Raw genomic sequence first — 57,671 nt, 5'->3', positions numbered from 1 at the left:
TAAAGGTAAATCTCTATAAGATTGAACCCACCCTTTAAACGTACTCCAGATGATTGCTTCACTTGTTGGTCTTACTACAAGTTCTTCTTCTAATTTTGCTTCTGGGTCTACACGAAGCTTTCCTGGGTTGTCTGGGTCGTTTTGTAATCTATAATGAGTTACTACTGCACATTCTTTTGCGAAACCTTCAGCATTTTTTTCTTCAGCTTCAAACAGACTCTTAGGTACGAAAAGTGGGAAATAAGCATTTTGATGACCTGTTTCTTTAAACATTCTATCTAATTCTGCTTGCATTTTTTCCCATATAGCATAACCATATGGTTTTATTACCATACAACCTCTAACTGCCGAGTTCTCAGCTAAATCGGCCTTTACGACCAATTCGTTATACCATTTTGAATAATCTTCTGCTCTTGTTGTGAGTTTTTTGCTCATATATAGGGTTTTGGCACAAATATTGTGATTATGTTAAAAAAAGAAATAGTTCGACAAAACTAACTATTTTTGTTATGTTCAACAATAAAAACAAACAGTTATGCAATTAAAAAAACACTTATTAAGTAAATTACCAACGTTTGCCATGGTTTTATTTGCTTTAGGACTTACGTCTTGTGGATCTTATCAATATGTTGGACAAAATAATGATGGCGTTTATGGAGAAGATGAAAGGCAAGAGGATGTTGTTCGTGCCGATGCTGAAGACTCCGGAGATAATACATACTACAAAAATTATTTCAAGGAAAAATCGTTAGAGATGGGTTCTGACAGGAATGAAGAAGTATTTGTGGATATTGATTCTTATGAGGGTTCTTACTCTGAAGATTATGTTCAAGAGGAAGATGTTAATACTGGATATGGTGCTTGGGGAGAGAATAATAGTGATGTGTCTATAAATATATATAATAATGGTTTCAATAACTATTGGAATCGACCGTATTATGGTTGGAATAGATATGGTTGGAATAGACCATATTCAGGATGGAATTTAGGTTTTGGAGGCTATGGTCATTATTATTCAGGTTATCAATATGGTGGGATTTATGATCCTTTCTGGTCTCCAGGTTTTGGTTATGGATACGGTTATGGAGCTGGTTCTTATTATGGAGGTTACTATGGCGGTAATGGTTATGGCAGAAACAGCTTGTCTTATAATTCTACTCGAAGAGGTAGTACTTATGGAAGAAATTCTGTTTTAGGAAGAAGGGTTGAGGGGGCAAGAAGAAGTAGCTCTACATCTACTCGCACAAGAACATCTTCAACACCTAGAACTAGAGCTACGACACCAAGAGTTAGAACAAATAATTCTACACCTAGAGTTAGGACGTCAACTCCAAGAGTTAGGAGTAATAATAGTTCTACGCCTAGAGTAAGGACTACTACGCCAAGAACGAGAACAAGAACAACTACTCCTAGAACGTCCACTCCAAGAACGTCTTCTCCAAGCAGATCTTCTACTAGAAGTTCTTCGGGTTCATCTTCAAGATCATCATCTGGAAGTAGAGGTAGAGGTTAGACTGTTGGTCTACTAATAAATTTGAATTAAAAAAATAATATGAAAAAAGGAATATTCTTATTCGTAGGTGTTATGTCTATGTTGACAATTAATGCTCAAGATATTAACGATGCTTTACGATATAGTACGGGAGAGGTGATAGGTTCGGCGCGGTATAGAGCATTGAGTGGTGCATTTGGAGCCTTAGGTGGAGATTTAAGTGCTATTAGTGTTAATCCAGCCGGCTCTGCTATATATACAAATAGTTTTGCTTCGGTTTCGCTAAATGTTAGTGATATAGATAATGAAACTGACTATTTTGGTGGTAAAAGTGCTACTTCAGATTCCAATATATCGCTAAATCAAGGAGGTGGTGTTTTTGTTTTTGAAAATAGAAGTAGCAATTCGCCTTGGAAGAAATTTGCTTTTAGCGTTGCTTTTGATAATACTAAAAATTACGATGATAATTGGGAGGCTCGAGGAGTAAACACGACTTCTATAGATCAATATTTTTTAAATAATGCTCAAGGCTTGCGTTTAGATGAAATCTCTGCTTTTCCTGAGGAATCCTCATCAGATGCTTATGCGGGAATAGGGAGTACATATGGTTACACCGCTCAGCAAGCGTATTTAGGCTATGACTCATTTATTTTGGAACCTGCAACGGATGCAGATGATAATACTTTATACTCTTCTAATATTGCGGCCGGAAATTTTGATCAAGAATATACTTATGCAGCAACAGGATACAATGGAAAGATTGCATTTAATTTAGGGGCTCAATATGGAGATGATTTATATTTAGGTTTGAATTTAAACTCTCATTTTCTAAATTATGAACGTTCAACTTTCTTATACGAAAAAAATAATAATACGGGTTCCATAGTGAGTCAAGTAGGATTTGAAAACAATATAATAACAAATGGCTCTGGATTTTCATTTCAGTTAGGGACTATTTATAAGCTGTCCAACGAGTTTAGAGTTGGGTTTACATATGATTCTCCTATGTGGATGACTATTACTGAAGAAACTTCGCAGTATATTGAGTCGGTAAGGGTTGAAGGAGGTGTTAATGTTTTGCAAATTGTAGACCCTCAGGTAGTGAATTTGTTTCCAGATTATAATCTTCAATCACCTTCTAAGGTTACGGGAAGTTTGGCTTATATATTTGGAAAACAGGGATTAATTAGTTTTGATTATTCTAGAAAAGATTATAGTAAAACAAAGTTTAAGCCAAAATCTGATGCTTACTTTAGTGCGCAGAATGATATTATCGCAGATAACTTAGTAGCGGCAGCAACCTATAAAATAGGTGGAGAGTATAAAGTTAATCAGTTTAGTTTTAGAGGTGGTTATCGATTTGAGGAAAGTCCATATAAGAATGGAGAGACTGTTGGCGATTTAAACGGATATTCTTTAGGTTTAGGTTTTGATTTTGGTAACACTAAATTAGATTTAACCTACGATGCTTACAATCAATCTAGAGAATATCAATTATATAATACAGGGTTAACAGATGCTGCGTCAATTGATGCTAATAATTCTAATATTACTTTAACATTAGGATTTCAGTTATAGAGCTATATTGAGTATTCATTATTTAAACGATGAAATAATTTATATAACAAAAAACTCCTTTGCGCTAGCAAAGGAGTTTTTTATTATGTTGAAATCTTAGAGAGATTATTATTTAACTGGTTTAACAGTTTTAATAATTCTTGCCGCAATTTTGTATGGATCTCCATTTGAAGAAGGACGACGGTCTTCTAACCATCCTTTGTATCCTTTTTCTACAGCGATAATTGGAATACGAATAGAAGCTCCTCTATCTGAAACTCCCCAAGAGAAATCATGAATAGATGCCGTTTCGTGATCTCCAGTTAAACGTTGTTCGTTATGCTCACCATAAACTTGGATGTGTTCTTTTACTAGTGGACGAAAAGCTTCACAAATTTCAGCATACTTTTCTTTAGAACCGCAGGTTCTTAAGATTGTGTTAGAAAAATTAGCATGCATTCCCGATCCATTCCAATCAGTATTTCCTAATGGTTTTGGGTGGTATTCAATATACATACCTTTGCCTTCAGTTAAACGATCTAATAAATATCTTGATATCCAGATTTCATCTCCGGCTTTTTTAGCGCCTTTAGCAAATAATTGGTATTCCCATTGTCCAGAGGCAACCTCTTGGTTAATACCTTCAAAGTTTAAGCCAGCATCAATACACATGTCAGCATGTTCTTCAACTAAATCTCTACCATGAGTGTGTTTTCCGCCAACAGAACAATAGTACATTCCTTGTGGAGCTGGATAGCCACCTCTTGGAAAGCCTAACGGTAATTCTGTACTTGTATTCATGATAAAATATTCTTGTTCGAAACCAAACCAGAAATCGTTATCATCATCTTCAATAGTAGCACGTGCGTTAGAAATATGAGGAGTTCCATCCGCATTCATTACTTCAGTCATTACTAAATAACCATTTCTTCTTGTAGGATCCGGATAAATTGCAACTGGCTTTAAAATACAGTCAGACGCTCCACCGGAAGCTTGTTTTGTAGAAGAGCCGTCAAAAGACCAAAGTCCTAATTCTTCAACTGTTCCTTGAAAATCTTCATGTTCTTCAACTTTGGTTTTACTTCTCATGTTCTGAGTTGGGAAATAACCATCTAGCCAAATGTATTCTAATTTTATTTTTGCCATAGTACTTACAAATTATATTAATAATATATCTACAAATATAAAATGATTTTTTTTTAGCCCGTAATATTTGATAGGTAAAATATTAATTTTTATTAAATTCATGTTTATAACCCTGATTTTTTAAGGGTGCTATTGGTTTTCGGATTTATTGTGGCTTAGAATTAATATATTTGTAAAAAAAATAGCAATAAATATGTCTACTTTAAGATTTTTCGCAATAAAAGAAACGTTAAACAGGAAACCTGTTGTAATAACGGAGGAAAAACGTCGTTCTGAAATTTTTGGACAAAATGTTTACGATTCTAAAAAAATGCGTCAAACCCTTACAAGTGATGCTTTTGTAAGTTTGACAAATGCTATTGAAAAAGGAGGTAAAATTGATAGAACAATTGCAGATCAAATAGCTTCTGCTATGAAGGATTGGGCATTGTCTAAGGGTGTAACCCATTATACGCATTGGTTTCAACCGTTAACAGGAGCAACTGCAGAAAAACATGATGCCTTTTTTGAAACGATAGAAAATAATGGAGCAATAGAGAAATTTGGAGGTACTCAATTGGTTCAACAAGAACCAGATGCATCTAGTTTTCCAAATGGTGGTATTCGTAATACATTCGAAGCAAGAGGATATACGGCTTGGGATCCAACTTCTCCGGCATTTATTTATGGTACTACATTATGCATACCTACTGTGTTTGTTGCTTATACTGGAGAAGCTTTAGATTATAAGACACCTTTGTTGAGAGCATTGCAGGCTGTAGATACTGCGGCAGTAGCAGTATGTAAGTATTTTGATAAAAATGTAAAAAAGGTAAACGCTTCATTAGGTTGGGAGCAAGAATATTTTTTAATAGATAGTGCTTTAGTATCCTCTCGTCCAGATATCCAATTAACAGGAAGAACGTTATTAGGTCATGATTCAGCTAAAGGTCAACAATTAGATGATCATTATTTTGGTACTATTCCTAATCGCGCGATGTCTTATATGCGTGATTTAGAAACTGAATGTATGTTATTAGGTATTCCAGTAAAAACAAGGCACAATGAAGTGGCGCCAAATCAGTTTGAATTGGCTCCTATATATGAAGAGGCTAATTTAGCGGTTGATCATAATGCCTTATTAATGGATGTTATGGACAAGGTTGCGGAACGTCATAATTTTAAAGTACTGTTTCATGAAAAACCTTTTAAAGGTATTAATGGATCTGGAAAGCACAATAACTGGAGTTTAAGTACAGATACAGGTGTTAATCTCTTGAGTCCAGGAAAAACACCAATGAGTAATCTTCAGTTTTTAGCGTTCTTTATAAATACAATAAAAGCGGTAAATGATAATGAAGAATTGCTTCGGGCAGCAATAGCGTCTGCAAGTAATGATCATAGGTTAGGGGCAAATGAAGCACCTCCTGCAATTATTTCTGTGTTTATAGGGGAGCAATTAACTCATGTCTTAAACGAGTTAGAGAATGTAACCAACGGAAAATTATCACCTCAAGAAAAAACTGATTTAAAACTAAATGTTGTCGGTAAGATTCCGGAAATACTTTTAGATAATACCGATAGAAATAGAACTTCGCCTTTTGCGTTTACGGGAAATAAGTTTGAATTTAGAGCAGTCGGTTCTAGAGCAAACTGCGCAAACCCAATGACCGTGCTTAATTCTATTGTAGCAAAACAACTAAAGGATTTTAAAATTGAAGTTGATGCGTTAATTATTAAGAAGGACCTTAAAAAGGATGAAGCTGTCTTTAATATATTAAGAGAGTACATTAAAAAGAGTAAATCTGTTTTGTTTGAGGGTAATGGCTATGGAGATGCTTGGGAAAAAGAAGCTAAGAAAAGAGGGCTTAGTAATAATAAATCAACTCCTGAAGCATTAAAAGCTAAAATCTCCAAAAAAGCATTAGACTTGTATAAGGACCTAGGTGTTATGAATGCCACAGAAGTTGAGGCGAGATATGAAATAGAGCTTGAGGATTATATTATGCGTATTCAAATTGAAGGTCGTGTGCTTGGAGATCTGGCTAGAAACCACATTGTGCCAACTGCAGTTAAATATCAAAACATTTTAATTGAAAATGTAAAAGGGTTGAAGGAGATTTATGGTAAAGATTTTAAAAAAGTGTCTCTGGCACAATTAGAATTAATAGAGGAGATTTCTAAACATATAGAATCCATAAATAAACTAGTTAATAATATGACTGAAGCTAGGAGGAAATCAAACCAAATTAAATCTATTGAAGATAGAGCGAGTGCTTATTGTAATACAGTAAAACCTTTGTTGGATGACATAAGGTATCCGTGCGATAAATTAGAATTATTGGTCGACGATGAGCTTTGGCCACTTACCAAATATAGAGAGTTGCTGTTTACTACGTAGTTCTACGTAGTGAAATCTACGTAGAACTACGTACTTGATAAGCAGGGAGTTGAAGGGGTTGAGTAGTTTTTTTCTTACTCAAAATAGCATTTCGTCGAAGTTAATCAGGAACTAATCGAAAAATCAGTTAAATCAGCCTTTTTTTAAGGTGTGTTGAAATTTGTATTGAAATATTTCTCTATATTTACATTGCTATTAATCAATATATATTTAACATGAAAAAAGTAATTTTCGGTGCTGCGGCACTATTATTCTCGGGTGCCCTTATGGCACAAACTAATGATGTAAATGCTGGTACTATGACTGGTATTAACGGAACTTCAGCAGTAGATGCTGATTATGTATCACCTCTAGCTGCCTCTAGTTTTGGGGGAAATTCAGGAGAATCTATCCAAAATGGTAACGGTAATAAAGTTATGGTTAGACAGGCTGGTATCTTTAATTCTACTTACACAGATCAAGCAGATGGGTTAGGTAGTGGTGGAAACCAAGCACGTATTTGGCAAACAGGTGAGGTTTTGCCACCACCAAGTGCTTTTAATAACGAAGCTGATGTTAGACAAAGAGGTACTAACAACAAGTCTACTTCTATTCAAGAAGGAGATTTTAACGAAGCGATTACTCGTCAAGGTATGAAAGAAGGTACGTTGGGTTTAAGTAAGGACAACGTTGCGTTAATCCATCACGGTACAGGTCAGCAAGGAGAAGCTAATTTTGCTATGACAGAGCAAGATGGTGAAGGAAACTCTTCTAAAACAGTTCAGCAGTTTGATAATAGTGATGCTAGAACAATTCAAGAAGGTGATTTTAACATTGGTGATATAAAGCAAAATGCTGGACCAGATAGTTCTGCAGGTCACGAAGCTTTATTAGAGCAGTATGGAGATAGTAATGTTTCTAGAATGCGTCAAAATGGAGATAACCGTAACACGGCACGTTCAGTTCAGGTTGGTGATAGTAACTTGTCTAATCAAAATCAAACTTCTGTTGGAGGTTCTGGTGTAGGTAACAACGCTTTAGTTGATCAAGGAACTAATTTTCCATTTGCTGCGTATGGTAATTCACAAAGTGCATTAGCTGGTGTAGATAATATTACAAACGCTGGTTTTAATGGAGATTCTGAAAATGCAGAGGCTTTACAAAACCAAGTAGGTAATGCAAATGATGCTTACATTGGCCAATTTGGTGATGGTAGTTCTGTTGGAAATCATGCAGCACAAAATCAAAATGGTCAAAGTAACGAAGCAGGAATCATCCAAAATGCATTTGGTAATGCAAATGGAGGTGATAACTATGCTCGTCAAGATCAAGGAGAAATGGGAGTTTCTACTGGAGATAGTAACATAGCTCATATCGGTCAAAATGGTACAGATCATAAAGCTTACCAAAGGCAATATGGAGATTCTAACTCTGCTTTATCTACGCAAAGAGGTACAATGAACTATACTAGTACATATCAAGGTGGAAACGGAAATGCTCTTGAAACTGGACAAAGAGGTACTATGAACGAAATATTAGTAGTGCAAAAAGAACAAGGATGGGGAGGGCACAGTTATAAAGTGTCTCAAAATTTACCAGGAGGAACTCCAGTAGGGAATCCAAATGGTGGTAATGTTGCAGATATTTTACAATTAGGTCCAAATGGTGATTTCGCTACAGATGGTGAAGGAATGGATTTTCAATCTAATCAAAATGTGGTTTCTCCAAATGCTCTTAATGCAACTTGGGATATAGCTAACCCTTGTGGTGCTCCTGGATCTGGATGCTAATTAGCATTTTATTATAATAATGTTTTTTTTAATCATTATTGTTATTACATAACTAAAAGGAGGATGTCTAAATAGCAAGCATCCTCCTTTTTTAATATTCAAAAATCATGAAAAAGTTAAACATAAATAACAAAACAATATTTTTAATAATTTGTCTATTCTTAAGTGCTCAAATGATGTTTTCTCAAACATATACAGATGACGAAAATAATTCAGAAGGAAGCACTCAGTTAGGTGGGCAAAATGTTTCGCATGAGTTTTTTAGCTCTTTTTTTGATACTACAATAAATCCTAAATTAAGTACCGTACAAGGTAATTCGGTTTTTATAACTCAAGTTGGTCAATACAATGGAGTAGCTGCAGATATAGAATCTAATGCAAGTGAAATTACAATTTCTCAAAATGGAAAGTTTAATAACCTAAATTTAGAATATAATGTAGATAAAGTGGTTGCGAATTTATCTCAAAATGGAAATAGTAATATTATTAAAGACTATGTAATTGATGCTAATGCTGAAGTTTCTTTAGATTTGAAACAAAATGGAAATAATTTAAAGTTTGATAAATTTGGAACTAATAGTATCACAAAGAATATTAAATTTACTCAAACCGAATCTTCTCCTTCAATAATTATTAGAAGTTTTAATTAGTATTATGTTTCTCAATTTTAAGATATACCTTACTATTGTTGTTTTAGTATTCTCTGTTTTATTTGTTAATGCGCAAAAATTTTATAATAAAGATATTAATGCGCTAATAAAGATTGAAAAGAAGAGTGAATTTACAACCTTTAGTGCAACAGCACAGAATTTAACATATTCAGGAGTTAATTTAAGGTATGAGTTTATAGTTTTTAAAACAGATACAATTAATAATGTGTCTAAATCGTTACAAAGCAATCGTTTTTTTTTAGAAGGGAATGAAAAAAAAATATTATCTTCCATTACTTTAAATAATAATGTAGATGTTAAAACAACTTTGTTATTGCTTATCTATCCTATTATTGATGGAGAAAACAACGTTGGAGCCATTGGCAAAGATAGAATAGTTTTAAGTATTAGTGAGAATGGACAAATTAGAATTGAATTAGATCCTAATAGAAAAGAATTAAAGGAAACAGTATCACTAGATGTTGTAGCAGATGGTGAAGATGGAGTGCTTATGCAAGGATTAGTGATTCAAAAAACATTAACAAAAGCAGGTAGAGATTTTCATCGTTATTTCTATGCGGAATATTTTAATAAGCAAATTAAAACCAATAAGCATATTCTCATACATGAAGTACCTGGGCAAAGGCGTAGTACAAGAATATCTGTAAAAGTAGATGGTCAACTAGTATGGCAGTTTTTTGCAAACCCTAAAAAAGAATTCTTAATTGAAATGGCTAACACAGCAATACAAAGAAGTCTCGCTCATTTACAACGATTACAACAACAACAACAACAAAAAGAAATTATAACACGCTATTAATAATGAAATTTAAATATTTTTTAATATTGTTTCTTGGGGCTTTCTCTTTTGCGTTTGCGCAGCAATTTAGTTACAAACCATTGAACCCTGCTTTTGGAGGAGATACATTTAATTATAATTGGCTGTTAAGTTCTGCGACTGCCCAAAATGGCTTTACGCAACCTAGAGCAGCTACTGTTCAACAGTCTGATTTAGATAGGTTTGGAGAGCAATTAAACCAACAAGTATTAAGCCAAATTTCAAGAGTTTTATTAGCTCAGCAAGTTGAGGCTGTTGGTGATTTTGATCAAGAAGGCACTTTTACTTTTGGGACACTTAATGTTGAGGTTTTCGATTCTGATGAAGGATTGGTAATTAATATCTTAAACACAACAAATGGTGAGCAAACCCAAATTGTTGTTCCAAATCCTTAAATCTAGTTTAACCTTTTATGATAGATTATAAAAAAATCGTAGTATTATTTGTTATTAATTTATGCTTAAGTTCATGTGGAACATATTTTAATCAACCCTTTTCTCAGCAACCATCGAGAATTGGAGAATTTTCTCAGTCTACTAGCATATTATTAAACCTTCCCCCAGCAAAGGTTCCTCTTGAGGTAGCTGTTTATAATTTTAGTGACCAAACAGGACAGTATAAAGCGGTTGAAAATGGGAGTACATTTAGCACAGCTGTAACTCAAGGAGCTACAACTATGCTTATTAAGGCACTTGGAGATTCAGGATATTTTATTCCTCTAGAGAGAGAGAATTTTAATAACTTATCTACCGAGCGGAATATTATACGCTCTACAAAGCAAGAGTATGTAAAAGGTCTTAATCCAAATGAACCACCTATAGAGCCACTGCTTTACGCAGGATTGCTACTTGAAGGAGGTATAATTTCTTACGACACCAACATAGTAACAGGAGGAGCTGGAGTTCGATATTTTGGAGTAGGAGGATCTACAAGATATAGACAAGATAGAATAACTGTATACTTACGGGCTATTTCAACTAAAAATGGTGAGATTTTAAAAACAATTTATGTTTCTAAAACAATATTATCTCAAGCTGTTGATGTTAGTTTATTTCGTTTTGTTAAATTTCAAAAACTGTTAGAAGCAGAAACAGGTTTCACTCAAAACGAACCAGTACAATTGGCCGTTAAAGATGCTATAGAAAAAGCTGTACATGATTTAATTGTTGAAGGAATTCAAGATGGATATTGGTCTACTAAAGCTGGTATAGAAGAAGATAATAAACTTGTTTTAAATTATAAAGATGAAAAAGAAGCAGCAAATGTAACAGAGTTGTTTAATAGATTTCAATTTAAAAGAAGAACAGATAATGTAATTCATGCATCAATTGGGGCAGCTAAAATAAACGGAGATTATATAAACCCAGAGTTTGAATTAAATTCTCGGTTAGGATATAAACGTTATTTAAACTCTCACTTTAACCTCAGTTTAAATGCAAATAAATTTAACTTATCAAATCAAGGGATTTTAAATAAAAGTTTTGTGTCTATAGACGCTAATGTAGAATATACAGTTTTACCTTATGATAAATTTACACCTTTTGTTTATGCTGGTGGAGGAACAAATATTTCAAACGATTTTAATAATATTAACCCTAAATTACAAGTTGGAGCAGGTTTAGAATACTTAGTCACTGAACGTATTGGAATTACTGGCTATTTAGAAAATAACTTTGTGTTTAGTGATTTAGTTGATGATTTAGAAAGAGGGGCTAAAGATGATATGTATTTAAGATTTGGAATTGGTTTAAACCTGTATATTGGCAGTTATAATACAAAAAAAGATTTAGAACGTGTTAAAGCACGTGAACAAAAACGAGAATTAAAAGAGATTAAAAAGTCCAATATAAATAAGGAATTACAGAAGAAAAGAGCACAAAAAGAAGCTGAGAAAAGTAATGATGTAAATGAAGAAGACAATTAAACAAATCTAACAACAATGAAAACAATAAAATTTTTAGTCAGTCTTTTATTATTAGTGTTAGTTATTACAACATGTAGTGAAGAACAAATTGATGGCGTAAGAATCGGAACCATTAATGGTAAAGTAGTTTCAAGTGGTACAAATTCACCTTTACAAAATGTAAAAATATCTACAAATCCAGTAACAAGTACAGTTTTTTCAGATGAAGAAGGTTATTTTTTTATAAATAATGCTTTGGTGGAAACTTATGCAGTGCAAGCAGAGTTAGATGGATTTGTTACAGCTTTTGAATCTGTTACAGTTTTAGAAAATACTGCTGCTGTTGTTTCATTCGAATTAATTACTTCCAATGCAAATAATCAATCACCAGCGATACCAATTTTAGTATTTCCTGAGGATTTAGTGACTGAAGCAGATTTAGAAGTTGAGTTTACTTGGGAGTCTAGCGATCCTGATGCTAACGACGAGTTATCTTATACTTTAGAATTAAGAAATGGAAGCACCAATGAAATTGAGTTATTTGAAACAGAGCAGGATACTTTTTATTTAGCTAGTAATCTGCAATTATCTACTACATATTTTTGGCAAGTAAAAGTTAGTGATGACACAAATGAAGAAGTAAGTTCTTCAATTAGCCAATTTACAACTATTACTGCGCCAAATAACTCTTTTGTTTTTGTAAAAGAAGAAAATGGGAATAGTGTTGTTTATTCTGGAGATGAGGGTGTTAGTGATTCTGGAGACGATGAAGTTGATGTAAGTTTGTTAAAGTTAACTAGTGAAACTAATAACAGTTTTAGACCTAGAACAAATGCAATAACAAATAAAATAGCCTATTTAAGAACTGCGGAAGGAGGAAATACGCAAATATTTACTATGAATACAGATGGTTCGAATAAAACACAAGTTACTAATACTATTCCAGTTGCTGGCTTTAGATTTGATCATGTGGATTTTTGTTGGGCGCAAAATGGTAGTAAATTGTATTACCCTTATTTTGATAAGTTGTATGATATAAATCCAGATGGTAGTGGAGGAGGAGTTCCTTTATTTGCAACTACAGATGGGTCATTTATCTCAGAGGTAGAAAGTGTAGTTTTTGATAATGATTTGGTAATTTTAAAAACAAATACAGTAGATGGTTATAATGCTCGAATTTTTACAGTAAGATTATCTACTGAAACCGAAGAAACTGTAATAGTCGAAGGATTGCCTGGAGCATTAGGAGGAATAGATATAACCGCAAATGGTAATCAGGTTGTTTATACCAGAGATTTATCAGGTAGTCAAAATCCAAATTATAGACAGTTTCAAAGTCGAGTTTTTATTTATGATATCAATGCTTCAACAAATACACAGGTAGATACTGATGTTTTAATTGGAGAAAACGATTTAGATGTTAAATTCGCGCCAAATGAAGGTGGCTTTATTTTTACAAGATCAAGTAGTAGTATAGATGGTATTCCGCGCATTCTTAAGTATCAATTTGGAACATCAACACAGGAAGTAGAACTTTTTACAGCTGCATCAATGCCAGATTGGGATTAAATTATAATATTTAAAAACTTTATTATAAGAAGCACACAAATAATTTGTGTGCTTTTTATTTACAACTATCTTTGCTTTTCAATACATAACTATGAGCTCGGAAATAAGTAAACGTTACAGTCAAAGAGGTGTTTCAGCATCAAAAGAAGATGTGCACAATGCAATAAAAAACATAGATAAAGGCTTGTTCCCAAAGGCATTCTGTAAAATTGTACCAGATTACCTTACAGGAGACGATGATTATTGCTTAATCATGCATGCAGATGGAGCAGGAACAAAAAGTGCTTTAGCATATATGTATTGGAAAGAAACTGGAGATGTTTCAGTATGGAAAGGTATCGCTCAAGATGCTCTAATAATGAATATCGACGATTTACTTTGTGTTGGTGCTACAGATAATATTATGCTGTCATCAACTATAGGTAGAAATAAAAATTTAATTACAGGAGAAGTATTATCTGCAATTATTAATGGAACCGAAGAGCTTATTCAAGATTTAAAAACCTTTGGAGTAACTATACATTCTACTGGAGGCGAAACTGCAGATGTTGGAGATTTAGTACGTACAATAATTGTAGATTCTACAGTTACTGCTAGAATGAAACGTAGTGATGTTGTCGATAATGCAAACATAAAAGCTGGAGACGTAATAGTTGGTTTAGAGAGTTTTGGTCAGGCCACTTACGAGAAAGAGTATAATGGAGGTATGGGAAGTAATGGCTTAACTTCCGCACGACATGATGTGTTTGATAACTACCTAGCAAAAAAATATCCAGAAAGTTTTGATGCAGCAGTTCCAGAGGATCTTGTGTATTCTGGACAGGTTAAATTAACAGATAAAGTAGAAAACAGTCCAATAGATGCAGGCAAATTAGTCTTGTCCCCAACAAGAACGTATGCTCCAATTATAAAAGAAATTTTATCAAAATTTAATTCTGAGACGCTACACGGAATGGTACATTGTTCTGGTGGAGCACAAACAAAAATTCTTCATTTTATAGACAATTTACATATTGTAAAAGATAATTTATTTCCAATTCCGCCTTTATTCAAATTAATACAAGAACAGTCTAAAACAGATTGGAAAGAAATGTATCAAGTATTTAACTGTGGACACAGAATGGAACTTTATGTTTCTCCAGAAATTGCAGAAGAGATTATTTTAATTTCTAAATCATATAATGTTAATGCTCAGGTTGTTGGTCGAGTGGAAACTTCGGAAGATAAAAAACTTACAATAAATAGTGAATTTGGCACGTTTATTTACTAATGTTTTTTAATTTTTAAAGTAGTATAAAATGAGATTTTGTTTAATAGTTTTAGTTATTCTCTCGTTCCAATTTGTAAAAGCTCAAGACTCTGTTGTCAAGGTTTTAGATACTGTAAAGTGGGTTCAGAAAAGTACAGCAGGTTTAGATATCAATGAGGTTACTTTTGTTAATTGGAATGCAGGTGGAAGTAATTCTGTTTCTGCTCTTTTGAAATTGGTATCAAGTTTAAGATATAAAAGAGAAAACCTTATTTGGAAAAGCTCGGTTAGAACGCGCTATGGTGTTAATAAACAGGAAAGTCAAAGGTTAAGGAAAACAGAAGACGAATTAGAATTAATTTCGACTATAGGTTATAGAAAAGATACTTTAACCAATTGGTATTATTCAGGGAGATTTAATTTTAAAACACAATATTCTAACGGTTATACATATCCAAATAGAGATAATCCAATTTCGCGTTTTATGGCTCCAGGATATTTATTTATCGGAGGAGGCGTTGAGTATGGTAAAAATCTTGAAAAATTATCTTTTTACCTCTCTCCTTTAACCTTTAAGGGAACGTTTGTTTTAGATCAAGATTTGGCAGATGCAGGCTCTTTTGGTGTTCAAGCAGCAGAATACGATGAGTTTCAAAATAGAATAAAAAAGGGAGAAAATGCTAGAACAGAAATGGGTGTTTTAATTACAAATGCCTTTGAAGCAGAAGTGTTTGAAAATATATACCTTAGAAATCAATTTAGTTTATATACAGATTATCTTAATAGTTTTGGCAACATTGATGTTGATTGGGAAGTTGTGCTCGACTTTAAGGTTAACGATTATGTAAAGGCAACTTTAGGATCCCATATTAGGTATGATAATGATATAAAAACGCAGCAAGAAACTACTGTTGTAGATGTGTTTGTGGATAGAGGTGCTAGATTACAGTGGAAACAAATTCTAGGAGTAGGTGTTACTATGGATTTATAACTATATATCCATTTTATAGATTAAAGCGTTTTTGTATGATATTCGTATAGATTGTATTCTTTTTTCTATTTAGAACGTGCTTTATATTTTTTTTAGGATTTATGTTTTTCTCTTTTTAAATAAAGCCTTGTATTAATAATAGAAAACTACAAGTAAAAAAGCAATCTATAATGTATAACATAAAAACAAGCTTCAAGTTAGATGTTCCTGCCATCTTATAAAATTTTAATTTTCTTCGCATACTCCTATCATTAATCATTAACAAAAATAAAACCATTAAAAATAATTTGGTCAATAAAGCACTAACTATTTCTGGACTATAAATAGTTATAAGAATAGTAGCAGCAAAGGACCATAAGGCAATAGATTTATAGTAAAATAGTATAGCGCGAAATTGGTTTAACATAGTTTATTTATAACGCAAACTGTAGCGAATTATTTTAAACGTTAATTAACATTTGTAAATGTGAGGATGGCCTTGCTGTAGGAAATAATTATTATTACTATCTTCACAAGCCTAAATCATAACCTATTTAATCTTGTATTATCAAAAGCTATTATATTCTATAGCAGTTATTCTATTTTTAACTGGTATTTACACTGTCTTAGAGATGTCATTCGATGTTTATGTAATTCATACAATAATTACATCAATAATTTTTACACTTGCTTACTTTTATATAGGTTGCTATAAGCATAAAAGAGCGACAATTATTATGCTTTTGTTTGTTGTTTTCGATATGCTTACATTTTTTGTAGAAGAACCAATAGTAACAAAAATAGCAATAGTAATTCGGGCAATTATATTTGGTCTATTATGCAGTTTAGTGATAAAAAAGATCACGATTAAAACTAAGAATTATGCCATGATTTTAATTTTTTCAATCATCGCATTGTTAAACGTGTATTTAATTTATTTGCTAGTGTCTTCTGTAGATGTTTCAAGATTTGGTTTAGTTGATAGAGTTTTTTTTATGTTTCCAAGCATCGTAATGATTATAATGTGCGTTTGTTCTGCAAATTATAATTTTAATAGATTTCACTTGCGTTCAACGTTGTTTTTGTTTGCAACATTTTGTTTCGCTTTTGGTGATATAGCAATGTTTTGTGGTTATTTTCTAGAGGTAAAATCGTTATATTATTTAGAACGGTTTTTTTCAATTTCAGCCTTTTTAACTTGGGTAAACTACGTAATGTTAGAAATCAAGAAAAGAGAACAAAATTCAGTATCAAAAACGGTTTATTATTATTGATTATTTATCGTATTTTTGCTAAATAACGCAAAAACATTTATGTTAGATAAATTACAAATAGTAAAACAACGTTTTGATGAGGTGAGTGATTTAATCATTCAGCCAGATATTATTTCAGATCAAAAAACTTATGTTGAGTTAACTAGAGAATACAAAAGTTTACGTTTATTAATGGATAAACGTGAGTTATATATAGAGCAGACAAATAATTTAGCTGAAGCTGAAGAAATAATTGCAGATGGTAGTGATGCCGAAATGGTAGACATGGCTAAAATGCAATACGACGAAGCTAAAACAGAAATTCCTTTATTAGAAGAAGAAATAAAAGTACTCTTAATACCTAAAGATCCTCAAGATGCTAAGAATGCAGTTGTAGAATTACGCGCAGGAGCAGGTGGAGACGAAGCAAGTATTTTTGCAGGAGATTTATTTAGAATGTACAGTAGGTACTGTGAAGGTAGAGGATGGAAAGTCGATACTGTAGATTATAGTGAAGGTACAAATGGTGGTTTTAAAGAAATTCAATTTGAAGTTTCTGGAGAGGATGTTTACGGAACTTTAAAATTTGAAGCAGGTGTACACCGTGTGCAACGTGTACCACAAACAGAGACTCAAGGTCGTGTACATACAAGTGCAGCAACAGTAATGGTTTTTCCAGAAGCCGAAGAGTTTGATGTAGTTGTAGAAGCAAAAGATGTAAGAGTAGATTTCTTTTGTTCTTCAGGTCCAGGAGGGCAATCTGTAAACACAACCTATTCAGCAGTACGTTTAACGCATATTCCAACAGGATTAGTGGCACAGTGTCAAGATCAAAAATCGCAGCATAAAAATAAAGAAAAAGCCTTTAAAGTATTACGTTCGCGTTTATACGATTTAGAATTAGCTAAAAAGAACGAAGAAGATGCAGCTTTAAGAGGAACAATGGTAACCTCTGGAGACAGAAGTGCTAAAATTAGAACTTATAACTATTCTCAAGGTCGTGTAACGGATCATAGAATAGGATTAACACTATACGATTTACAGAACATTGTAAATGGAGATATTCAAAAAATATTAGATGAATTAATGTTGGCTGACAATACTGAAAAGTTAAAGGCCAATAGCGATATATTATAAATTTTAAGCCTCTTTTTTAGAGGCTTTTTTATTTTTTAAATTTGAAAATATTTGTCCTTCTGCGCACTATGCAGAATCCATAATTTTAGAGCATGACAACACAAGAACTTACAGTACAAATTAAAAAAAAGAACTCTTTCCTATGTATTGGGTTAGATGTCGATTTAAATAAAATACCAAAACATTTATTAGAATTAGAAGATCCTATTTTCGAATTCAATAAAGCAATAATAGATGCAACGCATCATTTATGTGTAGCTTATAAACCAAACACAGCATTCTACGAAGCTTATGGTATTAAAGGTTGGCAAGCATTAGAAAAAACAATTAAGTATTTAAATACTAACCATCCAGAGATTTTTACTATTGCAGATGCAAAACGTGGAGACATTGGTAATACAAGTACAATGTATGCTAAAGCTTTTCTAGAAGACTTAGCATTCGATAGTGTTACAGTAGCACCATATATGGGAAAAGACTCAGTAGAGCCTTTTCTTGCCTTTAAAAACAAGCACACTATTATGTTGGCGTTAACGTCTAACGAAGGTGCTTTCGATTTTCAAACAAAAACAGTCGAAGGTAAAGAGTTATATAAGCAGGTTTTAGAGACTTCTAAAAGTTGGAAAAACTCTGAAAATTTGATGTATGTAGTTGGGGCAACAAAAGCAGAGTATTTTGCAGATATTAGAAAAATAATTCCAAATAACTTTTTATTAGTTCCTGGTGTTGGAGCACAAGGCGGAAACTTGCAAGATGTCTGTAAATATGGAATGAGTGAAAATGTAGGTTTATTAATAAATTCTTCAAGAGGAATTATTTATGCTTCAACAGAAAAAGATTTTGCGCAAGCAGCTGCAACTAAAGCAAAAGATTTACAGCAACAAATGGAAGTTGTCTTAAATAACTAACGTCATTGCAAGGAGCTTCGATTGTAATCGAGCATACGAAGCAATCTGATAAAATGGATTAATATATTTAAAAATCGAATTCTAAGTCAAAACCATTGAATACTAATTTGCTAAAAAAAATAAAACTAATTAACCATGAGAACATATATTTTTTTACTAAGTAGTATAATAGCTTTTTTTAGTCCTAATATTATCAATTCAGACACCATTAATAATTATACAGGAGGTGCTATTAATGTTGTGGAATCAGTATCTTCTAGTAGTATGTGTGTTGGTGTTGGAGATGAAATCACTTATACGATTACAGTTACTAATGTGGGTACGCAAGTAATTAATTCAATAACTGTTACTAGTGATTTGTTAGGAGGTGATATTACTGCTTCATTACCATATACAGGTGATCTTAATAACGATGCATTATTAGATACTTCTGAAACATGGGTCTATACAGCGCCTAATTATATAGTAAATTCAGGAGATCTTGATAATGGTGCCATTGTTAATAGTGTAACAGTAGATGGTTTAGAGCCTGATAACACAACGGCAGTGCAAGGAATAGATATATATGTAGTTGATGCTGAGGGCAATAGTGATGTAACTTTGTGTAGCGATGCTAGTTTTACTGTTGTTAAGTCGGCAATTAATGCAAATGGAGGTACGTGTTTAAGTGTTGGGAATGAAGTTACATATAGCTTTACTGTAACTAATATTGGTAATTTGTCAATCAACAATATTTCAATTACAGATGATTTATTAGGAGGAGATATAACTGGAATTTGCAACTTTACAGGAGGAGATACTAACAACGATAATTTATTAAGTACATCGGAACAATGGATATTTACAGGTCCTAATTATACGGTAACTCAAGATGATGTAACTACTGGGATTATTACTAATACTGTTGCTATTAATGGTGTAAAACCAAATGGCACTCCGGTGATGCAAGTAACAGATACATATATAATAGATGAAAATAATATAGATCTCTTTTTTTGCAGCCCTAGTGATGGGATAGTAAATATTCCTGATGTTAATTTTAAAGCGGAATTACTAAATAATAGTAGCATCTCTACTACGGAAAATTTTGATTATACATATGGGGAGTATAGTATTTTTACTTCTACTTTTGGAGGGACTCCTACTTTTTCGGCAACAGGTGTTGATCTTAATAATGACGGAGAAATTCAAGAATCAGAAGCTTTATTAATAACAGGTTTAGTATTAGATAATTTGAATATTAATTCTTTAGAAGGATTAGAAGCATTTAGTAATTTGCAATATTTGAATGTTTCTCAAAATTCTATTATTTTATTTGATCCTTCCAGTTTGCCTTTATTAAAGTTTGTAGATTGTTCTTATAACAATATTTTGAATTTAGATTTTAGCCTAAATTCAAGTTTAATATTGAGTTTTTTTGTAGGAAATCAAGCATTAGAAACTGTTAATTCAAAAAATGGTGTAAATGATGTTTACACTTTTACTCCTTCAGGTTTAATTAGTTTACAATTTATTTGTGCTGACGAATCTGAGATATTATCATATAATCAATTAATTCAAGCAGATTTATTACCTGCTCATGTAAATACGTATTGCTCCTTTATGCCTGGAGGAGATTTTAATACAATAAATGGAATAGCAACTTTTGACATTGACACCAACGGTTGTAATGCTAGCAATTTGGTGTTTCCAAATTTAAAACTAAATATTAACGATGGCTCAAATACAGGAGCTACTTTTACGAATGATATAGGAGAATATAGCTTCTACACAGAAGGTGGAGATTTTATAATAACGCCAGAATTTGAAAACCCAACATTCTTTAATGCAACACCAATAGATGCAACAGTAAACTTTCCTGACACATACAACAACATTACAACACAGGACTTTTGCATTACAGCAAATGGAGTACATAACGACGTAGAAATTGTAATGGCTCCAACCATTCCTGCACGACCAGGTTTTGATGCAGAATACATTATTACCTACAAAAACAAAGGTAACCAAACGCTATCTGGAGATTTTGTTTTTAATTATGATGAGACTGTTTTAGATTATATAAGCGCAACAGAAGCACCATTAACAGAAACCACAGGATTACTAAGCTGGAATTATATAGATTTATTACCTTTTGAAAGCAGAAGTATTTACGTAACATTAAACGTAAATAGTCCACAAGAAATACCAGCAATTAATATTGATGATGAGTTGCTTTTTTCAGTACAAATTAATCCAATAACAGGAGACGAAATACCAGGTGATAATACTTTTGGTTATAAACAAATAGTAGTTGGAAGTTACGACCCAAACGATATAACTTGCTTAGAAGGAGATATAGTAGATCCAACAGAAATAGGAGAGTATTTACACTATATAATTAATTTCGAAAACACAGGTAATTTTCCTGCACAAAATATTGTTGTAGCCACAGAAATAGATCCAACAATGTTCGATGTTTCAACATTGCGTGTAATGAGTAGTTCTCATGATGTTTATGTAAAACAAACGGGAAATAAAGTAGAAATTATATTCGAATCTATTTACTTGTCTTCTGGAGGGCATGGAAATATTTTATTAAAAGTACAATCTCAAGAAGCTGTACAAATAGGCGATACCGTAACTAAAAATGCAGAAATATTTTTCGATTATAATTTCCCAATAGAAACAAATAATGCCAATACAACCTATGCTGTATTGAGTACTACAGAGTTTGATGTTGATGAAACAGTGTCAATCTATCCAAATCCAGTAAGAGATGTAGTACTAATCTCAGCTAAAGATAATATAAAATCAGTATCGTTATTCGATGTGTCAGGTCGAGTTTTGCAAACAAAATTAAACTCAAGTCAAGAAGTGAAGCTAGACTTGTCTAGTAGAGCAAGTGGAGTGTATTTTATTAAAATACAAAGCGAAACAGGAGTGAAAGTAGAGAAGATTATAAAAAAATAAAAATAGTTTTAGTCAGTTCTTTTTTATAAACCATTGTAGTTTGCTATAGCTACAAAGGTTTTTTTATCTTTGTCATTGCGAGCAAAGCGAAGCAACCTTATAGATGAAACATAAAGACCAAATAGGAAGACTTATAGAGCTAGAATCAACTCCAAAACGTATTGTCTCGTTAGTGCCTTCTCAAACAGAATTACTCCATGACTTGGGTTTAGAAGATTCTGTAGTTGGTATCACTAAATTCTGCATACACCCAATTCATTATAAAAGCACAAAACAAGTAGTTGGAGGCACCAAGCAAATTAATATAGATAAAATTAAGGCGTTAAATCCAGATATAATTCTCTGCAATAAAGAAGAGAACACTAAAGATATAGTAGAAGCTTGTGAAGCTATCTGTACAACTCACGTGTCAGATATCTTTACAATAGTAGATTGTATAGAAGTCATTATCCAATATGGAGAAATCTTCAACAAGCAAAAAGAAGCTCAAGCAATTTCAGATAAAATCAACTTTAGTTTAAAAGATTTTAAATCATTTATAAAAGACAAACCCACTATAAAAGCGGCTTACTTTATATGGCGAAATCCTTGGATGGTGGCAGGAAATGGCACGTTTATAAATCATTTATTAGCATTAAATAAATTTGAAAATATCTATAGTAATCTAGAACGTTATCCTGAAATTGAATTGAATAAATTGCGTTTAGAGGACGGTCCAGAAATAGTGTTATTATCTAGCGAACCTTATCCGTTTAAAGAAGAGCATGCTTTAGAAATTGTTAACACATCTACTCATATTAAAACAATGTTTGTAGATGGAGAAATGTTCTCTTGGTATGGTTCAAGACTTATAAAGGCATTTAGTTACTTTAAGTCGCTACGTCAAAGCCTTTAGGATACTTCTTATTATGAATGACGTAAAAAGACTGAATAGCCTTTTCTTTCAAAGCATTTAATCCAAAAATTTTATTTAAATTAGGTCTTATTTTTCCGACTTTACAAAAATGTTTACTCATAGTTCCTTTTAATTTAAATACGAGTAGATTTCTTACTTGGATGTTCTTAAAAAGGAAAAAAAATAATTTTAAGCAGTACACTGCGAATTGTCAAGAGATAAAAATTTAATCTTATTTAATTTACAGAACAATTTCATTGCTTTATACTCAGAATCATCGCTAAGTGCATGATCGGTTTGTTTAAGGTTGTAAGCCTCTTCAACTAATTGCTTATAGCGTTGGTCTAATATTTGTTGATGCGATATTAATAGGTCTTTTCTGCTCATTTTTAACTTGGGGTTAGTTAATAAAAATACATTAAATATTGATAATAAGCAAGTTATGAGCTATATTGTTTTTGAAACCAAGTAAAAAGCCAATCCCGTTTATAAGATTGGCTTTAATTTTATTTTACTAAACTAACTAACTCAAGTAAATATGGAGTTTTAAACTTGAGCCACAAAAGTATAGTAATTACTAATTTTATATGTTAACTAAACTTTATCTAAACATTACTAATAGGTGTAGATTTCGTAAGGGTTGCTTTTAATCCTGTAAAGCAAAAACTTTTTGTAATAAAGCAGTAGTTCTAGATCCTACTTTTTCTCTAATTTCTAATTCTTCAACAGCTATCATTTTATAAACACCGCTTAAAGCTTGAGTAGTTACATAGTCTGTTAAATCAGGATTAACATCACTAGTAAAAGGAATCGCGTTATACCTTGTAATTAAATTAGACCAGATTTCGTCTGCTCCAACTTTAGAAAAACTAGTTTTAATAACAGGATTAAATTTTGCGTAAAGCTCAGTTTGTGTTTTTGTATTTAAATATTGAGTAGCAGCATCTTTGTTACCTAATAAAATATCTTTAGCATCAGTAAAAGTAATACCTTTTACGGCGTTAACAAAAATAGGTGTAGCCTCACTAACAGCATCTTCTGCAGCACGATTTAATACTTTTAAGCCTTCATCAGCTAAACTGCTTAAACCAATTTTTCTCAATGCAGAATCTACTTTTTGCAATTCTTCTGGTAATAATATTTTTACTAATTCATTTTTGTAAAAACCATCCTCAAGCGTTAGTTTACTTACCTGTTTATCTATTCCTAAATCTAAGGCTTCACGTAATCCTCCTGCAATATCAAGAGCAGATGTTGTTCCTGTTCCTGTTGGAAGTTGGTTAACAACTTGTTGTAATTCTGCACAAGCAGTTAAGTTTAAAAGCATAATAAATGCAACTATTTTTTTCATAATTTTTAATTTTAAGGTGTAAAGGTACTTATTATTAAGATGCGTTTTTATAATAAAAATTGCGATGTTTTTTTATTTTTTTTAATGAAAGAATAACATTCGTTTTTTACAAGGTTTTTTATGAGAAAATAACCGTTTTGTTATTAAAGACCATCACTTTGCGTTTAATATGTAATTTAATAGCGTTTGCTAATACAACGCGTTCTAAATCACGACCTTTTGCTATTAAGTCTTCAATAGTATAAGTGTGAGACACACGCTCCACGTCTTGTTCTATAATTGGTCCAGCATCTAGTTCTTCGGTTACATAATGACTAGTAGCTCCGATAATTTTAACACCACGTTTGTAGGCCGAATGATAAGGTTTTGCACCAACAAAAGCAGGTAAAAATGAATGGTGAATGTTTATAACCTTATTAGGGAATTTACTAATGATTTTGCTTGATACAATTTGCATGTAGCGTGCTAAAACTATAAAATCTATACCATGCGTTTCACAAAGCTTTAATTGTTGTACTTCAGCTTCTGCTTTAGTGTCTTTTGTAACCGGAATATGATAAAACGGAATATTAAAACTATCTGCAATAGGTTTTAAGGTATTGTGATTACTAATAATAAAAGGGATTTCTAAATTTAATTCACCAGAATTATAACGTCCTAATAAATCGTATAAACAATGGTCGTACTTAGACACAAACAATGCCATTTTTGGTTTTTCTTCAGCATTATAAATACGCCATTTCATATTAAAGCGTTCTGCTAATTCTGTTTTAAAATTAAGAGTAAAGCCTTCCATCGAGAACGAAGTAAATTCACTTTCTAAACGCATAAAAAAGATGTCTTGCTCTCTATCAACATGTTGGTCTATGTAAACAATGTTTCCGTTATTGTTGGCGATAAAATTTGTGACTGTTGCAATGATTCCAGATTGGTCTTTACAGTGTATTTGTAATGTTATTTTTTTCATAGAAATTAGTTCTTTCTTTGCCATTCTTTTGGAAACACGATGACTATTGACCATACTAAAGTAGTGTAAAAAGGGTAGTTTAAATTGTTGATTAAAATTTTTAGATAATTGTAGATTTTATACCAAATTTTTTGAATATTCCGTAAATTGCAGGTTCAAATCCGATTATTTTTTAAGAATGATACAAGCAACACCATACAAACCAAAATATAAAGTTAGAATAGTAACAGCAGCAGCCTTGTTTGATGGCCATGATGCCTCCATAAATATTATGCGACGCATTATACAATCTACAGGAGTTGAGGTTATCCATTTAGGACACGATAGAAGTGTCGACGAGGTTGTAAATACAGCCATTCAAGAAGATGCAAATGCTATTTGCTTAACCTCTTATCAAGGTGGACATAACGAGTATTTTAAATACATGTACGATCTTTTAAAAGAAAGAGGTGCGGAACATATTAAAATCTTCGGTGGAGGAGGAGGTGTTATTTTACCTTCGGAAATTAAGGAATTAATGGATTACGGTATTTCACGAATTTACTCTCCAGATGATGGACGTGAAATGGGATTACAAGGTATGATTAACGATTTGGTTCAACAATCAGACTTTGCCATTGGCGATACATTAAGTAACGAAGTAGAAATGCTTCCTACTAAAAATCCAAAAGCAATAGCGAGAGTTATTTCTTCGGCTGAAAACTTTCCAGAAGTAGCAAAAAACGCTTTAGAAGATATTCATAAAAAAAATGAAAGCTCTAAAACACCAGTTTTAGGTATAACAGGAACAGGTGGTTCTGGAAAATCGTCTTTAGTAGACGAGCTAGTGCGTAGATTTTTAATCGACTTCCCAGAAAAAACGGTTGGTTTAGTGTCTGTAGATCCTTCAAAACGTAAAACTGGAGGAGCACTTTTAGGCGATAGAATTAGAATGAATGCTATAAACTCACCACGAGTATACATGCGTAGTTTGGCAACACGCCAAAGTAACTTAGCATTATCTAAATATGTAAATGAAGCGGTACAGGTTTTAAAAGCTGCCGAATACGATTTAATTATTCTTGAAACTTCTGGTATTGGGCAATCTGATACAGAAATTATGGAGCACAGTGATGTTGCTTTATATGTTATGACACCAGAATTTGGAGCAGCTACGCAATTAGAGAAAATTGATATGCTAGATTTTGCAGATTTAGTAGCCATAAATAAATTCGATAAACGAGGTTCTTTAGATGCGTTGCGTGATGTGAAAAAACAATACATGCGTAATAATCATCTTTGGGATGTGCATCAAGATGATTTGCCTGTTTTTGGTACGATAGCGTCTCAATTTAACGATCCAGGAATGAACACGCTTTATAAGGCGATAATGGATAAGTTGGTAGAGAAAACAGATAGTGTTTTAAAATCTACTTTCGAGATTTCTAAAGAAATGAGCGAAAAGATTTTTGTTATTCCACCAAGTAGAACACGTTATTTATCTGAAATTGCAGAAAGTAATCGTGCATACGATAAAACAGCAAAAACTCAAGTTGAAGTTGCACAAAGACTTTTTGGTATCTATAAAACATTAGAATCTGTTTTAGAATCAAAGCCAGAATTAGATAAAGCAGGTATTGCTTCAGAATCTTTGAATGCTACTGAAGAAAATAAAGACTTTGTAAGATTACTTGTTGGGGAATTCGACCGTGTAAAACTAAACTTAGATCCTTACAATTGGGAAGTCATTACAGGTTGGTCAGAAAAAGTAAATAAATATAAAAACCCTATCTATACTTTTAAAGTTAGAGATAAGGAGATTAAAATAGAAACACATACGAAATCATTATCGCAAAGTGATATTCCAAAGGTAGCTTTACCAAAGTACGAGGCTTGGGGAGATATTTTAAAATGGTGTTTACAAGAAAATGTACCTGGAGAGTTTCCGTACACTTCAGGATTATATCCTTTTAAACGTACAGGAGAAGATCCAGCAAGAATGTTTGCAGGAGAAGGTGGTCCAGAACGTACAAACAGACGTTTTCATTATGTAAGTGCAGGTTTACCAGCAAAACGTTTGTCTACGGCTTTCGATAGTGTAACTTTATACGGAAACGATCCAGATTTACGTCCGGATATCTACGGTAAAATTGGTAATGCAGGTGTTAGTATTTGTTGTTTAGACGATGCTAAAAAACTATACTCTGGTTTCAATTTAGCACATGTAATGACTTCGGTAAGTATGACAATTAATGGTCCTGCACCTATGTTATTAGGCTTTTTTATGAATGCTGCCATAGACCAACAATGCGAATTGTACATTACAGAAAACGGATTAGAAAAAGAAGTAGAAGCAAAAATTGCTAAAATTTATAAAGATAATGAAAGACCAAGTTATAATGGCGATTTGCCAGAGAGTAACAATGGTTTAGGTTTAATGTTATTAGGTGTTACTGGAGATTTAGTATTACCTGCAGACGTTTATGCCGAAATTAAAAAGAACACGATTGCTCAGGTTAGAGGAACGGTTCAAGCAGATATTTTAAAAGAAGATCAAGCGCAAAATACATGTATTTTCTCTACAGAATTTGCATTGCGTTTAATGGGTGACGTGCAAGAATATTTTATAGAGAATAATGTGCGTAACTTTTATTCGGTTTCAATTTCTGGATACCATATTGCAGAAGCAGGTGCAAACCCAATTACACAATTAGCGCTGACTTTATCTAATGGTTTCACTTACGTGGAATACTATTTAAGTCGCGGCATGGATATTAATAAGTTTGGACCAAACTTATCATTCTTTTTCTCGAATGGTATCGATCCAGAATATTCAGTAATTGGTCGTGTAGCACGTAAGATTTGGTCTAAAGCATTAAAGCATAAATATGGCGCTAATTCTAGAGCGCAAATGCTTAAATATCACATTCAAACGTCTGGTAGAAGTTTACACGCTCAGGAGATAGATTTTAACGACATTCGTACAACATTACAAGCATTATATGCTATTTACGATAACTGTAACTCGTTACATACAAACGCTTACGACGAAGCTATTACAACACCTACAGAAGAATCTGTACGTCGTGCAATGGCAATACAGTTAATTATAAATAAGGAATTAGGTTTAGCTAAAAATGAAAACCCAATACAAGGTTCTTTTATTATTGAAGAATTAACCGATTTAGTCGAAGCAGCTGTACTAACAGAGTTTGACAGAATTACAGAAAGAGGTGGCGTTTTAGGAGCAATGGAAACCATGTACCAGCGTTCTAAAATTCAAGAAGAAAGTCTGTATTATGAAACATTGAAACATAATGGAGAGTTCCCAATTATAGGTGTAAATACATTCTTGAGTTCTAAAGGATCTCCAACGGTTGTTCCTAAGGAAGTTATTAGAGCTACGGAAGAAGAAAAGCAGTTCCAGATTAAAACATTAGAACATTTACATCAAGCAAATGATACAAGTGAGATGCTAAAAGAATTACAACAGAAAGCTATTAAGAATGAAAATATTTTTGAGGCTTTAATGGAGGTTTGTAAAGTGTGTTCTCTTGGTGAAATTACGGCTTCGTTATTTGAAGTTGGTGGACAGTATCGCAGAAACATGTAAGCAGAGAACCATTTTTCGTTTTTCACTAAAAGTGAGTTAATCGCTTATCTCAATTAATGATTTTTTCGTTTTTGAAAAAAAATAAAACGTTATAAAACTATTTGTCATTGTGAAGAAAGCGAAGAGTCTAAATAAATAACAAAAAAAAGCGTTTCAATTGAACTTTTTTTTAATCTTAAAAATATCAACATGTCTATCAATCACACTTTTAAAGCAAATATAAACTGGACAATAAACGAAGGTGAAAACACCAATAACCCAAGAACTTTTAGTAGAAATCACAGTGTTGTAATTGCTAATAAAACAACGCCGCTAAAAGTGTCGGCGGCAAAACCATTTAGAGGTGACGATGCGTTATATAATCCGGAAGATTTATTATTGTCTGCTTTAGCTTCTTGTCATATGATGTCTTATTTATACGTTTGCGCACAACATAAAATTGAAGTATTGAGTTATACAGATAGTGCAGAAGCAGATTTGGAGGTAGAAATGACAGGAAATGGTAGTTTTAAAATAGTACGCTTAAAACCTATAGTAACTATAAAAGGTGAAACTAATAAAGCACTAGCGCTTAGTTTACATAAAGAAGCTAATAGTTTGTGTTTTATAGCTAATTCTTGTAATTTCCCTATAGAACATGAGGCAGAGGTTTTGGTGGATTAGATTTTTATCGTTAGAATGGGTATGTGTTGTTTGCTTGGTTTTATTTGAAGAACTATTGATTTTTAATACAATCTTAAAAATAAATATTAAATAATGCATCTTTTTTATAATTTCTACGTCTATTATATGAACACTAAATATCAATATCATGAAAAATAAAGAATGTACTTGCAACTGCGAAGGTTGCTCTAAAGGAAACTGTAAAAACTGTACTTGCGATAACTGCACATGTACTAATTGTAACTGTTAAAATAAAAGTCGGTTTAAAGGTTTACGCTTTTAAACCGACTCATTTAAAACTATGACGACACAACACGTTTGGCAAAATTATTCTCAAGACTTAAAACATTTTATTTTAAGTATGGTAAAAGATGCTGCCGTTACAGACGATATTCTACAAGATACTTTTATTAAAATTCACACAAAATTAGATACGCTTAAAGATGAATCTAAAATAAAAGCATGGGTATTCTCTATTGCTAGATATTCGGTTTTAGACCATTTTAAAGCTACAAACCAAACTTTTGAGGTTGCTAATTCTGAAACAGAAACGTTTATAGAAGCCTCTGTACATACAGAAAAGGAATGTTTATACGGCATTATTAAAAGTTTACCTAAAAAGTATAGAGACCCATTATTTCTATCGGATATTAAAGGCTTAAAACAAGCTGAGGTCGCAGACCAATTACATGTTAGTTTACCAACAGTGAAATCTCAAATTCAACGTGCTAGAAAAATGGTAGCACAAGGTTTTAAAGACTGTTGCGGTTTTGTAGAAAACGACAAAGGTATTTTGGTTGGTGAAATACAAGAAAAAGAGGATTGTAAGGTTTGCGGTTGAAATCTTTAATTTTTTTGATGAAACAGTAAGAGTTTTAATAAAACAGAAACTTGTTTAATTCTTCAAATCGGATTTTCTTGTAGCAATCATAATTCGATTTAGGTTCATTTTATGTTGTTTTTTTCTTCATAAATAGTTTTAAAGCAAGTAATAATAGAACGCCTACCATAGCCAGAACACTCATAATATACCAAGTGTTATCAAAACCTACATCTTCGGCTAAATGTAAGCCTGTGTTATGTCCAAAAATACTACCTACAGAAAATGCCATCGCATACATAGCCATAAATTCACCTTGATTACCGCGTTTTGCACGATCTAAAGCAAAAGCATTAGCGAATGGGAAAGCTATCATTTCTCCAACCGTCATTAAAAACATACCAACAATTAAAATTCCAGACCACTGTGTTAGATTTAATACAATTAAACTAAGTCCAGTTAAAAAACAACCAAATAGAATAAGACCAACTTTCGTGTTTTTCGTTTTTTCTAACCATTTAATTAAAGGCATTTCAAAAAGGAAAATAAAGAAACCGTTAGCTCCTAAAATAAGTCCGACTTGTAATTCACTTAAAAAATGTACTTCTCTATAGTAGATTGGTATAACAGAAAAATACTGAAAGAATACAATAGAAAATAGTACCATAGCGATAAAGAACATTAAAAAAGGCTTGTCTTTATATGCTGATTCTGGATTTACAATTTTAAATTCATCTTGTATTTTAGCTTTTTCAGGATTTAAAACAAAAAATAAAACAAGAGTTGCTAAAATGCAAGTAATCCCATCGACCCAAAATAGGCCGGAATAGTTTAGATGCGTAATTATTAATCCACCAATAGCTGGTCCTGCCGAAAAGCCTAAGTTTATTGCTAAACGAATAAGGGTAACACTTCTTGTTTTGTTTTCGGGTTTGCTATAGGAACTCATAGCAACAAATGATGCAGGTCTAAACATATCTGCCACGCACATGGTTAAGAAAACGCCAAGGCAAAGCGATTTAAAAGTAGTTAAATATTGCAAACCAATAAATATAAAACCTGTGGCAAGAAGGCTAATAACCATGATTTTGTAGTAACCAATTTTGTCTGTTAGTTTTCCGCCAAGCCAAGTTCCAATAAGAGAACCTAAACCAAAACAGCTCATAATCCAGCCTACATTTCCTTTTGATATGCCTAAATCTTCAATTAAATAAATTGATAAAAAAGGAATAACCATCGTGCCAGCGCGATTGATTAACGTAATAAGTGCGAGCCACCATATTTCTTTAGAAAGGCCTTTAAAAGAATCGATGTAGTTAGTATATAGTTTTTTCATGGTTTGGTTGGTTTTTGTTTTCGGTTTATTTCATTAACTAAAAGTTTAATTCGTAATAGGCTTAAATTAAAAAAGTCCAACTACGAAGTTGGACTTTTAATATTGTATTAATTGATATTTAGATCATCATAAAATATAGCAAGCCCAACTTGTAACTCTACAAGAGGTATATTGTTTATAATTTCTAATGACTAAATTCATTTTTATTTATGTTTTAAGACTCCAAAGCTAAACATTTTTTTTAAAGTTGTACTTTTGAAACGAGATAAATATATTTTTTATGAAGAAAACAATTTTAATGTTTGGTGTTTTTTTGTTGCTTTTTTCATGCAGTAGTGCTTCTTTTCAAGGTTTTTATAACACTCATAAAACAGATTTGGGTGCTACTTCTTTTCAGGTTCCAAATGTTATGAAAGCACTTTTAAGTTCGGTGTCACCAGAAACAAAAAATATTATAGGCAATCTTCAAGATGTAAAATATATAAAACTGAATAGTGTTTCGCCTTTTAGAAGGCAGCAAATAATAACAGAAATGAATGCAGTTACAAGTGCAGGATATCTGGATATGTTTAGAGATAATCAGGTTAAAAACACACGTATTATTTCGGTTAAAGAAAATGGTAATGTACTAACCGATGTTATTCTTTTTAATTGTGATGAAAAAGAAGCGACAGCTTTTTATTTGCAAGGTCGTTTTGATCCGGATAAGATTAAAACATTATCTGAAGCCAAAAATTTCGAAGCATTATCTCTAGATTTGCTACAGTCTTATAAATCTAATATGAGTCCTAGTTTAAATCCATCATTCAACCCAAATAATTAAAATTAACAGACCTCAATTCTATTATGAAAAAGCATATTATACTTTTTGTGTTATTTGTTTCAGCTTTAAGCTGTGCTCAAGATAAGCAACCACTTTTAGGAGATACAGAATGGCAACGCGAAATGAATTCAGATTTTAAAGATGCGTCAGAATCACCTTTAAAAGATAAAGATAGAAAAGATTTTAAAGGCTTATATTTTTTTAAATTTGATTCTACTTATGTTGTTACTGCTACATTAAAAACAACACCAAATTCGAAATGGTTTAAAATGAAAACGACTACAAGTCGCGTTTCTAATGAGCGTGTTTATGGTGTTTTATCCTTTAAATTGAATGGCAACGTGTACGATTTAAATATTTATCAAGGTCAGGATTTAATGGAGAAAGAAGGTTTTGAAGATTATTTGTTTCTACCGTTTTTAGACGATACCAACGGAGATACTAGTTATGGAGGTGGACGCTATATTGATTTGCGCATACCAGAAGAAGGTGCTAATTTAGTTGTCGATTTTAATAAAGCCTACAACCCATATTGTGCTTATAACGACAAGTATTCTTGCCCAATCGTACCTAGAGGAAATAGTATAGATGAAAAAATTGAAGCAGGAATTAAAGCTTATGCAAAGCACTAAAAACTTTTGGCTAAATACATACCGCCAAATACAGCTAAAAATCCAATAACAAAACTGGCAATAGTGTAAATAGCAAAACTTGTAAAATCTCCAGCTTTTAAGAATACATGATTCTCATAAGCGAAGCTTGAAAAAGTGGTAAATCCGCCACAAAAACCAGTAGCTAATAATAAGGTGCTATTTTGGGATAGCGTATTGTTTTTAAGCGCTAAACCTAGTATAATACCTATTAGTAAACTTCCTAAAATGTTGGCAGCAAAAGTACCGTAAGGTATTCCGTTTTCGGTATTATTTAAAAACTTACCAAGTAAATAGCGCAGTACACTACCAAAACCACCACCAATAAATACAAGTAATACGTTTTTCATAGTTATTTTACAGCAATATAAATTTCAGTTTTTAAGTCTGCAGGATTAGGAGTGTTTATTGGCGTATTTAAGTAAGCTTCAATATTTGGTCCGTTTTCGTCTTGTTCTAAACCACTAGTTAGAATTGATTTTGTTGCTTTTTCCCAAGCTTCTTTTAAGTTGCTGTAATCTCCATTTAAGGTCGTTTTTACAGCTTTAAAAGGAGCTAATTGTCCTGTTAAAATAGTGCCTCCTGTAGTAATTACTCGGGCTGTTGTTGGTACACAACATGAAAACATGACAGCATTATTTTCTTCATCATATTTATGATATAATACATAAGGCGCACCAGCCATTGTAATGTTATTCTTTTGAGCATAAGTTACAACTGCAGGTAACATTGTAGCTACTTTGCTTTTAAAATCGTCTAGAGTTGTAGCAGCAGTATTATAAATGTAATATCCTCCACTGTGTTGTGTTGTTTCTTTAGCAACAACAATACTATATTTTTTCATCCCTAAAAGAACAATACTATCAAGTTTCTCTAAACTACGTTCGTATTCTGGACCAATTTGCTTTTCCATGCCACCCATAAAAGCAGTAAAAGCTTTAAATCCGAATGGTAAATCTTTACCTGTTATGTTCCAAGAGACATCTGTTGAGCCATCTGCATTTGGTTTAAATTTCCATGAAACATCAGACGATGGAAAGTCTGCAAACTGCATTACTTGTTCTATAGATTTATTGGTGTTTGTTTCAATAGTTTTCATTGTACCAATACCATCTTTATCTTCCCATGTATAACTAGAACCTTCGCCTTGTGTTAATTCTGGTAAAGTTATTTTCATGTCTGGATTCTTTTCTGCCCAAGAGGACCAAAATTTCCAGTTTTTAAAATCATTTACGTTTTTATAAATTACAGCTGCAGGTGCATTAATTGTGCGTGTTCTTGTTACAGAAAATTCGCTAGGTTGCACAGCTATGTAAATTGCTAAGGCAATTATAGTAATTAGTATAAGGAAGAAAATATATTTTAAAGCTTTCATATTTTAATAAGGGAATTACTCACATTCAAATTTACGAAATATCTGCAATTACAGTATTTTATGCTGAAGAATGAGTTTTTTATTTAAAAACAAATTTAATAGTAGCTATAAGTCCAATAAAGGAAATGAACGCAACTAATACCCAAATGGTGCCTTTGTAATGCTGCTTATGCAGCTTTAGATCTTTTCTATAGGTGTAAATTAATGCAGAAATGAACACAACTGAAAAACAAATGGCGAATATTAATTGTCCTGAACTAAACATAGTATTATTTTTATGCAAAAATAACGAATAGAAGTAGTAAAAATGGCTTTCAATGTAACATTCCTTATTAAAGTAGTATTAATTAGGATATAATTTGATGAATGTTTAAAGTAATAGATAAAAAAAAATAACTAAAAGAAGACATGAAAAATAAAATAGAAGCAGTAAAAGCATTTCATACAGCATTTAAAATAGGGCATTTAGAAGCTCCAAAAGCCGACTTAGGAATACCTAAAAACACGTTGCGTTTTAATTTAATGCAAGAAGAAAACGAAGAGTATTTAGAAGCTGCAAATAATAACGATTTGGTAGAAGTGGCAGATGCTTTAGGAGATATGCTTTATATTTTATGTGGTACCATTATAGAACATGGTATGCAGCATAAAATAGAGGAAGTCTTTAACGAAATCCAGCGCAGTAATATGAGTAAGTTAGGAGAAGATGGACAGCCAATTTATAGAGAAGATGGTAAGGTTTTAAAAGGCCCAAACTATTTTAAACCAAATATTAAAGAAATTTTAGAAAAGTAAAATATATAGTTATGTAAAGTAAAAAAGATCTAGAATCTAGACTGCTTTTTTACTTATAAGAATACGTGCTGTAAACAGAACTCTATTTATTTTGTTTAAAATTTAGAAACTAAATTTTAACTCTCCATCCAAAAGGATCTTCAGTTTTATTAGTTTGTATTGCTACAATACGAGCTTTTAATTTACTAGCATAAGTATCTTCTATTTCTGGTAAATCGAAATCTGAATCTCTAAAACCAAAACCAGAAATAGGAGAAATTACAGCTGCTGTTCCAGCACCGAAAATTTCTTTTAAACTTCCATCTTTAGCAGCTTCAACAAGTTCGCTAACTTTAATTTTTCTTACTTCGGTGTTTATGCCTTCCGCTTTAGCGATATCTAAAATACTTTTTCTAGTAATTCCATCAAGAATTCTATCACTTACAGGAGAAGTGATTAATGTGTCGTTAATACGCACAAAAACATTCATTGCACCAGCTTCTTCAATATATTCGTGAGACGTGTCGTCTGTCCAAATTACCTGTTGGTAACCTTTATCTTTAGCTAATTGTGTTGGGTAAAACTGTCCAGCATAATTACCACCAGCTTTAGCAAAACCAACACCACCATTTGCAGAACGCGAATACGTTTCTTCGATTAAAACTTTTACTTTTCCAGAAAAATAAGGTCCAGAAGGTGCACAAGCAATAATAAATTTATACTCGTCTGCAGGAGATGCGTGAAAACCTTCTCCAGTTGCAAAAATAAAAGGTCTAAGGTATAAAGAGCTTCCTTCTTTTGTAGGAATCCAATCCTTTTCTAGGTCTAAAAGGGCTTTTAAACCTTCCATAAAATAGTTTTCAGGAATTTCTGGAATACATAAACGTTTTGCTGAAATGTTTAAACGTTTTACGTTATCCGTTGGGCGAAATAAAAGTACATCGTCATTAGCATCTTTATAAGCTTTCATACCTTCAAAAATAGATTGTCCGTAATGAAAAATCTTTGCAGAAGGCATTAATGTAATAGGTGCAAAAGGCTCAATTTTTGGTTGTTGCCATTTGCCATCCTTATAATCGCATGTTAGCATGTGATCTGAAAATACTTGACCAAAAGCAAGATCATTAAAATCGATACTATCAATTTTAGAGTTTTTAGCTTTTGTAATTTCTACTTGATCTTTAGTGATGTTTTTCATGAAAATATTGTATGTCTTTACTATTGCAAAAGTACAGAATTAAGAATTAAGAAATCAGATTTTTCATCTTAAAATACTATCTTTGAAGTAGTAAAAACCAATTTAATAAAATATAGTAATATGAGAAAAGTAGTATTGGCACTAGCTGTTGTTTTCAGTATTGTAGCATGTAAAGAAGCGAAAAAAGAAGAGGCTGTTGAGGTGGCTAAAGAAATGGCTGTTAATTACAAGTCGTTTGGAGAAGAAATTATTGCAGACGATGCTATTGCAGTAAAATCTATGGCAGAACATTATAAAGCAATGAATGTTGGTGATAGCATAAACACTAAAATGATTGCAAAAGTAGATGAGGTTTGCCAATCTAAAGGCTGTTGGATGAAATTAGATTTAGATAATGGAGAGCAGGTTATGGTTAAGTTTAAAGACTACGGATTTTTTATGCCTAAAGATATTACAGGAAAAGAAGTTATTGTAAACGGAAAAGCTTACGTAAAAGAGGTGTCTGTGGAAGAACAAAGGCATTATGCAGAAGACGGCGGAGAAAGTGAAGAAGCAATTGCAGCTATTATAGCGCCAAAACGTACGTTTTCTTTTGAAGCAGATGGTGTTTTATTAAAGCAATAGTTTATTTGGAACGCAAAATAATAATAACAGACGATGGTTCTACAACCATCCACATACCAGAGTGGAACGAGCAATACCATTCTACACACGGAGCAATACAAGAGGCTGAGCATGTTTATTTAGAACATGGCTTAGCCTTTTTTTGTACTTCGGAAGGCTATGCTAAAGACTCTGAAATCTCTATTTTAGAAATAGGTTTTGGTACAGGATTAAATGCTTTTTTAACAGCAATTAAAGCTGAAGCATTAAACTTAAATTGTAATTATGCTGGAGTGGAAGGTTTTCCTATTTCTAAAGAAGAACTAAAGGCTTTAAACTATTCTGAAGCATTAAAAGACGATGTTGTTTTTGATGCTATTCATGAATGTGATTGGGAAAAAGAGTGCATTGTATCTAAAAATTTCAATCTTAAAAAACAGCAGAAACAGTTTTCTGAAATAGCAGATAAAAACAAGTTTGATGTTGTTTATTTTGATGCTTTTGGGCCAAGAGTACAACCAGAGTTATGGACAGAGGCTATTTTTAAAAACATGTACGAAGCCATGAAACCTAATGGAGTATTAGTTACTTATTGTGCTCAAGGTCATGCAAGACGTGCTATGATTTCGGTTGGGTTTACTGTAGAAAAAGTAAAAGGGCCTCCAGGAAAACGACACATGTTAAGGGCTGTTAAGTTATAGTTGCTATTTTGGTTTGTTTAAAACGCTTTTTTTTAATTAATATAATAATTTTTAGCACCTTAATATTTAACGAAACATTAGTGCTTTAGGTGTTTATAACTACAAACTAAAATTGTATTTTTATAAAAAAGAGATGCGCGTACTTATAACAGGAGCAACAGGTTTAATTGGAACTGAAATTGTGAAAAAATGTCATAATAATGGCATTGCGGTTAATTACTTAACAACAAGCAAATCTAAAATAGAAAACACTTCTAATTATCAAGGTTTTTATTGGAATCCTAGTAAAGCTGAAATTGATGTTAATTGTGTAAAAGATGTAGATGTCATTATTCATTTAGTAGGATCTAGTATTTCTAAACGTTGGACAGAAGCTAATAAGCAAGTTATGCTAAGTAGTAGGTTAGAAACTACAGCTTTGTTACATGAAACGGTTAAAAACAATCCAAATAACATAAAACAAATTATCTCTGCAAGTGCTATTGGCTATTATCCAGATTCTTTAACGAATTATTATTCTGAAGATGAAAAACAAATCAACGATTCTTTTCTAGGTAGAGTAGTGCAAGAATGGGAACAAGTAGTGGATACTTTTAACACCTTAAATATTACTGTTTCTAAAGTGAGAATTGGTATCGTATTCTCTGAAAAAGGCGGTGCTTTTCCACAATTAGAAAAACCTATTAAGTTTGGAGCAGGAGCTGCAATGGGAAGCGGAGAGCAATGGATGTCTTGGATTCACTTAGAAGATTTATCAAACATTTTTATGCACGTTTTAGAGCATAAATTAAAAGGTGTCTATAATGGCGTTGCTCCAAATCCAGCAACAAATAAAGCAATTACAAAAGCGATTGCAAAGCAATTAAAAATGCCTTTGCTTTTACCAAATATTCCAAAATTCGCAATGAAACTCGTACTTGGAGAAATGCATATTCTACTATTTGAAAGTCAGCGCGTATGTTCTAAAAAGATCGAAAAGTCTGGTTTTAAGTTTGAATATGTTAATTTAGAATCGGCTCTAGAGGAGTTGGTTAAGTAACGTTTTGTTTAATGTGTGAATCATAGTTATTCAATTTCTGTTTTATAATATTTAAATTTTTTGATCCATTCTTTATTTTCATAGACTTCTTCATATCCTTTTATAAGGCAAGTATGGTTATTACTCCATCTTATTTCTTCAATAGCCCATTCTTTTGAATCAAAACTTTTGTGCTCTGTTAAATATGTTTTAGGATTGTTTCTTTCTTTGGGATTTATTTTTAAAAGCGCAATAAAACATTCTTTTTGTTCATATATGTAATTGTAGTAATATATTAAATAGTCCTTATTAGGTGATGGGATGGGTTTTGCTATAGCACCATCACCTATTGAAGCTATATCAAATATGTTATCCGTTGTATCATCAATTAATATAAGTTCGGCAAAACCTAAGTTTCCAGAGGTGTAACTATTTATAACGACATGAAAAGCTAATTCAGGATAATAACCCATATATTCACTTCCAGACCAACCTTCATTTCCTTTATGGTCTTTATAGTTTTTAAAGGAGAAGCTGTCATTCTTTGTTTTAATCGTAAAATGTGAATCGTTTTTTTCTATTTCGGGTAAAATTGTTGTCGTAATAGGATTTGATTTAATAAATTCTTTTTCACTAATTTCTTCGAATTTTAATTTTGGTAGGTTATCGTAATTCGCTACATAGCCAACAGGTATGTGAGGTTTTTGTAGTTTTAAAAATCCGTTAAAAATATATCCATGGCTAATGGTTGTTTTTATTTCATTAAATTGAGATAAATCTATTTTAACCCACTCACCTTCAATAGGGATATTATTATCAAAAATCTTTTCTTTTTTTTGATCAGATTTAACAGTTTCTAATTCTGTATTAAATATTATTTTTCCTATAATTTCAGATTTTAAACTTGATTCTTTTCTAATATTTAATCCGTTTTTAGCAGTTACTTTATATGTTTCTTGACTATAAGTTTTAGTTATAAGTAACAGTGCAAAGATTAAAAATGGGCTTATTTTCATAATAATTTCAATATTGTAGATTTGAAGATAAACGAAGTTCGGCTATTTATTTTAAAGTCGAATAACCCAAAAACAAAAAAGCCACATCTTTCGATGTGGCTTCTAAATAATTTATTAAGAATCTAATTAAGATTTCTTAGCTGTAATAGAAATTTTTAATTCCATTTCATCATTAATAAACTTGTCTCCAAGGTTATCAAAAATACTTTTAGATCCATAGTTTATAGACCATTTAGTTCTGTCGATAGTAAAAGCATCACTAACAATAGTCATTACATCACCTGTATTAGTAATAGTAGCAGGAAAAGTAATATTGTTTTTATTTCCTTTTAATGCTAAATTACCAGACACCATAGTTTTTCCATTTTCAACTGTTGTTCCTGTAATTTCGAAAGCAGCATTTGGGAATTTTGAAACATTAAAAAAGTCACCTTCTTGACCTTCAACAGTACCTTTTAAATGTGCTTCAAGATTTGCTTTTTGATCTCCTTCTAAATCTGTAGCAGCAATAGAATTCATGTCTATAATAAAGGTTCCACTTTGTAAAGCGCCATCAGCGACAGAAAAAGTACCGCTATCTAAATTTATAGTTCCATTATGAGATCCTGTTGGTTTAAATCCTTTCCATTCGATAGTAGATTCAGAAGTGTTTGCTGCGTATTTTACAGCACTAATTTCACTGGTAATCACAGTTTCTGCTTCAGTTGTATTTGCTTCTGTCCCTTTTTTACATCCTACAACAGCTAGACCTAAGGCTAAAACTGTAAAAATATTTAATACTTGCTTTTTCATTTTAAAATTTATTATTGGTTAAGTTACAAAAGTAAAAAAGATTCCATGGAAAATACTTAAATTTTTCATAAATATAAAGATTAATATGTTGCCCTAATGTGTTTTAAATAGTAGGATTTGAGCAGGTGAAGAAGTGGTTTGGAGGTTTCAAGGCAGTGTAAAAAAAAGATAATGACATTTTGGCATTTTTATAATAATGGCAGTACTTTTGCCAATCTTAAATGGTATTAAAATAAATACAGAGATGAGCAAAGCAAAAGATATAAAAGAAGATATAATCGAAGAACAAGTAGAAGTAACAACAAACGAGGAAACTGCTGAGGTTGAGGAATTATCTACAGAAGATAGACTTAATAAAGAGCTAGGTCAAGAAAAAGACAAGTTTTTAAGATTGTTTGCCGAATTCGAGAATTATAAAAAACGAACATCTAAAGAACGTGTCGAGCTGTTTAAAACAGCAGGTAAAGATGTCATGGTTTCAATGTTACCAGTTTTAGACGATTTCGAACGTGCTTTATTACATATTGAGGACGATAAAGAGGCCGAAGAATTAAGGAAAGGTGTGGTATTAATATACCAAAAATTGTTGAACACTTTAAGTCAAAAAGGTTTAGCAGCAATGGAAGTAAATAAAGGCGATGTTTTCGATTCTGAAATTCATCAAGCCATTACGCAAGTACCGGCACCGAGTAAAGATTTAAAAGGTAAAATTATTGATGTTGTTGAAAAAGGTTACACACTTGGAGAAACAGTAATTCGTTTTCCAAAAGTAGTTATCGGGCAATAATAAAAAAATAATTTTAAACTAAAAGGCAATAGCATATCGCTAAAAGTCAAAGAAAGAATATGGCAAAGAAAGATTATTACGAAACATTAGGCATTAATAAAGGTGCTACAGCTGCCGAAATAAAGAAGGGCTACCGAAAGAAAGCTATAGAGTTTCATCCAGATAAAAATCCAGACGATGCGACTGCAGAAGCTAAATTTAAAGAGGCTGCAGAAGCTTACGAGATTTTAAGCGACGACAATAAAAAAGCACGTTACGACCAATATGGTCACCAAGCCTTCGAAGGTGGTGGTGGTTTTGGTGGTGGTGGAAGAGGCGGCATGAATATGGATGACATATTTAGCCAATTCGGAGACATCTTTGGCGGAGGTGGTGGAGGCTTCTCTGGTTTTGGAGGTGGCGGTTTTGGTGGAGGCCAACAACGTCGCGTAAAAGGAAGCAACTTGCGTATTCGCGTAAAATTAACATTAGAAGAAATTGCTAATGGTGTTGAGAAAAAAATAAAAGTTAAACGTAAAATTCAAGCAGAAGGGACTACATATCAAACATGTGGAACTTGTAATGGTGCTGGTCAAGTAACCAGAGTTACAAACACTATTTTAGGCCGTATGCAAACTGCAAGTCCATGTCCTACTTGTGGAGGAGCAGGACAAACTATAGATAAAAAGCCAGCAGGAGCAGATGGACAAGGTTTAATTGTAAAAGAGGAAACGATTTCTGTTAAAATTCCTGCGGGAGTTGTAGATGGAATGCAGCTTAAAGTAACAGGTAAAGGAAACGATGCGCCAGGAAATGGAATAGCAGGAGATTTATTAGTAGCTATAGAAGAGCTAGATCATGATACTTTACAGCGAGAAGGTGATAACTTGCATTACGATTTATATGTAAGTTTACCAGATGCTATTTTAGGTGCTTCTAAAGAAATTGATACAGTTACAGGTAAAGTGCGAATTAAGGTTGAAGCAGGTTTACAGTCAGGGAAAATTTTACGCTTACGCGGAAAAGGTATCCCTAGTATTAATGGTTATGGTAAAGGTGATTTATTAGTACATGTAAATGTTTGGACGCCAAAAACGTTAAATAAAGAACAGTCAGCATTTTTTGAAAAAATGAAAGATGACGATCATTTTTCTCCTAAACCAGAACGAAGTGATAAATCGTTTTTTGAAAAAGTAAAAGACATGTTCTCATAGCACTAAGAGAATTTATAACAAAAAAGAATCCGTAATAATATTGCGGATTTTTTTTGTTAAAAATTTAAGTTATTAAGTTAAAAAAGAAAATGTTAAACAAAAAACAGTATATTTGAATTATCATTGGTTTGCGCCAATGGTAATTTTTCTTTTTCATAGCAATTTTTTCCCATCCTTTATTTGCGTAGAGGGTGGGTTTTGTTTTTTAGCAGTATTATGTTTTATTTTAAGTGTATAGCAAAGGATAAAAAAGGTGAAACAAATCATTTTAATGGATTGGTTGTAATGCTTTTATATAATTACTACTTGCAATTAGACGTGTAATTATATATTCCTTACAGTCTTAAAATAAATTTAAACAGCAAAGCATACTAATTAACATTTTTTATCTTTACACAACTAACAACTTTATCTTTATGGGCAACTTATTAGAAGCGCAATCAGTTTCTAAAAATTTCGGCGATTTTATAGCACTTAATGACGTTTCTATTGCTGTAGAAAAAGGAAGCATATTTGGACTCCTAGGTCCAAATGGAGCTGGGAAAACCACATTAATTCGTATTATAAACCAAATTACAATGCCTGATAAAGGGCACGTGCTTTTAGATGGAGAGCCTTTACAGAGGCATCACATACAAAACATTGGGTATTTACCAGAAGAACGTGGTTTATATAAAACAATGAAAGTTGGTGAGCAGGCCCTATACTTAGCGCAACTTAAAGGTTTAGATAAAGCCGAAGCTAAAAAGCGTTTGCTAGAATGGTTCGAAAGATTAGAAATTGGAGATTGGTGGAATAAAAAAATTCAAGAGTTGTCTAAAGGTATGGCTCAAAAAATACAATTTGTAGTTACTGTATTACACCAACCAAAATTATTGATTTTCGATGAACCTTTTTCAGGCTTCGATCCTATAAATGCAGACATTATTAAAAACGAAATTCTAAGATTGCGTGAAGATGGTGCAACCGTTATTTTTTCTACCCATAGAATGGAGTCTGTTGAAGAGTTATGCGATCATATTGCATTAATACATAAATCTAATAAAATTTTAGATGGTAATCTTAACGCTATAAAAAGGCAGTATAAGTCTAATACTTTTGAGGTTGGAATTACTACAGATAACGCTTCAGAATTACAGCGGTCGCTTTCTGAAAAGTTTATAGTGTCTCCGGCAGAATTTAAGACTTTAAATAATGAGTTAAAACTTAATGTAAAGCTTTCAGAAAAAGAATCTGCAAATCAATTATTAAATTACCTAACTACAAAAGGAGAGGTGTCTCATTTTTTAGAAGTAATACCAAGTGCTAGCGATATTTTTATTCAAGCCGTAAAGAATAATTAAAAACCATGAATCATTTACCACTAATAATAAAACGCGAGTATATAACCAAAGTAAAAAATAAGGCTTTTATAATTATGACTTTTTTGAGTCCGTTAATTATGATTGGTCTTTTTTCTTTAGTAGCATATTTGTCGCAGTTAAACAATACAAAGGAAAAAAATATTACTGTTTTAGATGAGTCTGGACAAATTGAATCTATTTTTACAGATAAAGAAACAGTTAAATATACCATATTAAAAAATGTAACTTTAGAGAACGCTAAAACTATTGTAGAAGAGCAGGAAAGTTATGGATTGCTTTATATCTCAGATTTTAAAACCACTATTGATACAATTAATCAAGATGAAAAAAGAAGTGTTGACGTTGCTTTTTATTCAACTGAAACACCTTCTATTACTATTATCTCAGCATTAGAATCGAAAGTGAAAGAACATCTTAAAGAAATTAATCTTGAGAAAAAAGGTGTCGATCAACTTACTATTAAAAATGCAGAAGTAGACATTACAATTAGTCAAGAAAATTTTACTGGAGAAAAAACATCTGAAGCAGATAGTATTGTAAAACTTGTTTTTGGAGGAGCAGCAGGCTACTTGCTTTTCATGTTTATAATTATTTACGGAAACATGATTATGCGTTCTGTAATCGAGGAGAAGACCAGTAGAATAATTGAGGTGATTATTTCCTCAGTTAAGCCAATACAATTAATGTTGGGTAAAATTATTGGCACAACACTCGCTGGTATTACACAGTTTGGAATATGGATAATTTTAGGTAGTGTTTTAATGCTTGGTGCATCACTAATTTTTGATATTGATTTTTCACAAGTTAATACTCCGCAGCAAGATCTCGTAACACAAGCCATGCAAAACCCAGACGGAAACGTTAATATGCAACTATTTATAAGTGCCTTTTTTAATATGCCATTAGCAAATTTAATAATTGCATTTATATTATTCTTTGTAAGTGGTTATCTTTTATATAGCTCGTTGTATGCAGCTATTGGAGCAGCAGTAGATAATGAGACAGATACGCAGCAGTTTATGTTACCTGTAATAATGCCATTAATATTGGCAGTTTATGTTGGTGGTTTTACGGTAATAGAAGATCCTCATGGTACAGTAGCAACGGTATTTTCTTTTATCCCATTTACATCTCCAGTTGTTATGCTTATGCGTATTCCTTTTGGAGTCCCAATTTGGCAACAAATACTGTCATTGTTAATATTAATTGGTACATTTATGTTTACCATATGGATGGCTTCAAAAATATATAGGGTTGGTATACTAATGTATGGAAAAAAGCCTACATATAGAGAACTTTTAAAATGGATTAAATATTAAAGATGCAGGAAAAGGTTAAAGATCAGATTGAAGAAACTGTAGAGGAATTAGGAGAGGCTATTACAGATAGCACTGTTTGGGAAAAATTTACAAATTTTTTAAATATTAAATTATATACATTTTCAGATATTAATGGTTTAGAGACAGGTGCTTTGAAAATAAAGTACTTTTTATTCTTAATTGTAATACTAATTTTCACCACTTATGCTTTACGTTGGTTAAAGAAATTGTTAACACGAAAAATGCCAGAGAATGATAAAGCCAAGTTTACTACTGTATTTTCCTTTGCTAGATGGTTAATCTATATTATTGTTTTTTTAGTAGCCTTGAGCTCTTTAGGAGTAGATATAACTGCCGTTTTTGCCGCTTCTGCAGCATTATTAATTGGTGTTGGTTTGGCATTACAAACTTTGTTTCAAGATATTATTTCTGGTATATTTATATTAGTAGATCAATCTGTTCATGTAGGTGATATTATAGAAATTGAAGGTAAGGTTGGTCGAGTAGAAGAAATAAAATTAAGAACAACAAGAGCTGTAACCATAGATAACAAGGTGTTAGTAATACCAAACCATTTGTACTTAGCCAATAGCTTATACAACTGGACACAAAACGGTTCTTCAACTAGAGAGTCTGTAGATGTTGGAGTTGCTTATGGTAGTGATGTAGAGTTAGTAAAGGAGTTATTGTTACAGGCAGCGAAATCTTCGAAATTAGTATTTCAAAATCCGGCTCCAAGTGTGGTTTTTATGGATTTTGGAGAGAGTTCTTTAGATTTTAGAGTCGCCTTTACAATAGAAGATAGTTTTAATTCTAGATTTCCTAAAAGTGAAATTCGTTTTGCCATAGATCGGTTATTTAGCGAAAATAATATTAGCATTCCTTTTCCACAACGCGATGTACATGTTATTCAAAAAGGAGAGGATAATATCCAATTAAAAATGAATTCAAAACAGTCTTAAACACTAATAAAATTTATGAAAAACAAAACAACTAAGTTTATCATACTGGTTTTTATAATAATAGCATTTCAGAACACGTATGCTCAGCTCACAGATTTAGCACGTTTGGAGTATTCTTATATTCCTAAAGGCAACTCAGAAGATAGTTTTAATAGATTTAGAGGTTTAGTTAATTATCCTATAAAAACTAAAGAAGATTGTTATTTAGTAATTGGAGGTGAGTATAGTAGAATAGCACTTAATATAGAGGATAACTATCCATTTAACACTTCTAATTTAAGGCGTTTGCATGTAATGGATTTTAATGTAGCGTATACTTTTAAACTTAAAAGTGGTTGGCGTTTAGGAGCAAAGATTTCGCCTAGGATAGCATCTACACTAACACATAAGTTATCTGGAGACGACTTCTTTTTAAATGGAGGTGTTTATGCTATAAACGATAGAACAAAAGACGAGTCTAAAAAGAAACCATACCGTTTAATTTTAGGACTAACCTATAATAGTACAACAGGAATACCATTACCGCTGCCATTTGTAAGTTACTATAGACGTATAAACGAGAAGTGGTCTTTTAATTTAGGTGTTCCTAAAACTAATGTAAAGTACTTTTTTAGTGAACACAGTATTGTACAAACATTTGTAGGTATCGATGGTTATTCGGCTAACGTTCAGGATGCTATTGCTATTGGAGGCAAAGAAGTCGATAATATTTCCTTATCGGTTATTCTTGCAGGTTTGGGTTACGAGTATTATTTTACAGACCACTTAATATGGTATGCATATTCAGGCTACACCCTAAGTATGAGTAACAGGTTACGCGATGAGAATAGAGATGAAGTCTATAGACTAGATAACGTAAATACATTTTATTTAAGAACAGGAATTAAATTTAAAATATAATGCCAAAAATATTAGTAATAGAAGACGAAGCAGCGATTAGAAGGGTTTTAATAAAAATTCTTTCTGAAGAAAATGATAAATATCAAGTCTTTGAAGCCGAAGATGGTTTGGCAGGAATAGAGAGAATTAGAAAAGAAGATTTCGACCTTGTACTTTGTGATATTAAAATGCCAAAAATGGATGGTGTAGAAGTGCTTGAAGCTGCAAAAAAAATTAAACCAGAAATACCAATGGTCATGATCTCTGGTCACGGCGATTTAGATACAGCAGTAAACACAATGCGTTTGGGGGCTTTCGATTATATTTCTAAGCCACCAGATTTAAACCGTTTACTAAACACTGTTCGTAATGCTTTAGATAGAAAAGAGCTGGTTGTCGAAAATAAAATTCTTAAAAGAAAAGTTAGTAAAAAGTACGAAATGATTGGAGAAAGCGATGGCATTTCTCAAATTAAAGACATTATAGATAAAGTAGCACCAACAGATGCTCGTGTATTAATTACAGGTCCAAACGGAACAGGTAAAGAGTTAGTAGCACATTGGTTACACGAGAAAAGTGCACGTGCAAAAGGACCAATGATTGAGGTAAACTGTGCAGCAATACCAAGCGAGCTTATAGAAAGTGAATTATTCGGTCACGTAAAAGGTGCCTTTACAAGTGCAGCAAAAGACAGAGCAGGAAAGTTTGAAGCAGCAAATGGAGGAACCATTTTTTTAGACGAAATTGGAGACATGAGCTTATCTGCACAAGCAAAAGTATTACGTGCTTTACAAGAAAGCCGTATTCAACGTGTTGGTAGTGATAAGGATATTAAAGTAGATGTTCGTATTGTAGCCGCAACAAATAAAAACTTAAAAAAGGAAATTGCAGACGGTAGATTTCGTGAAGATTTATACCATAGACTCGCAGTAATACTCGTTAAAGTTCCAGCACTTAACGATAGGAGAGACGATATTCCGTTGCTAATAAAGCATTTTGCAAAGAAAATTTCTGGAGAGCAAGGCACGGCAGAAAAAAGTTTTTCTACTAAAGCCATTAAATTGTTACAAGAGTACGATTGGACAGGAAACATTAGAGAGTTACGTAACGTTATCGAAAGACTACTAATACTTGGTGGAGCAGAAGTAAGCGAGAAAGACGTCAAGTTGTTTGCAAGTAAATAATTAAAAATTAATAAGATTTCCGGTTCACGGAAACGATAAACAAAACCTTTATCGATGAAAAAAATAAATATAGAAGACCATAAAATAACATCAAACATTAAGTTGTCTAACTTGCCATCTCATTTAGATTTAGAAGAGCACGACGATGAGGTAAAAGATGAATTAAAGAAAGTCCGAAAGAAGTTAGGTAAGCTTCAAGACAGACTTTATGCACATGGAAAATATTCGGTTTTGGTTTGTTTACAAGGCATGGATACTTCAGGTAAAGACAGTTTAATTCGTGAAGTTTTTAAAGATTTCAACGCACGTGGTGTAGAGGTAATGAGCTTTAAAGTACCAACAGATTTAGAATTAAAACACGACTACCTATGGAGACATTATTTAGCCTTACCAGCAAGAGGTAAATTTGGTGTTCACAATCGCACGCACTATGAAAATGTACTAGTAACACGCGTACATCCTAATTATATTTTAGGAGAAAAATTACCAAATATTCATTCTCTAGACGATGTAAATGAAGCTTTTTGGGACAAACGTTTCGAAGAAATAAATAATTTCGAAAAGCATCTAGCCGATAATGGAACTCTAATCTTCAAGTTCTTTATGAACTTGTCAAAAGACGAGCAAAAGCGTAGATTATTACGTCGTTTAGACCTAAAACAAAAAAACTGGAAATTCTCAGCAGGCGATTTAAAAGAACGTAAACTTTGGGATAGTTATATGGATTGCTACCAAGACGCCATCAATAGAACAAGTAAAACTCATGCACCATGGTTTAATATTCCAGCAGACAATAAGCCAGCAGCACGATTAGCCGTAGCAACCATTTTGTACAACACTTTAAAAGAGTACAAAGACATAAAAGAGCCAGAATTAGACGACAAAACAAAGGCTAATTTACATCTCTATAAAGAACAATTAAATAACGAGTAAACAACTCCTGTGCAGGCAGGAACCTTGTAAATAATATTTTGGGCGTTACCACAATCCCGATAGTTATCGGGAGCGCTTTCACTACTCGCTCTTTTTGCGAAAATCAAAAAGGAGCTCAAACAAACCGTTTAACTGTGAAACAATCACGAGATCTTAATTAATAAAATAGGCGAGTAATCGCTAACGTACTCACCATGAAACTAAAAGTATTAATTGCAGCACTTCTATTATCAGCAAACGTATTTGCGCAAAACGATAAAGAAACCGTAAAAGCCATTTATAGCCAATCGTTAACCAATGGGCAATCTTACCAATGGTTAGATTATTTGTCAAACCAAATAGGAGGAAGATTATCTGGTTCTGTAAGTGCAGAAAAAGCAGTGCAATACACAAAATCCGAACTGGAAAAACTAGGTTTAGATAAAGTGTGGCTACAAGAAGTAATGGTTCCAAAGTGGGAACGTGGCGAAAAAGAAGTAGGTTATTTCGAAACTGCAGGAGAGAAATTAAATGTAAATATTTGCGCACTTGGTGGCTCTGTAGCAACCTCTAATTCTGGTTTAAAAGCACAAGTAATCGAAGTAAAAAGCTTCGAAGAATTAGAAACACTAGGAACAAAAGTAAAAGGGAAAATAGTGTTTTTTAATGGTGCTTTAAATCCTGAATTAATACACACGTTCGAAGCTTATGGAGGCTGTTCAAAACAACGTTATGCAGGTGCTTACGAAGCAGGAAAACTTGGAGCCGTTGGTGTAATTGTTCGCTCTTTAAACCTAAGACAGGACAATTTACCACACACAGGAAGTATGGGTTATTTAGATTTGCCAAATGAGCAACGCGTGCCATCTGCAGCAATAAGTACAAACGATTCAAATAAATTATCCGAAGCCTTAAAAAAAGATGCAAATTTAGAATTCTACTTCAAGCAAAGTTGTAAACAATTTGAAGATGTATTATCATATAATGTTATTGGAGAAATTACTGGTAGCGAGTTTCCAGACGAATATATGGTAGTTGGTGGACATTTAGATTCTTGGGATCTTGGAGACGGTTCGCACGATGATGGAGCAGGAGTTGTGCAATCTATGGATGTTGTTAGATTATTAAAAGAAAGTGGTATTAAACCAAAACGCACCATTCGTGTTGTTCTTTTTATGAACGAAGAAAACGGTTTACGAGGCGGTAAAAAATATGCAGAAGAAGCCAAACGTAAAAACGAAAATCATGTATTTGCATTAGAAAGTGACTCTGGAGGTTTTACTCCTAGAGGATTTAGTTTCGATTGTAGCGATGCTAACCTTAATAAGGTACTAAGTTGGGAACCATTATTCAAGCCGTATTTAATACACTATTTCGAAAAAGGATATAGTGGAGCAGATATTGGACCATTAAAAAATGACAATATTGTCTTAGCAGGATTACGTCCAGATTCTCAACGCTATTTCGATCATCATCATGCTGCGAATGATACTTTCGATGCCGTTAATAAAAGAGAATTAGAGCTTGGAGCTGCAACTATGACGAGTTTAATTTATTTGTTCGATAAATATGGAACCAGTACAATTAGTGATGTAAAAGAAATTAAAGATTAATCACTCTAAAACAACAATTAAACGAACGTCTTTGGAAACGATTCAGCATGTTTACAGCTTATCATTAATGGTATTAAATTCAACTTTAAAAAGGGAATGTAAGAGAAAAAACAAATATGTCTTATTTATAACTGAGAGCGCGAACATTCCTGAATTAAAAACAAGTGGAGGAGATTTTGAGATCTAGTGATGACATTTTGCAATACTAAATCATTTTTGGAACTAAAGAGATTCCGTATTGGAATAATAGTTATGAACCAATTAGTGATTCTATTTGGTATTGTAGACAATTGGCTTTCTTTAGACGTGTTATTGGAAATCTAATAAGCCCAAAAGTCAATCATTTTTCTGTAAAAGTTGAGAAATAAAGAGACGGGCTGCCAATTTAAGACTTTACGTCATTCTTAATATTTCTTAAATTATATCTTTTAGAGGCAATAGTAATAGATCTCTTTTACCGTCAAGATATTTATGGTAGCTTAATTAATTAATTACAAAACTTAGTTAAGCATTTTATTTATAAGTAAAATGGATTTTAAAATTAGTACCTTTTCCAACGGTGCTATCAACTTCTACTTTACCTCCAATGGCCTCTATTTGATTTTTTACAATAAATAATCCAAGACCTCTTGAGTCTTTATGTTTATGAAAAACATTGTACATACCGAACAATCGGTCTCCATGTTTTTCTAAATTTATTCCTTGGCCATTGTCTGTAATCGATAGAATTATAGCATCATCGTTTTGTTTAGCTTCAAGTGTTATTTTAGGATTAATATCTAATTTTTTGTATTTAATAGCATTGGTTAAAAAGTTTATAATAATACTATCAAGGTAAGCTGGTATTCCTTTAACTGTTATTTTTTCATCAATTATTACATTTATATCTGCTTCATTAGAGAGAATTAATGCATTAATATTACTAATCGCATTATTTGTAAACTGAAGGAGGTTTAATGATTGTAAATCGTCATTCGATAACGAGTTATGGATAGCAACTTCATTTAAATTGTTAATGGTTTCATTTAAATTATCCACTGCCTTTTCATATAACTGGAAGTATTCGTCATTCATAATTTCAGGAGAATCATCTTTCTTTAATTGTAAAAGCATATCTAGGTTACTTCCATGCGATCTTAAATTATGAGAGACAATATGCGCAAAGTTTAATAATCTATCATTTTGTTTTGAGCTTATGGTAAGTAATTCTGTTATATCATTTTTGGCTGTTTTTATGTCAGAAACATCAATAATATTTGAGATAAAGTGTTGTGGTAAACCGTTAGTGTCTCTTACAATAGTTACTGATAGAATGGAATGAATAATAGTTCCGTTTTTGTGTATGTATCGTTTTTCTATCCGAAAGTGATCTATTTTTCCAGAAAGCATAAGTTTAACTTCTTTTTTAGCGATATTCTTATCCTCAGGATGAGTAAAGTCTTCGTATCCTAAATCTAAAAAGTCCTCCTTTGTATAGCCTAATATGTTGCAAATACTGTTGTTTACGTTTAACAATTTGCCAGTTAAGCTAACTATTGCCATTCCTGTTAAAGAATTTTCAAACATTGATCTGAATTCTTTTTCTTTAATCGCCGTTTTTTTAGCTGCTACCGTTTTTTTAGTAATATCTTGAAAGACGCCTCTTACAGCAATACAAACGCCGTCTTCTAGTTTAGAGTGTCCAATTGTTCTAACCCATTTTTCATTTCCTTTTGCTGTGATTAATAAAAGCTCATCATCAAAACTTTTCCCATTGGTTAAACATTCTGTAAAATGTTTAGATATTAACTCTCTGTTAGCTCCCGCTTTGTAAAAATTAAGACCAGTGGTTACATCAGGAACATAACTGTCTTCTACCTCATGTATTTTTCTTGTAACAGAGCTCCATTTTAAAATATTAGATTTAATATCTAATTCCCAAGACCCAATAGCCAAGGAGTTTTCAATTACATTTAAAAAATCTTTGTCGTGTATTTCGTTAGATAATATGTTGTTTGAAGTGCTGTTAAACATAAGTAGGGAATTTTGTAAATCTTGTTCGTTAAAAGGTAGAGTAAAAATAATCTCACTTTTAATAGATAGCGAATTTAATTATTTTTTCGATTAAATGATTGTTTTTAACGATAAAACACTATTTTTTATGATAAGTGAGTGGTTTTGTATGCTTGGTAATATGTTCTTTTTTAAAGAATAATTAGTAAAAAGAACAGCAACAATAAAAGCTGTTTCTATTTAAAATGGCGTCTTAGTTTTGTCTAATTTGCAGTTAATCAATATTTTTAGAGTATTGAGTGTCTTCTTTTTCTAGTTTATTTTTTTGAATTGCTTGTATTTTATTCATTATTTCTAAAGCATTTCAATAGCCATATGCTTCAATAATTTGATCATTACTATATTGATAAATAATTCCAACAGGAATAACAATACATTTATTAAGATCTTTAAAAGCACGAGTAGACATATAATTATTATTTTGAACAAAAAATGATTTTATGTTTCTTGGAGTGATAATATTCTTTCTGGTATTGTAATCAACTTTTACGATGTCTGCATAATTCATAACCAAACTGTCCCGCTTATGTAAATCGTAATAGGCACTTGTTTGTTTTAAGGTTTCTATCTCTTTAGAATTCTGTGAATATCTAATTGTTTGTTTCGACAAGGAATAAAGTAAAACCAAGTCTGAATAAGATCAATATATTTTTCATAATTACGGTTTTAGTGACTATATAAATTAACCTATTAAGGTTCTTTAAACTTAGCGTAGCTTATGTAGATATATCTATAATTTTGATTAAGTTGCTATTAATGAATATTGTGAAAAAATAGAATTATCAATATGGTAATTAGAATTTGAACAAAAAAATAGCACTTCAATTGAAGTGCTATTAATTAGTTATGCTTTTACCTTTTTAGGTTTTAGATCTATTTGAATTTGATTATTCATAATGTCATCAAAAGTTTCTCGTTTTCTTATTAAATGCGCTTCACCATTGTGCCAAAGTACTTCTGCAGGACGATATCTAGAATTATAGTTACTAGCCATAGAATAGCAATATGCTCCAGCATTTTTAAAGGTTAAAATGTCACCTTCATTAATTTCAGAAATACGTCTATTGTTGGCAAACGTATCTGTTTCACAAATATAACCAACCACACTATAAAAACGTTCACGCCCTTTAGGGTTCGATATATTTTCGATCTCATGTTGAGAGCCATATAACATGGGTCTAATTAAATGATTAAAACCTGAATCTATCTGCGCAAAAACAGTAGAAGTTGTTTGTTTTACTACGTTTACCTTGGCTAAAAACTGTCCTGCTTCGCTCACTAAAAATTTTCCTGGCTCGAAAGCTAAGGTTAATTCTTTGCCATAGTTTTTGCAAAATTCGTTAAAACGAGCTGATAATTTTTCTCCAAACTCTTCAATATTAGTTTCTATATCTCCAGGTTTGTAAGGCACTTTAAAACCAGAACCAAAATCTATAAAATCTAGATTTTTAAAGTTTTTTGCAGTTTCAAAAAGTATTTCGCTAGCATAAAGAAAAACATCAATATCTAAAATATCGCTTCCAGTATGCATGTGGATTCCGTTTATATTCATGTTTGTGTTCTCTACAATACGTAGAATATGTGGAATTTGATGAATTGAAATACCAAATTTACTATCAATATGTCCTACAGAAATATTAGTATTACCTCCAGCCATAACATGAGGATTAATACGAATACATACAGGAATGTCAGGATGTTTGGTGCCAAACTGCTCAAGTATAGAAAGGTTATCTATATTTATTTGACAGCCTAATACAGCAGCTTGTTCTATTTCTTCAAGAGATACACCATTAGGAGTAAAAATAATGTGCTCTGCTTTAAATCCAGCAGCTAAACCTAATTGTACTTCTTGGATAGAAACGGTATCTAGTCCAGCTCCAAGAGATTTCATTAATTTTAAAATTGAAATATTAGAGAGTGCCTTTACTGCATAATTTACTTTTACCTTTTTTACAGACTTGAAAGCAGAAGTTAAACGTTTGTATTGTTCTGAAATGATTTCAGAGTTATATACATAAACAGGACTTCCAAAGTCTTTAGCGATTTTAAGTAATTGCGTATTGGTCATAAATTATTTTTTTTCAAAGCTATTATTATTGTATTAAGTTATAAATTTTTAATTCAAAATATTACATATTTAAACAATTTGTTAAATAGTTAACAAATAATGTTATCAGGATAGATTTAGATGTCATTTTTTAATAATTAAATATTAGGGTAAGTTATTGTGATTATTTACTTTTGTAACTCTAAAATTTTATAGACTTTACTGCTCAGGCAGAAATATAAATAAATCCATTAATAAAGATGAATTTACACGAATATCAAGGAAAAGAATTATTAAGCAGCTTTGGCGTACGTATCCAACGTGGTATAGTTGCTCAAAATGCTGATGAAGCAGTAGCTGCAGCAAAAAAATTAACCGAAGATACTGGAACAGGTTGGCACGTAATAAAAGCACAGGTTCACGCAGGTGGTCGTGGTAAAGGTGGTGGTGTTAAGTTGGCTAAAAACTTAGACGAAGTTAAATCTATCGCTGGAGATATTATAGGAATGGATTTGGTAACACCTCAAACTTCTGCCGAAGGAAAGCGTGTGCACCAAGTTTTAGTATGTGAAGATGTATACTATCCTGGAGATTCTGAGCCAGAAGAGTATTACATGTCTGTGTTGTTAAACAGAGGAACTGGGCGTAACATGATTATGTATTCTACAGAAGGTGGAATGGATATTGAAACAGTTGCAGAAGAGACTCCACATTTAATTTTTAACGAAGAAATAGATCCTGCAACAGGAATTTTACCTTTTCAAGCACGTAAAATTGCTTTTAACTTAGGTTTATCTGGAGCAGCTTTTAAAGACATGACAAAATTTGTAACGTCTTTATATACAGCATACGTAAAATCTGATTCAGCTTTATTTGAAATCAATCCTGTTTTAAAAACTAGTGATGATAAAATAATGGCAGTAGATGCTAAAGTAACTTTAGATGCTAGTGCATTATACAGACATAAAGATTTAGCAGCAATGCGCGATTTACGTGAAGAAAATCCAATTGAAGTAGAAGCAGGTGAGCAAGGACTTAACTATGTAGACTTAGACGGAAACGTTGGTTGTATGGTAAATGGTGCTGGTTTAGCAATGGCAACTATGGATTTAATTAAGCAAGCAGGTGGAGAGCCAGCTAACTTTTTAGATGTTGGTGGTACTGCAGATGCAGCGAGAGTAGAAATTGCTTTCGAACTTATTTTAAGAGATCCAGCTGTAAAAGCTATTTTAATTAACATTTTTGGTGGTATCGTTCGTTGCGATCGTGTTGCTCAAGGTGTAATTGATGCTTACAAAAACATGGGTAACATTAGTGTACCAATTATTGTACGTTTACAAGGAACTAACGCAGATATCGCTAAAAAATTAATTGACGATTCTGGATTAGATGTAATGAGTGCTACAGAATTTCAAGAAGCAGCAGATAAAGTACAAGCTGTATTAGCTTAAGCTAATCAAATTTATAATATAAAGCCTGTACTATTTAGATAGTGCAGGCTTTTTACATTTAATTATTATGAAACCATTTTATTTAGTATTTACCTTTTTACTTATTTTAAGTTGTAGTAGTGATGATTCTGATGGAGTTGTTACAATTGATCCAGTTGATGATTTTAAAATTGAAAAATATCATGGATTGTATGCACAATATAATAATATCTCAACTATTGCAGACCCTACTCAAGATAATTTAATTAAATTTGAGTATGATGAGCAGGGTAGAATAATAAAAAGAATTGGTGACGTTTTACATACAAGCTTTGGTGTACTTGTTATTTCAGATTTATTATATACCGATTTGACTTATTATGAGGATAAGGTTTATATTGAAAAGAAAATTACTCCTACTGGTGGTACATCTGGAGTTGCTCAAAATGAGGCGACTATTACTTTCGATGTAAATAATAGAATGATTCAAAAAATAAGAAATTACCAAATAAGTGGTGGTCAGGATGTTCAAGTAGATACTACTAATTTCTCATATAATAATGATAAGTTAGTTTCATATATTAAAACCTCTAATAAGGAGTCTACTTTATGGACAGGTGAAGTTATTGGTGTTAGATATTTTGAAGAATCAGAACTTTACTATTCAAATAGCAATTTAGATAGTATTGTAGCTATTTCTTCACGTAAATATAGTGATACTCCATATATAGTTCTTGAAGATAAAGAGACTAAGATATTTAGTGGTTATGATTCTGCTAGTAATCCTTTTAGAAAACTTCAAATTTTTGAAGAAACATTTAATAGGTCTATATCTCAAAATAATTTTACAGACTATAGAGTAACTAGAAATGGATATCATTATCCAAATAATGATTTTTATCAATCCCCAATTGTACTTCCAACTTATGAAGAATCCTTTCAAACTTGGAGTTTTGCATATGATGAAAATGGAGAATGGATTTATAACCAATTTTAAATAACTATTATCAATATTAAAACATTGTTAACTTAAAAACAAAAAGAGCAACTTAATCGTTGCTCTTTTTTTTGTCTTAATATTTTAACATGCTAAAATTGAGTTTCTTAAGAAGAACTAAAAGTTGTGTTAATCATTAGTTAAACCAAATGTTTCAATGTTACTTTTCTAAACTACTTGAGTCTATAAGCTATAAACAATTAAAACAAAAATTATGAAATCAATTAAAATGGTATTATTAGTATTAGCAATTACTTTTACGGGTGCTTTAAACGCAACAACAAATCCAACTGGTATAGAACCAAATGTATTAGCAAATGAAATTACAACATTATTAAAAAATCCGGAATTTAAAGTTGCTGAAGATCTTAAAGCAAATGTAACTTTTATGCTCAATAAAAATAATGAGATTGTTGTAATAAGTGTAGATACAGAAAGTGAACAGTTAGAAAATTATATTAAAAACAGACTAAACTATTCTAAATTAAAAGAAGGTTTAGTGACTACCCAAAAAACTTATAAAATTCCCGTAAGGATTACTTTAGTGTAGTAGAATTAATCTAAGACAAAAAAAGAGCAACT

General features: G+C 32.1%; 50 protein-coding genes (1 of these 50 running past the window's edge). 36 read left to right on the top strand and 14 right to left on the bottom strand.

All coding sequences use genetic code 11. The features are described 5' to 3' along the window. On the bottom strand, positions 1-435 hold the beginning of the coding sequence (proS, locus tag ASC44_RS05645; protein ID WP_055446653.1) for a proline--tRNA ligase. The gene continues 1,044 nt to the left of window position 1, outside the view; 435 of the gene's 1,479 nt are visible here — the first part of the coding sequence; the start codon lies at positions 433-435; the stop codon falls past the left edge of the window. Between the two features lie 100 nt (positions 436-535). Between proS and ASC44_RS05640 the strand changes: the two genes are divergently transcribed. After that, positions 536-1,513, top strand: coding sequence for a hypothetical protein (locus ASC44_RS05640; protein ID WP_055446652.1), 978 nt, complete (start codon positions 536-538; stop codon positions 1,511-1,513). A 39-nt stretch (positions 1,514-1,552) separates the two neighbouring features. Continuing rightward, on the top strand, positions 1,553-3,070 hold the full coding sequence (locus ASC44_RS05635; RefSeq protein WP_055446651.1) for an OmpP1/FadL family transporter: 1,518 nt from the start codon (positions 1,553-1,555) through the stop codon (positions 3,068-3,070). A gap of 108 nt (positions 3,071-3,178) precedes the next feature. Here ASC44_RS05635 and ASC44_RS05630 read toward each other — a convergent pair whose 3' ends face one another. Beyond that, the gene (locus tag ASC44_RS05630; RefSeq protein WP_055446650.1) at positions 3,179-4,195 is read right to left on the bottom strand and encodes a glutamine synthetase beta-grasp domain-containing protein; all 1,017 of its coding nucleotides are present in this window, start codon (positions 4,193-4,195) and stop codon (positions 3,179-3,181) included. Positions 4,196-4,388: 193 nt separating this feature from the next. Between ASC44_RS05630 and ASC44_RS05625 the strand changes: the two genes are divergently transcribed. The 13 genes from ASC44_RS05625 to ASC44_RS05555 all read left to right on the top strand — a co-directional run bounded on the left by ASC44_RS05625 (position 4,389) and on the right by ASC44_RS05555 (position 22,668). Beyond that, a complete protein-coding gene (locus ASC44_RS05625; RefSeq protein WP_055446649.1) occupies positions 4,389-6,575 on the top strand; it encodes a glutamine synthetase III family protein in 2,187 nt (728 codons plus the stop codon). 215 nt (positions 6,576-6,790) lie between these two features. After that, on the top strand, positions 6,791-8,344 hold the full coding sequence (locus ASC44_RS05620; protein WP_055446648.1) for a hypothetical protein: 1,554 nt from the start codon (positions 6,791-6,793) through the stop codon (positions 8,342-8,344). Positions 8,345-8,451: 107 nt separating this feature from the next. Further along, entirely contained in the window at positions 8,452-8,994 is a 543-nt protein-coding gene (locus ASC44_RS05615) for a hypothetical protein (RefSeq protein WP_055446647.1), read from the top strand. 4 nt (positions 8,995-8,998) lie between these two features. After that, a complete protein-coding gene (locus ASC44_RS05610) occupies positions 8,999-9,814 on the top strand; it encodes a CsgE family curli-type amyloid fiber assembly protein (protein WP_055446646.1) in 816 nt (271 codons plus the stop codon). A gap of 2 nt (positions 9,815-9,816) precedes the next feature. Further along, positions 9,817-10,227, top strand: a complete 411-nt coding sequence (locus ASC44_RS05605) for a curli production assembly/transport component CsgF (RefSeq protein ID WP_055446645.1) — start codon at positions 9,817-9,819, stop codon at positions 10,225-10,227. Between the two features lie 17 nt (positions 10,228-10,244). Then, positions 10,245-11,756, top strand: a complete 1,512-nt coding sequence (locus ASC44_RS05600) for a CsgG/HfaB family protein (RefSeq protein ID WP_055446644.1) — start codon at positions 10,245-10,247, stop codon at positions 11,754-11,756. Positions 11,757-11,771: 15 nt separating this feature from the next. Next, on the top strand, positions 11,772-13,304 hold the full coding sequence (locus tag ASC44_RS05595; RefSeq protein WP_055446643.1) for a carboxypeptidase regulatory-like domain-containing protein: 1,533 nt from the start codon (positions 11,772-11,774) through the stop codon (positions 13,302-13,304). 91 nt (positions 13,305-13,395) lie between these two features. Continuing rightward, entirely contained in the window at positions 13,396-14,574 is a 1,179-nt protein-coding gene (locus ASC44_RS05590; protein ID WP_055446642.1) for an AIR synthase related protein, read from the top strand. Positions 14,575-14,602: 28 nt separating this feature from the next. Further along, entirely contained in the window at positions 14,603-15,544 is a 942-nt protein-coding gene (locus ASC44_RS05585; RefSeq protein WP_055446641.1) for a DUF3078 domain-containing protein, read from the top strand. A gap of 1,292 nt (positions 15,545-16,836) precedes the next feature. Then, positions 16,837-17,913, top strand: coding sequence for a peptide chain release factor 1 (gene prfA / locus ASC44_RS05570; RefSeq protein ID WP_055446638.1), 1,077 nt, complete (start codon positions 16,837-16,839; stop codon positions 17,911-17,913). A 92-nt stretch (positions 17,914-18,005) separates the two neighbouring features. Continuing rightward, positions 18,006-18,821, top strand: a complete 816-nt coding sequence (gene pyrF / locus ASC44_RS05565; protein ID WP_055446637.1) for an orotidine-5'-phosphate decarboxylase — start codon at positions 18,006-18,008, stop codon at positions 18,819-18,821. A gap of 135 nt (positions 18,822-18,956) precedes the next feature. Then, positions 18,957-21,773 carry a DUF7619 domain-containing protein gene (locus tag ASC44_RS05560; RefSeq protein WP_055446636.1) on the top strand — a complete coding sequence of 939 codons (2,817 nt, stop codon included), beginning with the start codon at positions 18,957-18,959 and terminating at the stop codon, positions 21,771-21,773. Between the two features lie 103 nt (positions 21,774-21,876). Continuing rightward, entirely contained in the window at positions 21,877-22,668 is a 792-nt protein-coding gene (locus ASC44_RS05555) for an ABC transporter substrate-binding protein (RefSeq protein WP_055446635.1), read from the top strand. Between the two features lie 189 nt (positions 22,669-22,857). Here the strand turns inward: ASC44_RS05555 and ASC44_RS05550 are convergent, their stop codons facing one another. The 3 genes from ASC44_RS05550 to purU form a co-directional block, all read right to left on the bottom strand. Then, on the bottom strand, positions 22,858-23,055 hold the full coding sequence (locus tag ASC44_RS05550; protein WP_055446634.1) for a Lacal_2735 family protein: 198 nt from the start codon (positions 23,053-23,055) through the stop codon (positions 22,858-22,860). A gap of 259 nt (positions 23,056-23,314) precedes the next feature. Next, a complete protein-coding gene (locus ASC44_RS05545) occupies positions 23,315-24,019 on the bottom strand; it encodes a DUF4197 domain-containing protein (RefSeq protein ID WP_055446633.1) in 705 nt (234 codons plus the stop codon). A 118-nt stretch (positions 24,020-24,137) separates the two neighbouring features. After that, entirely contained in the window at positions 24,138-24,986 is an 849-nt protein-coding gene (gene purU / locus ASC44_RS05540) for a formyltetrahydrofolate deformylase (RefSeq protein ID WP_055446676.1), read from the bottom strand. A gap of 178 nt (positions 24,987-25,164) precedes the next feature. Here purU and ASC44_RS05535 point away from each other — a divergent pair, with 178 nt between their 5' ends. From ASC44_RS05535 to ASC44_RS05525, 3 genes are all read left to right on the top strand, one after another. Then, positions 25,165-28,578: a methylmalonyl-CoA mutase family protein gene (locus tag ASC44_RS05535; protein WP_055446632.1), complete on the top strand. Its 3,414-nt coding sequence runs from the start codon at positions 25,165-25,167 to the stop codon at positions 28,576-28,578. A 189-nt stretch (positions 28,579-28,767) separates the two neighbouring features. After that, positions 28,768-29,241 (top strand): OsmC family protein, encoded by a 474-nt coding sequence (locus ASC44_RS05530; protein WP_055446631.1) that lies wholly within the window; start codon positions 28,768-28,770, stop codon positions 29,239-29,241. Between the two features lie 301 nt (positions 29,242-29,542). Continuing rightward, on the top strand, positions 29,543-30,082 hold the full coding sequence (locus ASC44_RS05525) for a sigma-70 family RNA polymerase sigma factor (RefSeq protein WP_055446630.1): 540 nt from the start codon (positions 29,543-29,545) through the stop codon (positions 30,080-30,082). Positions 30,083-30,191: 109 nt separating this feature from the next. Here ASC44_RS05525 and ASC44_RS05520 read toward each other — a convergent pair whose 3' ends face one another. Next, positions 30,192-31,397: an MDR family MFS transporter gene (locus ASC44_RS05520; protein ID WP_055446629.1), complete on the bottom strand. Its 1,206-nt coding sequence runs from the start codon at positions 31,395-31,397 to the stop codon at positions 30,192-30,194. A gap of 280 nt (positions 31,398-31,677) precedes the next feature. On the opposite strand from ASC44_RS05520, the gene ASC44_RS05515 reads away from it, so the two are divergent. Both ASC44_RS05515 and ASC44_RS05510 read left to right on the top strand, forming a co-directional pair. After that, on the top strand, positions 31,678-32,220 hold the full coding sequence (locus ASC44_RS05515) for a DUF4252 domain-containing protein (protein WP_055446628.1): 543 nt from the start codon (positions 31,678-31,680) through the stop codon (positions 32,218-32,220). 23 nt (positions 32,221-32,243) lie between these two features. Continuing rightward, entirely contained in the window at positions 32,244-32,852 is a 609-nt protein-coding gene (locus ASC44_RS05510) for a DUF1684 domain-containing protein (protein WP_055446627.1), read from the top strand. On the opposite strand, the gene crcB is transcribed toward ASC44_RS05510, so the two are convergent. Together crcB and ASC44_RS05500 are read right to left on the bottom strand one after the other, a co-directional pair. After that, positions 32,849-33,220: a fluoride efflux transporter CrcB gene (gene crcB, locus ASC44_RS05505; protein ID WP_055446626.1), complete on the bottom strand. Its 372-nt coding sequence runs from the start codon at positions 33,218-33,220 to the stop codon at positions 32,849-32,851. The two genes, ASC44_RS05510 and crcB, sit on opposite strands and share 4 nt — an antisense overlap. Positions 33,221-33,222: 2 nt before the next feature. Beyond that, positions 33,223-34,245 (bottom strand): SRPBCC family protein, encoded by a 1,023-nt coding sequence (locus ASC44_RS05500; RefSeq protein WP_055446625.1) that lies wholly within the window; start codon positions 34,243-34,245, stop codon positions 33,223-33,225. Between the two features lie 408 nt (positions 34,246-34,653). Here ASC44_RS05500 and ASC44_RS05490 point away from each other — a divergent pair, with 408 nt between their 5' ends. Further along, positions 34,654-35,040 carry a pyrophosphohydrolase domain-containing protein gene (locus ASC44_RS05490; protein ID WP_055446623.1) on the top strand — a complete coding sequence of 129 codons (387 nt, stop codon included), beginning with the start codon at positions 34,654-34,656 and terminating at the stop codon, positions 35,038-35,040. Positions 35,041-35,149: 109 nt separating this feature from the next. On the opposite strand, the gene ASC44_RS05485 is transcribed toward ASC44_RS05490, so the two are convergent. Next, positions 35,150-36,217: a branched-chain amino acid aminotransferase gene (locus ASC44_RS05485; protein WP_055446622.1), complete on the bottom strand. Its 1,068-nt coding sequence runs from the start codon at positions 36,215-36,217 to the stop codon at positions 35,150-35,152. A 120-nt stretch (positions 36,218-36,337) separates the two neighbouring features. Here ASC44_RS05485 and ASC44_RS05480 point away from each other — a divergent pair, with 120 nt between their 5' ends. The 3 genes from ASC44_RS05480 to ASC44_RS05470 all read left to right on the top strand — a co-directional run bounded on the left by ASC44_RS05480 (position 36,338) and on the right by ASC44_RS05470 (position 38,560). Next, the gene (locus tag ASC44_RS05480) at positions 36,338-36,841 is read left to right on the top strand and encodes a DUF4920 domain-containing protein (protein WP_055446621.1); all 504 of its coding nucleotides are present in this window, start codon (positions 36,338-36,340) and stop codon (positions 36,839-36,841) included. 5 nt (positions 36,842-36,846) lie between these two features. Continuing rightward, positions 36,847-37,521, top strand: coding sequence for a tRNA (5-methylaminomethyl-2-thiouridine)(34)-methyltransferase MnmC2 (gene mnmC2, locus ASC44_RS05475; RefSeq protein ID WP_055446620.1), 675 nt, complete (start codon positions 36,847-36,849; stop codon positions 37,519-37,521). Between the two features lie 133 nt (positions 37,522-37,654). Continuing rightward, positions 37,655-38,560 (top strand): TIGR01777 family oxidoreductase, encoded by a 906-nt coding sequence (locus tag ASC44_RS05470; RefSeq protein WP_055446619.1) that lies wholly within the window; start codon positions 37,655-37,657, stop codon positions 38,558-38,560. A gap of 26 nt (positions 38,561-38,586) precedes the next feature. Here the strand turns inward: ASC44_RS05470 and ASC44_RS05465 are convergent, their stop codons facing one another. After that, on the bottom strand, positions 38,587-39,555 hold the full coding sequence (locus tag ASC44_RS05465; RefSeq protein WP_055446618.1) for an SH3 domain-containing protein: 969 nt from the start codon (positions 39,553-39,555) through the stop codon (positions 38,587-38,589). A 126-nt stretch (positions 39,556-39,681) separates the two neighbouring features. After that, on the bottom strand, positions 39,682-40,347 hold the full coding sequence (locus ASC44_RS05460) for a YceI family protein (protein ID WP_055446617.1): 666 nt from the start codon (positions 40,345-40,347) through the stop codon (positions 39,682-39,684). Between the two features lie 244 nt (positions 40,348-40,591). Here ASC44_RS05460 and ASC44_RS05455 point away from each other — a divergent pair, with 244 nt between their 5' ends. The 9 genes from ASC44_RS05455 (at position 40,592) to ASC44_RS05415 (ending at position 50,560) form a co-directional block, all read left to right on the top strand. Beyond that, positions 40,592-41,134 (top strand): nucleotide exchange factor GrpE, encoded by a 543-nt coding sequence (locus tag ASC44_RS05455; RefSeq protein WP_055446675.1) that lies wholly within the window; start codon positions 40,592-40,594, stop codon positions 41,132-41,134. A gap of 59 nt (positions 41,135-41,193) precedes the next feature. Beyond that, positions 41,194-42,327, top strand: a complete 1,134-nt coding sequence (gene dnaJ, locus ASC44_RS05450; RefSeq protein WP_055446616.1) for a molecular chaperone DnaJ — start codon at positions 41,194-41,196, stop codon at positions 42,325-42,327. Between the two features lie 416 nt (positions 42,328-42,743). Beyond that, entirely contained in the window at positions 42,744-43,670 is a 927-nt protein-coding gene (locus tag ASC44_RS05445) for an ABC transporter ATP-binding protein (RefSeq protein WP_055446615.1), read from the top strand. A 5-nt stretch (positions 43,671-43,675) separates the two neighbouring features. Next, positions 43,676-45,010, top strand: coding sequence for an ABC transporter permease (locus ASC44_RS05440; RefSeq protein WP_055446614.1), 1,335 nt, complete (start codon positions 43,676-43,678; stop codon positions 45,008-45,010). 2 nt (positions 45,011-45,012) lie between these two features. After that, a complete protein-coding gene (locus ASC44_RS05435) occupies positions 45,013-45,972 on the top strand; it encodes a mechanosensitive ion channel family protein (RefSeq protein ID WP_055446613.1) in 960 nt (319 codons plus the stop codon). Positions 45,973-45,987: 15 nt separating this feature from the next. After that, entirely contained in the window at positions 45,988-46,872 is an 885-nt protein-coding gene (locus tag ASC44_RS05430) for a DUF6268 family outer membrane beta-barrel protein (protein WP_055446612.1), read from the top strand. Then, entirely contained in the window at positions 46,872-48,035 is a 1,164-nt protein-coding gene (locus tag ASC44_RS05425; RefSeq protein WP_055446611.1) for a sigma-54-dependent transcriptional regulator, read from the top strand. The genes ASC44_RS05430 and ASC44_RS05425 overlap by 1 nt, the downstream gene beginning before the upstream one ends. A 54-nt stretch (positions 48,036-48,089) precedes the next feature. Continuing rightward, positions 48,090-48,968 carry a PPK2 family polyphosphate kinase gene (locus ASC44_RS05420; RefSeq protein ID WP_055446610.1) on the top strand — a complete coding sequence of 293 codons (879 nt, stop codon included), beginning with the start codon at positions 48,090-48,092 and terminating at the stop codon, positions 48,966-48,968. Positions 48,969-49,162: 194 nt separating this feature from the next. Further along, positions 49,163-50,560: a M20/M25/M40 family metallo-hydrolase gene (locus ASC44_RS05415; protein WP_055446609.1), complete on the top strand. Its 1,398-nt coding sequence runs from the start codon at positions 49,163-49,165 to the stop codon at positions 50,558-50,560. A gap of 513 nt (positions 50,561-51,073) precedes the next feature. Here ASC44_RS05415 and ASC44_RS05410 read toward each other — a convergent pair. From ASC44_RS05410 to lysA, 3 genes are all read right to left on the bottom strand, one after another. Then, entirely contained in the window at positions 51,074-52,573 is a 1,500-nt protein-coding gene (locus ASC44_RS05410) for a sensor histidine kinase (RefSeq protein ID WP_083476248.1), read from the bottom strand. 343 nt (positions 52,574-52,916) lie between these two features. Next, the gene (locus tag ASC44_RS05405; protein ID WP_152973281.1) at positions 52,917-53,222 is read right to left on the bottom strand and encodes a hypothetical protein; all 306 of its coding nucleotides are present in this window, start codon (positions 53,220-53,222) and stop codon (positions 52,917-52,919) included. 234 nt (positions 53,223-53,456) lie between these two features. Continuing rightward, entirely contained in the window at positions 53,457-54,683 is a 1,227-nt protein-coding gene (lysA, locus tag ASC44_RS05400) for a diaminopimelate decarboxylase (RefSeq protein WP_055446607.1), read from the bottom strand. A gap of 239 nt (positions 54,684-54,922) precedes the next feature. On the opposite strand from lysA, the gene sucC reads away from it, so the two are divergent. The 3 genes from sucC (at position 54,923) to ASC44_RS05385 (ending at position 57,639) form a co-directional block, all read left to right on the top strand. Beyond that, a complete protein-coding gene (sucC, locus tag ASC44_RS05395) occupies positions 54,923-56,113 on the top strand; it encodes an ADP-forming succinate--CoA ligase subunit beta (RefSeq protein ID WP_055446606.1) in 1,191 nt (396 codons plus the stop codon). 67 nt (positions 56,114-56,180) lie between these two features. Further along, the gene (locus ASC44_RS05390; RefSeq protein WP_055446605.1) at positions 56,181-57,089 is read left to right on the top strand and encodes a hypothetical protein; all 909 of its coding nucleotides are present in this window, start codon (positions 56,181-56,183) and stop codon (positions 57,087-57,089) included. Positions 57,090-57,303: 214 nt separating this feature from the next. Beyond that, a complete protein-coding gene (locus ASC44_RS05385) occupies positions 57,304-57,639 on the top strand; it encodes a hypothetical protein (protein ID WP_055446604.1) in 336 nt (111 codons plus the stop codon). Positions 57,640-57,671 lie beyond the last annotated feature (32 nt).

The organism is Lacinutrix mariniflava (assembly GCF_001418015.1).
Taxonomy (GTDB): Bacteria; Bacteroidota; Bacteroidia; order Flavobacteriales; family Flavobacteriaceae; genus Lacinutrix; species Lacinutrix mariniflava.
The sequence above is the reverse complement of the archived record's forward strand: the minus strand, read 5'-3'. Positions and strand labels throughout refer to the sequence as shown.

Bases quoted from the DNA above. Each gene is read 5' to 3' on its own strand.
- ASC44_RS05640 (WP_055446652.1), top strand. From the start codon at position 536: ATGCAATTAAAAAAACACTTATTAAGTAAATTACCAACGTTTGCCATG.
- ASC44_RS05635 (WP_055446651.1), top strand. From the start codon at position 1,553: ATGAAAAAAGGAATATTCTTATTCGTAGGTGTTATGTCTATGTTGACA.
- ASC44_RS05630 (WP_055446650.1), bottom strand. From the start codon at position 4,195: ATGGCAAAAATAAAATTAGAATACATTTGGCTAGATGGTTATTTCCCA.
- ASC44_RS05625 (WP_055446649.1), top strand. From the start codon at position 4,389: ATGTCTACTTTAAGATTTTTCGCAATAAAAGAAACGTTAAACAGGAAA.
- ASC44_RS05620 (WP_055446648.1), top strand. From the start codon at position 6,791: ATGAAAAAAGTAATTTTCGGTGCTGCGGCACTATTATTCTCGGGTGCC.
- ASC44_RS05615 (WP_055446647.1), top strand. From the start codon at position 8,452: ATGAAAAAGTTAAACATAAATAACAAAACAATATTTTTAATAATTTGT.
- ASC44_RS05610 (WP_055446646.1), top strand. From the start codon at position 8,999: ATGTTTCTCAATTTTAAGATATACCTTACTATTGTTGTTTTAGTATTC.
- ASC44_RS05605 (WP_055446645.1), top strand. From the start codon at position 9,817: ATGAAATTTAAATATTTTTTAATATTGTTTCTTGGGGCTTTCTCTTTT.
- ASC44_RS05600 (WP_055446644.1), top strand. From the start codon at position 10,245: ATGATAGATTATAAAAAAATCGTAGTATTATTTGTTATTAATTTATGC.
- ASC44_RS05595 (WP_055446643.1), top strand. From the start codon at position 11,772: ATGAAAACAATAAAATTTTTAGTCAGTCTTTTATTATTAGTGTTAGTT.
- ASC44_RS05590 (WP_055446642.1), top strand. From the start codon at position 13,396: ATGAGCTCGGAAATAAGTAAACGTTACAGTCAAAGAGGTGTTTCAGCA.
- ASC44_RS05585 (WP_055446641.1), top strand. From the start codon at position 14,603: ATGAGATTTTGTTTAATAGTTTTAGTTATTCTCTCGTTCCAATTTGTA.
- prfA (WP_055446638.1), top strand. From the start codon at position 16,837: ATGTTAGATAAATTACAAATAGTAAAACAACGTTTTGATGAGGTGAGT.
- pyrF (WP_055446637.1), top strand. From the start codon at position 18,006: ATGACAACACAAGAACTTACAGTACAAATTAAAAAAAAGAACTCTTTC.
- ASC44_RS05560 (WP_055446636.1), top strand. From the start codon at position 18,957: ATGAGAACATATATTTTTTTACTAAGTAGTATAATAGCTTTTTTTAGT.
- ASC44_RS05555 (WP_055446635.1), top strand. From the start codon at position 21,877: ATGAAACATAAAGACCAAATAGGAAGACTTATAGAGCTAGAATCAACT.
- ASC44_RS05550 (WP_055446634.1), bottom strand. From the start codon at position 23,055: ATGAGCAGAAAAGACCTATTAATATCGCATCAACAAATATTAGACCAA.
- ASC44_RS05545 (WP_055446633.1), bottom strand. From the start codon at position 24,019: ATGAAAAAAATAGTTGCATTTATTATGCTTTTAAACTTAACTGCTTGT.
- purU (WP_055446676.1), bottom strand. From the start codon at position 24,986: ATGAAAAAAATAACATTACAAATACACTGTAAAGACCAATCTGGAATC.
- ASC44_RS05535 (WP_055446632.1), top strand. From the start codon at position 25,165: ATGATACAAGCAACACCATACAAACCAAAATATAAAGTTAGAATAGTA.
- ASC44_RS05530 (WP_055446631.1), top strand. From the start codon at position 28,768: ATGTCTATCAATCACACTTTTAAAGCAAATATAAACTGGACAATAAAC.
- ASC44_RS05525 (WP_055446630.1), top strand. From the start codon at position 29,543: ATGACGACACAACACGTTTGGCAAAATTATTCTCAAGACTTAAAACAT.
- ASC44_RS05520 (WP_055446629.1), bottom strand. From the start codon at position 31,397: ATGAAAAAACTATATACTAACTACATCGATTCTTTTAAAGGCCTTTCT.
- ASC44_RS05515 (WP_055446628.1), top strand. From the start codon at position 31,678: ATGAAGAAAACAATTTTAATGTTTGGTGTTTTTTTGTTGCTTTTTTCA.
- ASC44_RS05510 (WP_055446627.1), top strand. From the start codon at position 32,244: ATGAAAAAGCATATTATACTTTTTGTGTTATTTGTTTCAGCTTTAAGC.
- crcB (WP_055446626.1), bottom strand. From the start codon at position 33,220: ATGAAAAACGTATTACTTGTATTTATTGGTGGTGGTTTTGGTAGTGTA.
- ASC44_RS05500 (WP_055446625.1), bottom strand. From the start codon at position 34,245: ATGAAAGCTTTAAAATATATTTTCTTCCTTATACTAATTACTATAATT.
- ASC44_RS05490 (WP_055446623.1), top strand. From the start codon at position 34,654: ATGAAAAATAAAATAGAAGCAGTAAAAGCATTTCATACAGCATTTAAA.
- ASC44_RS05485 (WP_055446622.1), bottom strand. From the start codon at position 36,217: ATGAAAAACATCACTAAAGATCAAGTAGAAATTACAAAAGCTAAAAAC.
- ASC44_RS05480 (WP_055446621.1), top strand. From the start codon at position 36,338: ATGAGAAAAGTAGTATTGGCACTAGCTGTTGTTTTCAGTATTGTAGCA.
- ASC44_RS05470 (WP_055446619.1), top strand. From the start codon at position 37,655: ATGCGCGTACTTATAACAGGAGCAACAGGTTTAATTGGAACTGAAATT.
- ASC44_RS05465 (WP_055446618.1), bottom strand. From the start codon at position 39,555: ATGAAAATAAGCCCATTTTTAATCTTTGCACTGTTACTTATAACTAAA.
- ASC44_RS05460 (WP_055446617.1), bottom strand. From the start codon at position 40,347: ATGAAAAAGCAAGTATTAAATATTTTTACAGTTTTAGCCTTAGGTCTA.
- ASC44_RS05455 (WP_055446675.1), top strand. From the start codon at position 40,592: ATGAGCAAAGCAAAAGATATAAAAGAAGATATAATCGAAGAACAAGTA.
- dnaJ (WP_055446616.1), top strand. From the start codon at position 41,194: ATGGCAAAGAAAGATTATTACGAAACATTAGGCATTAATAAAGGTGCT.
- ASC44_RS05445 (WP_055446615.1), top strand. From the start codon at position 42,744: ATGGGCAACTTATTAGAAGCGCAATCAGTTTCTAAAAATTTCGGCGAT.
- ASC44_RS05440 (WP_055446614.1), top strand. From the start codon at position 43,676: ATGAATCATTTACCACTAATAATAAAACGCGAGTATATAACCAAAGTA.
- ASC44_RS05435 (WP_055446613.1), top strand. From the start codon at position 45,013: ATGCAGGAAAAGGTTAAAGATCAGATTGAAGAAACTGTAGAGGAATTA.
- ASC44_RS05430 (WP_055446612.1), top strand. From the start codon at position 45,988: ATGAAAAACAAAACAACTAAGTTTATCATACTGGTTTTTATAATAATA.
- ASC44_RS05425 (WP_055446611.1), top strand. From the start codon at position 46,872: ATGCCAAAAATATTAGTAATAGAAGACGAAGCAGCGATTAGAAGGGTT.
- ASC44_RS05420 (WP_055446610.1), top strand. From the start codon at position 48,090: ATGAAAAAAATAAATATAGAAGACCATAAAATAACATCAAACATTAAG.
- ASC44_RS05415 (WP_055446609.1), top strand. From the start codon at position 49,163: ATGAAACTAAAAGTATTAATTGCAGCACTTCTATTATCAGCAAACGTA.
- ASC44_RS05410 (WP_083476248.1), bottom strand. From the start codon at position 52,573: ATGTTTAACAGCACTTCAAACAACATATTATCTAACGAAATACACGAC.
- lysA (WP_055446607.1), bottom strand. From the start codon at position 54,683: ATGACCAATACGCAATTACTTAAAATCGCTAAAGACTTTGGAAGTCCT.
- sucC (WP_055446606.1), top strand. From the start codon at position 54,923: ATGAATTTACACGAATATCAAGGAAAAGAATTATTAAGCAGCTTTGGC.
- ASC44_RS05390 (WP_055446605.1), top strand. From the start codon at position 56,181: ATGAAACCATTTTATTTAGTATTTACCTTTTTACTTATTTTAAGTTGT.
- ASC44_RS05385 (WP_055446604.1), top strand. From the start codon at position 57,304: ATGAAATCAATTAAAATGGTATTATTAGTATTAGCAATTACTTTTACG.